At 39.6% G+C, this 56,850-nt stretch carries 60 protein-coding genes, 2 pseudogenes and 1 riboswitch (1 of these 63 only partly in view); of the genes and pseudogenes, 44 read left to right on the forward strand and 18 right to left on the reverse strand.

All coding sequences use genetic code 11. The annotated features are described in order from the left end of the window. Window positions 1–375: 375 nt before the first annotated feature. Window positions 376–1,128, reverse strand: a complete 753-nt coding sequence (locus HMPREF2805_RS01560) for a DeoR/GlpR family DNA-binding transcription regulator (protein WP_075231106.1) — start codon at window positions 1,126–1,128, stop codon at window positions 376–378. A 151-nt stretch (window positions 1,129–1,279) separates the two neighbouring features. Here HMPREF2805_RS01560 and HMPREF2805_RS01565 point away from each other — a divergent pair, with 151 nt between their 5' ends. From HMPREF2805_RS01565 to HMPREF2805_RS01640, 16 genes and pseudogenes are all read left to right on the forward strand, one after another. Next, complete coding sequence (locus HMPREF2805_RS01565) at window positions 1,280–2,008, forward strand: class II aldolase/adducin family protein (RefSeq protein WP_075231107.1); 729 nt, start codon at window positions 1,280–1,282, stop codon at window positions 2,006–2,008. A gap of 12 nt (window positions 2,009–2,020) precedes the next feature. Then, on the forward strand, window positions 2,021–3,787 hold the full coding sequence (locus tag HMPREF2805_RS01570; RefSeq protein WP_075231108.1) for an L-fucose isomerase: 1,767 nt from the start codon (window positions 2,021–2,023) through the stop codon (window positions 3,785–3,787). Between the two features lie 70 nt (window positions 3,788–3,857). Next, on the forward strand, window positions 3,858–4,154 hold the full coding sequence (locus HMPREF2805_RS01575; protein ID WP_075231109.1) for a PTS sugar transporter subunit IIB: 297 nt from the start codon (window positions 3,858–3,860) through the stop codon (window positions 4,152–4,154). A gap of 40 nt (window positions 4,155–4,194) precedes the next feature. Further along, window positions 4,195–4,527, forward strand: coding sequence for a PTS sugar transporter subunit IIA (locus HMPREF2805_RS01580; RefSeq protein ID WP_261676162.1), 333 nt, complete (start codon window positions 4,195–4,197; stop codon window positions 4,525–4,527). Then, on the forward strand, window positions 4,524–6,020 hold the full coding sequence (locus HMPREF2805_RS01585) for a sugar ABC transporter ATP-binding protein (RefSeq protein ID WP_075231111.1): 1,497 nt from the start codon (window positions 4,524–4,526) through the stop codon (window positions 6,018–6,020). The genes HMPREF2805_RS01580 and HMPREF2805_RS01585 overlap by 4 nt, the downstream gene beginning before the upstream one ends. Before the next feature lie 48 nt (window positions 6,021–6,068). Then, window positions 6,069–7,028, forward strand: a complete 960-nt coding sequence (locus HMPREF2805_RS01590; protein WP_261676154.1) for an ABC transporter permease — start codon at window positions 6,069–6,071, stop codon at window positions 7,026–7,028. A 99-nt stretch (window positions 7,029–7,127) separates the two neighbouring features. Continuing rightward, window positions 7,128–8,213, forward strand: coding sequence for an ABC transporter substrate-binding protein (locus HMPREF2805_RS01595; RefSeq protein ID WP_075231113.1), 1,086 nt, complete (start codon window positions 7,128–7,130; stop codon window positions 8,211–8,213). A 33-nt stretch (window positions 8,214–8,246) separates the two neighbouring features. Then, entirely contained in the window at window positions 8,247–9,731 is a 1,485-nt protein-coding gene (locus HMPREF2805_RS01600; protein ID WP_075231114.1) for a rhamnulokinase, read from the forward strand. Beyond that, window positions 9,732–10,154: an RbsD/FucU family protein gene (locus HMPREF2805_RS01605; RefSeq protein ID WP_075231115.1), complete on the forward strand. Its 423-nt coding sequence runs from the start codon at window positions 9,732–9,734 to the stop codon at window positions 10,152–10,154. Between the two features lie 142 nt (window positions 10,155–10,296). Next, the gene (locus tag HMPREF2805_RS01610; RefSeq protein WP_049503855.1) at window positions 10,297–11,448 is read left to right on the forward strand and encodes an iron-containing alcohol dehydrogenase; all 1,152 of its coding nucleotides are present in this window, start codon (window positions 10,297–10,299) and stop codon (window positions 11,446–11,448) included. A gap of 185 nt (window positions 11,449–11,633) precedes the next feature. Next, window positions 11,634–12,058, forward strand: a pseudogene (locus tag HMPREF2805_RS01615) (glycosyl transferase); the annotation flags it as partial. A gap of 147 nt (window positions 12,059–12,205) precedes the next feature. Next, window positions 12,206–13,738, forward strand: coding sequence for a cardiolipin synthase (gene cls, locus HMPREF2805_RS01620; RefSeq protein ID WP_075231117.1), 1,533 nt, complete (start codon window positions 12,206–12,208; stop codon window positions 13,736–13,738). 107 nt (window positions 13,739–13,845) lie between these two features. Continuing rightward, window positions 13,846–13,948: riboswitch (TPP riboswitch) on the forward strand. A gap of 76 nt (window positions 13,949–14,024) precedes the next feature. Next, window positions 14,025–14,315 (forward strand): thiamine-binding protein, encoded by a 291-nt coding sequence (locus HMPREF2805_RS01625; protein WP_075231118.1) that lies wholly within the window; start codon window positions 14,025–14,027, stop codon window positions 14,313–14,315. Beyond that, window positions 14,278–15,036 carry an ABC transporter permease gene (locus tag HMPREF2805_RS01630; RefSeq protein WP_075231119.1) on the forward strand — a complete coding sequence of 253 codons (759 nt, stop codon included), beginning with the start codon at window positions 14,278–14,280 and terminating at the stop codon, window positions 15,034–15,036. The genes HMPREF2805_RS01625 and HMPREF2805_RS01630 overlap by 38 nt, the downstream gene beginning before the upstream one ends. A 37-nt stretch (window positions 15,037–15,073) precedes the next feature. Continuing rightward, entirely contained in the window at window positions 15,074–16,081 is a 1,008-nt protein-coding gene (locus HMPREF2805_RS01635; RefSeq protein WP_075231120.1) for an ABC transporter substrate-binding protein, read from the forward strand. Then, window positions 16,081–16,809 carry an ABC transporter ATP-binding protein gene (locus HMPREF2805_RS01640; RefSeq protein ID WP_075231121.1) on the forward strand — a complete coding sequence of 243 codons (729 nt, stop codon included), beginning with the start codon at window positions 16,081–16,083 and terminating at the stop codon, window positions 16,807–16,809. Before HMPREF2805_RS01635 ends, HMPREF2805_RS01640 begins: the two co-directional genes overlap by 1 nt. A 156-nt stretch (window positions 16,810–16,965) precedes the next feature. Here the strand turns inward: HMPREF2805_RS01640 and HMPREF2805_RS01645 are convergent, their stop codons facing one another. The 4 genes from HMPREF2805_RS01645 to HMPREF2805_RS01660 form a co-directional block, all read right to left on the reverse strand. Next, window positions 16,966–18,132 carry a tyrosine-type recombinase/integrase gene (locus HMPREF2805_RS01645; protein WP_075231122.1) on the reverse strand — a complete coding sequence of 389 codons (1,167 nt, stop codon included), beginning with the start codon at window positions 18,130–18,132 and terminating at the stop codon, window positions 16,966–16,968. 190 nt (window positions 18,133–18,322) lie between these two features. Further along, on the reverse strand, window positions 18,323–19,297 hold the full coding sequence (locus HMPREF2805_RS01650; protein WP_075231123.1) for an Abi family protein: 975 nt from the start codon (window positions 19,295–19,297) through the stop codon (window positions 18,323–18,325). Window positions 19,298–19,657: 360 nt separating this feature from the next. Beyond that, window positions 19,658–19,927: a DUF4177 domain-containing protein gene (locus tag HMPREF2805_RS01655; RefSeq protein WP_075231124.1), complete on the reverse strand. Its 270-nt coding sequence runs from the start codon at window positions 19,925–19,927 to the stop codon at window positions 19,658–19,660. 27 nt (window positions 19,928–19,954) lie between these two features. After that, window positions 19,955–20,410, reverse strand: a complete 456-nt coding sequence (locus HMPREF2805_RS01660; RefSeq protein WP_075231125.1) for a helix-turn-helix domain-containing protein — start codon at window positions 20,408–20,410, stop codon at window positions 19,955–19,957. Window positions 20,411–20,564: 154 nt separating this feature from the next. On the opposite strand from HMPREF2805_RS01660, the gene HMPREF2805_RS01665 reads away from it, so the two are divergent. The 20 genes from HMPREF2805_RS01665 (at window position 20,565) to HMPREF2805_RS01755 (ending at window position 35,258) form a co-directional block, all read left to right on the forward strand. Next, window positions 20,565–20,750 carry a hypothetical protein gene (locus HMPREF2805_RS01665; protein WP_004245570.1) on the forward strand — a complete coding sequence of 62 codons (186 nt, stop codon included), beginning with the start codon at window positions 20,565–20,567 and terminating at the stop codon, window positions 20,748–20,750. Window positions 20,751–20,914: 164 nt separating this feature from the next. Then, a complete protein-coding gene (locus HMPREF2805_RS01670; protein ID WP_075231168.1) occupies window positions 20,915–21,517 on the forward strand; it encodes a Rha family transcriptional regulator in 603 nt (200 codons plus the stop codon). Between the two features lie 11 nt (window positions 21,518–21,528). Further along, on the forward strand, window positions 21,529–21,780 hold the full coding sequence (locus HMPREF2805_RS01675; protein ID WP_075231126.1) for a hypothetical protein: 252 nt from the start codon (window positions 21,529–21,531) through the stop codon (window positions 21,778–21,780). 341 nt (window positions 21,781–22,121) lie between these two features. Then, window positions 22,122–22,322: a hypothetical protein gene (locus HMPREF2805_RS01680; protein WP_075231169.1), complete on the forward strand. Its 201-nt coding sequence runs from the start codon at window positions 22,122–22,124 to the stop codon at window positions 22,320–22,322. A 1-nt stretch (window position 22,323) separates the two neighbouring features. Then, window positions 22,324–22,533 carry a hypothetical protein gene (locus tag HMPREF2805_RS01685; RefSeq protein WP_075231127.1) on the forward strand — a complete coding sequence of 70 codons (210 nt, stop codon included), beginning with the start codon at window positions 22,324–22,326 and terminating at the stop codon, window positions 22,531–22,533. Window position 22,534: 1 nt separating this feature from the next. Then, entirely contained in the window at window positions 22,535–22,807 is a 273-nt protein-coding gene (locus HMPREF2805_RS01690) for a hypothetical protein (RefSeq protein ID WP_075231128.1), read from the forward strand. After that, window positions 22,794–23,654, forward strand: coding sequence for a conserved phage C-terminal domain-containing protein (locus tag HMPREF2805_RS01695; RefSeq protein WP_075231129.1), 861 nt, complete (start codon window positions 22,794–22,796; stop codon window positions 23,652–23,654). Before HMPREF2805_RS01690 ends, HMPREF2805_RS01695 begins: the two co-directional genes overlap by 14 nt. A gap of 11 nt (window positions 23,655–23,665) precedes the next feature. Then, window positions 23,666–24,511, forward strand: coding sequence for an ATP-binding protein (locus tag HMPREF2805_RS01700; protein WP_075231130.1), 846 nt, complete (start codon window positions 23,666–23,668; stop codon window positions 24,509–24,511). Further along, window positions 24,508–24,669: a hypothetical protein gene (locus HMPREF2805_RS11220; protein WP_173278057.1), complete on the forward strand. Its 162-nt coding sequence runs from the start codon at window positions 24,508–24,510 to the stop codon at window positions 24,667–24,669. Before HMPREF2805_RS01700 ends, HMPREF2805_RS11220 begins: the two co-directional genes overlap by 4 nt. 89 nt (window positions 24,670–24,758) lie before the next feature. Further along, window positions 24,759–24,989: a hypothetical protein gene (locus HMPREF2805_RS01705; protein ID WP_075231131.1), complete on the forward strand. Its 231-nt coding sequence runs from the start codon at window positions 24,759–24,761 to the stop codon at window positions 24,987–24,989. A 48-nt stretch (window positions 24,990–25,037) separates the two neighbouring features. Beyond that, window positions 25,038–25,898 (forward strand): phage major capsid protein, encoded by an 861-nt coding sequence (locus tag HMPREF2805_RS01710; RefSeq protein WP_075231132.1) that lies wholly within the window; start codon window positions 25,038–25,040, stop codon window positions 25,896–25,898. A 9-nt stretch (window positions 25,899–25,907) separates the two neighbouring features. Then, the gene (locus tag HMPREF2805_RS01715; protein WP_075231133.1) at window positions 25,908–26,456 is read left to right on the forward strand and encodes a hypothetical protein; all 549 of its coding nucleotides are present in this window, start codon (window positions 25,908–25,910) and stop codon (window positions 26,454–26,456) included. Window positions 26,457–26,833: 377 nt separating this feature from the next. Beyond that, on the forward strand, window positions 26,834–27,244 hold the full coding sequence (locus tag HMPREF2805_RS01720) for a DUF722 domain-containing protein (RefSeq protein ID WP_075231134.1): 411 nt from the start codon (window positions 26,834–26,836) through the stop codon (window positions 27,242–27,244). A 382-nt stretch (window positions 27,245–27,626) separates the two neighbouring features. Then, entirely contained in the window at window positions 27,627–28,100 is a 474-nt protein-coding gene (locus HMPREF2805_RS01725; protein ID WP_083301260.1) for a DUF6932 family protein, read from the forward strand. Continuing rightward, window positions 28,097–28,975, forward strand: coding sequence for a hypothetical protein (locus HMPREF2805_RS01730; protein WP_075231136.1), 879 nt, complete (start codon window positions 28,097–28,099; stop codon window positions 28,973–28,975). The genes HMPREF2805_RS01725 and HMPREF2805_RS01730 overlap by 4 nt, the downstream gene beginning before the upstream one ends. A 517-nt stretch (window positions 28,976–29,492) precedes the next feature. After that, entirely contained in the window at window positions 29,493–29,951 is a 459-nt protein-coding gene (locus HMPREF2805_RS01735; protein ID WP_075231137.1) for a CtsR family transcriptional regulator, read from the forward strand. Between the two features lie 6 nt (window positions 29,952–29,957). Then, window positions 29,958–32,390: an ATP-dependent Clp protease ATP-binding subunit gene (locus HMPREF2805_RS01740; RefSeq protein WP_075231138.1), complete on the forward strand. Its 2,433-nt coding sequence runs from the start codon at window positions 29,958–29,960 to the stop codon at window positions 32,388–32,390. Window positions 32,391–32,638: 248 nt separating this feature from the next. Next, window positions 32,639–33,697: an AAA family ATPase gene (locus HMPREF2805_RS01745; RefSeq protein WP_075231139.1), complete on the forward strand. Its 1,059-nt coding sequence runs from the start codon at window positions 32,639–32,641 to the stop codon at window positions 33,695–33,697. A gap of 9 nt (window positions 33,698–33,706) precedes the next feature. After that, the gene (pnuC, locus tag HMPREF2805_RS01750; protein WP_075231140.1) at window positions 33,707–34,483 is read left to right on the forward strand and encodes a nicotinamide riboside transporter PnuC; all 777 of its coding nucleotides are present in this window, start codon (window positions 33,707–33,709) and stop codon (window positions 34,481–34,483) included. Window position 34,484: 1 nt separating this feature from the next. Beyond that, window positions 34,485–35,258, forward strand: coding sequence for an NUDIX domain-containing protein (locus HMPREF2805_RS01755; RefSeq protein WP_075231141.1), 774 nt, complete (start codon window positions 34,485–34,487; stop codon window positions 35,256–35,258). Window positions 35,259–35,470: 212 nt separating this feature from the next. Here the strand turns inward: HMPREF2805_RS01755 and HMPREF2805_RS01760 are convergent, their stop codons facing one another. Next, a complete protein-coding gene (locus HMPREF2805_RS01760; protein ID WP_075231142.1) occupies window positions 35,471–35,701 on the reverse strand; it encodes a hypothetical protein in 231 nt (76 codons plus the stop codon). A gap of 280 nt (window positions 35,702–35,981) precedes the next feature. Here HMPREF2805_RS01760 and HMPREF2805_RS01765 point away from each other — a divergent pair, with 280 nt between their 5' ends. The 3 genes and pseudogenes from HMPREF2805_RS01765 to HMPREF2805_RS10480 all read left to right on the forward strand — a co-directional run. Further along, window positions 35,982–36,674 (forward strand): hypothetical protein, encoded by a 693-nt coding sequence (locus tag HMPREF2805_RS01765; RefSeq protein ID WP_075231143.1) that lies wholly within the window; start codon window positions 35,982–35,984, stop codon window positions 36,672–36,674. Window positions 36,675–36,886: 212 nt separating this feature from the next. After that, on the forward strand, window positions 36,887–37,573 hold the full coding sequence (locus HMPREF2805_RS01770; RefSeq protein WP_075231144.1) for a YoaK family protein: 687 nt from the start codon (window positions 36,887–36,889) through the stop codon (window positions 37,571–37,573). A 101-nt stretch (window positions 37,574–37,674) separates the two neighbouring features. Then, a pseudogene (locus HMPREF2805_RS10480) lies at window positions 37,675–38,015 on the forward strand (group II intron maturase-specific domain-containing protein); the annotation flags it as partial. Window positions 38,016–38,034: 19 nt separating this feature from the next. Here HMPREF2805_RS10480 and HMPREF2805_RS01775 read toward each other — a convergent pair. The 5 genes from HMPREF2805_RS01775 to HMPREF2805_RS01795 form a co-directional block, all read right to left on the reverse strand. Continuing rightward, entirely contained in the window at window positions 38,035–40,686 is a 2,652-nt protein-coding gene (locus HMPREF2805_RS01775) for a valine--tRNA ligase (protein ID WP_075231145.1), read from the reverse strand. Beyond that, window positions 40,679–41,257: an AAA family ATPase gene (locus HMPREF2805_RS01780; protein ID WP_075231146.1), complete on the reverse strand. Its 579-nt coding sequence runs from the start codon at window positions 41,255–41,257 to the stop codon at window positions 40,679–40,681. The genes HMPREF2805_RS01775 and HMPREF2805_RS01780 overlap by 8 nt, the downstream gene beginning before the upstream one ends. Beyond that, entirely contained in the window at window positions 41,257–41,817 is a 561-nt protein-coding gene (locus HMPREF2805_RS01785; protein WP_075231147.1) for a GNAT family N-acetyltransferase, read from the reverse strand. Before HMPREF2805_RS01785 ends, HMPREF2805_RS01780 begins: the two co-directional genes overlap by 1 nt. Beyond that, on the reverse strand, window positions 41,804–42,382 hold the full coding sequence (locus tag HMPREF2805_RS01790; protein WP_075231148.1) for a flavin reductase family protein: 579 nt from the start codon (window positions 42,380–42,382) through the stop codon (window positions 41,804–41,806). The genes HMPREF2805_RS01785 and HMPREF2805_RS01790 overlap by 14 nt, the downstream gene beginning before the upstream one ends. A 286-nt stretch (window positions 42,383–42,668) precedes the next feature. Next, entirely contained in the window at window positions 42,669–43,064 is a 396-nt protein-coding gene (locus tag HMPREF2805_RS01795) for a helix-hairpin-helix domain-containing protein (RefSeq protein WP_075231149.1), read from the reverse strand. A gap of 214 nt (window positions 43,065–43,278) precedes the next feature. Between HMPREF2805_RS01795 and HMPREF2805_RS01800 the strand changes: the two genes are divergently transcribed. From HMPREF2805_RS01800 to HMPREF2805_RS01820, 5 genes are all read left to right on the forward strand, one after another. Next, window positions 43,279–44,031, forward strand: coding sequence for an isoprenyl transferase (locus HMPREF2805_RS01800; protein ID WP_075231150.1), 753 nt, complete (start codon window positions 43,279–43,281; stop codon window positions 44,029–44,031). Between the two features lie 8 nt (window positions 44,032–44,039). After that, window positions 44,040–44,843: a phosphatidate cytidylyltransferase gene (locus tag HMPREF2805_RS01805; RefSeq protein ID WP_075231151.1), complete on the forward strand. Its 804-nt coding sequence runs from the start codon at window positions 44,040–44,042 to the stop codon at window positions 44,841–44,843. A 21-nt stretch (window positions 44,844–44,864) separates the two neighbouring features. Beyond that, on the forward strand, window positions 44,865–46,121 hold the full coding sequence (rseP, locus tag HMPREF2805_RS01810; RefSeq protein WP_075231152.1) for an RIP metalloprotease RseP: 1,257 nt from the start codon (window positions 44,865–44,867) through the stop codon (window positions 46,119–46,121). A 17-nt stretch (window positions 46,122–46,138) separates the two neighbouring features. After that, window positions 46,139–47,992, forward strand: a complete 1,854-nt coding sequence (locus HMPREF2805_RS01815; protein ID WP_075231153.1) for a proline--tRNA ligase — start codon at window positions 46,139–46,141, stop codon at window positions 47,990–47,992. Window positions 47,993–48,102: 110 nt separating this feature from the next. Next, the gene (locus tag HMPREF2805_RS01820) at window positions 48,103–49,482 is read left to right on the forward strand and encodes a glycoside hydrolase family 1 protein (RefSeq protein WP_075231154.1); all 1,380 of its coding nucleotides are present in this window, start codon (window positions 48,103–48,105) and stop codon (window positions 49,480–49,482) included. Between the two features lie 76 nt (window positions 49,483–49,558). Here the strand turns inward: HMPREF2805_RS01820 and HMPREF2805_RS01825 are convergent, their stop codons facing one another. The 7 genes from HMPREF2805_RS01825 to galU all read right to left on the reverse strand — a co-directional run. Next, complete coding sequence (locus HMPREF2805_RS01825) at window positions 49,559–50,233, reverse strand: rhomboid family intramembrane serine protease (RefSeq protein WP_075231155.1); 675 nt, start codon at window positions 50,231–50,233, stop codon at window positions 49,559–49,561. After that, window positions 50,217–50,756: a 5-formyltetrahydrofolate cyclo-ligase gene (locus tag HMPREF2805_RS01830; RefSeq protein ID WP_075231156.1), complete on the reverse strand. Its 540-nt coding sequence runs from the start codon at window positions 50,754–50,756 to the stop codon at window positions 50,217–50,219. The genes HMPREF2805_RS01825 and HMPREF2805_RS01830 overlap by 17 nt, the downstream gene beginning before the upstream one ends. Before the next feature lie 3 nt (window positions 50,757–50,759). Further along, the gene (locus HMPREF2805_RS01835; protein WP_075231157.1) at window positions 50,760–51,890 is read right to left on the reverse strand and encodes an N-acetyldiaminopimelate deacetylase; all 1,131 of its coding nucleotides are present in this window, start codon (window positions 51,888–51,890) and stop codon (window positions 50,760–50,762) included. Between the two features lie 61 nt (window positions 51,891–51,951). Beyond that, on the reverse strand, window positions 51,952–52,650 hold the full coding sequence (gene dapD / locus HMPREF2805_RS01840; RefSeq protein ID WP_000127452.1) for a 2,3,4,5-tetrahydropyridine-2,6-dicarboxylate N-acetyltransferase: 699 nt from the start codon (window positions 52,648–52,650) through the stop codon (window positions 51,952–51,954). A gap of 84 nt (window positions 52,651–52,734) precedes the next feature. Then, on the reverse strand, window positions 52,735–53,646 hold the full coding sequence (locus HMPREF2805_RS01845; RefSeq protein WP_075231170.1) for a DMT family transporter: 912 nt from the start codon (window positions 53,644–53,646) through the stop codon (window positions 52,735–52,737). A 97-nt stretch (window positions 53,647–53,743) separates the two neighbouring features. After that, window positions 53,744–56,239, reverse strand: coding sequence for a penicillin-binding protein PBP1B (pbp1b, locus tag HMPREF2805_RS01850; RefSeq protein ID WP_075231158.1), 2,496 nt, complete (start codon window positions 56,237–56,239; stop codon window positions 53,744–53,746). A gap of 148 nt (window positions 56,240–56,387) precedes the next feature. Then, window positions 56,388–56,850: the 3' portion of a UTP--glucose-1-phosphate uridylyltransferase GalU gene (gene galU / locus HMPREF2805_RS01855; RefSeq protein ID WP_075231159.1), read on the reverse strand. 437 nt of this gene lie beyond the right edge of the window; only the last 463 of its 900 coding nucleotides appear in the window; its start codon lies off the right edge, out of view — the gene reads right to left on this strand; its stop codon occupies window positions 56,388–56,390.

A 56,850-nucleotide genomic window follows, 5' to 3' on the forward strand; every position in this document is an offset into this window, starting at 1 on the left:
AGGGGATTTACCCACTACAAATATTATAGAGCTTTTTTTGTCATGGATGTTTTTCTCAGTGTCAACTGCAGTAGAATGATTAAAAAGTTTGAATTTGGAGAGGACTAAATCGGTTTCTCTCCTTTTTGATATTTTGGTAGTGGATAAAACAACTTTTTGAATTAAGGACTCTATTTTTGCCGTATTATTATTAACTCTGGAATAGTCCTTAACTGTATTAGGAACACAAAATTTTAGTAAGAAATAAAATATATCACCTATTCAACTTTAATGGATTGAATCGGTGGTTTCTCTATACGAAAATATAAAAATGTGTCTTACTAAATACTCATTCTTAGACGAGAAGAATTATATACTTTAGTTTAAATTATAATCTTACCAGAGAATCTCGCATATTTGTTCTACTTCCATTTGAAAGGTTTTAATTGGTGGTGTATCTGTGATAATACAGTCTATGTCGTTGTAATGTGCTAGTTTGAAGTAGTGACTAGTATTAAATTTTGAATGGTCTGCGAGTAAGAGGCTCTTCTCTGAGTTTTTGATCATTTGCTGTTTTATGCGTGCTTGTTTGTGGTTTGCTTCGTAAGCACCATACTTGTCTAGGCCTCTACAACTGATGAGGGCCAAATCGGCATGAAAATTATTGATAAATTCACTTGCAAAATCGCCTAAGGATGAATTTGTTCCATAATTTATATGTCCTCCAGATAGGAAGAGAGTTATATTATCAAATTCATTTAGTTTTCTTGCAGTTTCGATTCCGTTTGTAATAATACAGAGATTTTTAAGTTTTTCAAGATAAGGAACGATCATAGCTGCTGTTGATGAGCTATCAATAAATATAGATTGGTTGTTAGTGAGAAAAGTGGAAGCAATTTCGGCAATGTGTTGCTTGCCCTTTTCTTCTTCTCGGACTCGAGCAGAGTATATATATTCCATGTTATTAGCAGTCAGCAACCGTACTTCCCCATGACCTCTAAGTATTTTCCCCTCTTTTTCTAATTCTATAAGATCCCTTCTCAGAGTTGAAGTTGAGCAATACATGAGTGCTTCTAATTCTATTGTTGAAATTATCTTTCTTCGTTTTAGAATTTCTAAAATTCGTTCCATACGTTCTAAGGAAACCATACTATTTCTCCTTTATGATAATATTTTGAACATTATTGAACATTTTTGAATATATTATACCATTTACATTTACAAATATCCAATAGTATATTCATCTATTGTATGCGGTTGCTCAAAGTGTTATGATACAGATAAAGAAAGGAGTGAGTTTATGACTCAAGATGAAAAAATTATTCGTGAACAGATTTGTGACGTTTGTCATAAAATGTGGCAACTTGGTTGGGTAGCTGCTAATGATGGAAATGTATCTGTTCGTTTAGATGCTGATACTATTATAGCAACGCCTACTGGTATCAGTAAAAGTTTTATTACACCAGAAAAATTGGTGAAATTGAACCTCAAGGGTGAGATTTTAGAAGCTGAGGGAGACTATCGTCCTTCAAGTGAAATTAAAATGCATATCCGCTGTTATGAGGAACGTGAAGATGTGAGAGCTGTTGTTCATGCTCATCCACCTATTGCAACTGGTTTTGCTTTAGCGCATATCCCTCTTGATACGTATTCTCTGATTGAGAGTGCAATTGTTGTAGGAGCTATCCCGATTACACCTTTTGGGGTTCCATCTACTATGGAAGTTCCTGATGCAATTACTCCTTATCTTCCTGACCATGATGTAATGTTGCTTGAGAACCATGGTGCTTTAACTGTTGGAAGTGATGTTATTACAGCCTATTATCGTATGGAGACTTTGGAGTTAGTAGCTAAAACAACTTTCCATGGACGTATGCTTTTGTCAACTAAAGGTGTGGAGGAACAAGAAATTCCACGTCCTACTTTGAAACGTCTATTCTCTATGAGAGAAAACTATAAGGTAACTGGTCGTCATCCCGGCTATCGTAAATATAATGGAGATGGCAGTGTTAAAGAAATAGAAGAATAAGAGGGAAATATCATGATTCAACATCCACGTATCGGAATTCGTCCAACTATTGATGGTCGTCGTCAAGGGGTTCGCGAATCGCTTGAAGTCCAAACAATGAATATGGCAAAAAGTGTTGCGGACTTACTTTCTAGTACATTGAAATATCCTGATGGACAACCTGTTGAATGTGTGATTTCACCTTCAACGATTGGTCGTGTACCAGAAGCGGCGGCATCTCACGAACTTTTCAAAAAATCAAACGTATGTGCAACGATCACAGTAACACCTTGCTGGTGCTACGGTAGTGAAACAATGGATATGTCTCCTGATATTCCACATGCTATTTGGGGATTCAACGGAACTGAAAGACCAGGGGCTGTATATTTAGCAGCAGTTCTTGCTTCTCATGCACAAAAAGGAATTCCTGCATTCGGAATTTACGGTAAAGACGTTAAAGAAGCATCTGATACAGAAATTCCTGAAGACGTTAAAGAAAAAATCTTACGTTATGCAAGAGCAGCTCTTGCTACAGGATTAATGAGAGATACAGCTTACTTATCAATGGGTAGTGTATCAATGGGTATCGGTGGTTCAATCGTAGATCCTGACTTCTTCCAAGAATACTTAGGAATGCGTAACGAATCAGTAGATATGACTGAATTCACTCGCCGTATCGACCGTGGTATTTACGATCACGAAGAATTCGACCGTGCGCTTAAATGGGTGAAAGAAAACGTTAAAGAAGGATTCGATCACAACCGTGAAGACCTAGTTTTAAGCCGTGAAGAAAAAGACAAACAATGGGAATTCGTTATTAAGATGTTCTTAATTGGACGTGACTTAATGATTGGTAACCCAAGACTTGCTGAACTAGGTTTTGAAGAAGAAGCAGTTGGTCACTACGCTCTTGTTGGTGGATTCCAAGGTCAACGTCAATGGACAGACCACTTCCCTAACGGAGACTTCATGGAAACATTCCTAAACACTCAATTTGACTGGAACGGAATTCGCAGACCATACATCTTCGCAACTGAAAATGATGCGTTAAACGGTGTATCAATGCTATTCAACTACTTATTAACAAACACTCCACAAATCTTTGCGGATGTTCGTACTTACTGGAGTCCAGAAGCTGTTGAACGTGTAACAGGACATAAACTTGAAGGCCATGCTGAAAATGGATTCTTACACTTAATCAACTCTGGTTCTTGTACATTAGACGGTACTGGTCAAGCTACAAGAAGCGGTGAACCAGTGATGAAACCATTCTGGGAATTAGATCAATCAGAAGTAGATGCAATGCTTGCAAATACAGACTTCCCAGCAGCAAACCGCGAATACTTCCGTGGTGGCGGTTACTCAACTCGCTTCTTATCTAAAGGAAATATGCCTGTAACAATGGTTCGCTTGAACTTGTTGAAAGGCGTAGGTCCTGTACTTCAAATTGCTGAAGGATACACTCTTGAATTACCTGAAGATGTACATCATACATTGGATAACCGTACAGATCCAGGTTGGCCAACAACTTGGTTTGCTCCTCGCTTAACAGGTAAAGGCGCATTCAAGTCAGTCTACGATGTAATGAATAACTGGGGTGCAAACCACGGTGCAATCACTTATGGACATATCGGAGCTGACCTTATCACTCTTGCTTCAATGTTACGTATTCCAGTGAATATGCATAACGTTGCAGAAGAAGATATCTTCAAACCTAAAAACTGGTCACTATTCGGAACAGAAGATTTAGAATCAGCTGACTACCGTGCGTGCCAATTATTAGGACCTGTGCATAAATAATGAAAATTCTGGAGATAGAAATCTAATAGTTGGATTTCTATCTCCAAGAATTTAAAAGGAGTAGAAAATTATGACAAAAACAATTATTCTAGCCTGTGTAGGTGGTTTGACAACTAGTATGTTAGTTGAACGTATTAATGAAGTTATTCATCGAGATCAATTAAATTATTCGTTTTACTCTGTTGGTATTGCAGGAATTAATAATTTAAAAAATATTGATGTTTTGCTTTTGAGTCCTCAGTTGGCATATCTAGAAGAAAAGGCGAAAGCATCTCTTAGTGTTCCGGTTGCTGTCATTAGCGATGAAAATTTTGAGTTAATGAAAGGTGAAGCTGTTTTGCAGCAAGCAGAAGACTTAATGGGTTGAGTTGATGGGAACACTAACAAGACAGTCGACACAAGAGTTGATGCAGCTAATCTTGAAAAGTAGTAAAAGCACTCAAAAGGTTATGGAAGGTCTTCAAATGGCTCAAGGAGGAAATCTCCTAGGTGCTAAGGAGACACTAGAATTAGCGGCTCAGATAAATATAGAAGCACATAATTTACAAACCTCTCTTATCCAAGCTGAGATGAGGGGTGAGAGTGGAGAAGTTAGTCTATTAGCTATTCATGCCCAAGATCATTTTATGAACAGTCATTTATTGCTTGAGTTAGCGGATGTTTTCTTACATCAGATAGAAGAAATTGAAAAATTAAAAAAGAAAATAGAAAAACTGGAACAGGTAGGTGAAAAAACATGAGTCATCCAGTTATACTTGAAATGAAAGGTATCGTAAAGAGCTTCGGACCTGTAAAAGCCTTAAAAGGAGTAGATTTTGATCTACGTGCTGGTGAAGTTCATGCTCTGATGGGGGAAAATGGTGCTGGTAAATCCACGCTAATGAAAGTCCTCACAGGAATTCATGATGCTAATGAAGGAACTATTCACTACAATGGGAAGCAGGTTGCCTATAGCAAGCCTAAGGAAGCGATGGAAGATGGGATTGTTATCGTTCACCAAGAATTGAATATGATGAATCATTTAACTGTGGCTCAGAATATTTTCATTGGGAGAGAAGAATTCCGTCATAATTTGTTGATAGACGATGGTGCTAGCATCAAAAAAGCTAAGAAACTATTTGAACTGTTAAAGTTGGATATTAATCCGACTGAAAAAGTTGGTAATTTAACGGTTGGGAAACAACAAATGGTTGAAATTGCCAAAGTCTTATCCATGGATGCTAAGGTCATTGTTTTCGATGAACCAACAGCAGCCCTAACGGAATCTGAAATTAACGAACTTTTTGTGATTATTGATGACTTACGTGCTAAAGGTGTTGGTATCATTTACATCTCTCACCGCATGGACGAAATTGCTCGTATTACAGACCGTGTAACGGTAATGCGTGATGGTGAGTATGTAGGGACTGTAAATACCAAAGAAACAACAAAAGACGAAATCATTGCAATGATGGTTGGTCGAACTATTTACGAGGATCCTAAAGCGGCTTCAGCTGTAGCAGATGATGCTCCAGTTGTACTGGAGGTGAAGAATTTAAATGCAGGCTCATCTGTAAAAGATGTTAGCTTCCAGCTTCGAAAGGGTGAAATTTTAGGTTTTTCTGGATTGATGGGAGCTGGCCGTACAGAAGTGGCACGGTTACTGTTTGGTGCAGACAAAAAAGAAAGCGGTATCATTTTTGTAAATGGTAAAGAAGTGACTATTAATTCGCCACAAGACGCAATTAGAGAAGGAATTGGTTATCTTTCGGAAGACCGTAAACGTTTTGGTTGTATTGTAGATATGACAATCGCTGATAATACAGTAATGACAAACTTAGATAAGTATATTAAAGGTGGACTTATTAATGACGGTGAAATTGTAAAAGTCAGTGATGAATTCGTTAAACAATTAAGAACGAAGACACCATCGTCAAAACAATTAGTTCGTAACTTATCAGGTGGTAACCAACAAAAAGTCGTCATTGCAAAATGGCTCGAACAAAATAGTGATATTTTAATTTTTGATGAACCAACAAGAGGAATTGACGTTGGTGCCAAAAGTGAAATTTACACTTTGATGAATGCCTTGGTTGCTCAAGGGAAATCTATTATCATGATTTCATCTGAATTGACCGAAATTTTGCGGATGAGTGATCGAATTGTCGTTATGTGTGAAGGTAGAAAAACGGGTGAGCTGGATATTAGCCAAGCTACTCAAGAACGGATTCTAGCTTTAGCTACAGACCGTTAGAAGTGAAAACAGAGGTGTTTACTTATGGAAGAGAAACAATCTTTATGGATGAAATTAGAAAAAACAGTTGGTTTGCAAAAACTGATTGCCTTGATTGCGCTTATTGTAATTTTCGCATTCTTCGCTATTTCTAGTGAGTCTTTCCGTTCGTTTGATACGGCGGTTAGTATCTTGGATGCTTCGTATTATATTGGTTTCTTAGCAATTGGGGTTACATTTGTTATTATTACAGGTGGGATCGACCTTTCAATCGGGACAGTTATGATGTGTTCAGCCATTATTGGAGGTGTTCTCCATACAAAAATGGGCTGGCCTCTATGGCTCTCTTTATTGGCCATTTTAGTGGTAGGTGTACTTTTTGGACTATTAAATGGAATCATGGTTGCCAAATTTGGCTTACCTCCATTTATCGCAACTTTGGGTACGATGATGATTTCTCGTGGTCTTAGTTCTATCGTTTCTAATGTTCAGAGTGTGACTTTCCCACTTCGTGGAACAGGCGAAGGTTGGTATAAGGATTTATTCCGTACCCAAGATAATTTCCCTACAGGACTAATTGTATTGATTGTCCTTGCTGTCCTTGCAGCTTTAGTTTTGAATAAGACAAAGGTGGGACGTTATATCTTTGCGATTGGTTCCAATAAAGAGGCGACTCGTTTATCAGGAGTTAACGTTGTTAAGTGGGAAGGGATGGCCTATGTTATAGGTGGTTTGTTTGCAGGACTTGCTGCGGTTGCCTATGCTGCTACTTACTCTACTATTTTACCTGGTACAGGTAATGGGATGGAATTAGATGCAATTGCAGGTGTTGTAGTTGGGGGAACTTCTCTTGCTGGAGGAGTTGGCTCAGTCGTAGGTACTATCATTGGGGTATTCATCATGTCTGTATTGAAAATCGGACTCCCTTATATCGACCTCCAGCCTCACTATCAACTCTTCATTACAGGTTTCGTTGTAATTGTCGCAGTTTATTCCGATATTTTGATTCGTAGGAATAAAAAGAAATAGTCAATGCTAGAGGAATACAAAAATGGCATTCCTCTCTTTATCGGGTGAATAATCACTCTTCAAATCTTAGATAAAAATAATAAAAAAGGAGCAACTATCATGAGAAAATCATTTAAGTTTGCTATTATTGCGGCAGCAGCAGCGTCTGCATTGGCTTTGACAGCTTGTTCATCTTCTAAGAGCGCAGATGGAGATAAGGGTGGATCAGCTAGTGGTGATTTCAAGGTTGAAGTAATTGCTAAAGGCTTCCAACACGATTTTTGGAAGGCTGTTAATAAAGGGGCTGAAAAAGCAGCAGATGAATTTGGTGCTAAGATCACTTTTGTAGGGCCACAAAATGAAACTGCCATTGCAGAACAGCTTGAACAACTTAACAATGCTATCAATAAAAATCCAAAAGCGATTGCTCTAGCAGCCTTGGATACAGAAGCAGAACTAGATGCTATTAAACAAGCACAATCTAAAAATATTCCAATCATTGGTTTTGACTCAGGGGTTCCAGGAGCACCAGAAGGAGCAATTAAAGCGACTGCTTCTACAGATAACCATGCCGCTGGAGGAAATGCAGCAGAACATATGTTCCCTCTAATCGAAAAGAAAATTGGTGATACTCCTGTACGTATCGGTGTAGTTTCTCAAGAAGCTAACTCTCTTTCAATCACTCAACGTACATCAGGATTTATCGATAAGATGGTTGAGTTGCTTGAGAAGAAAGGTGTCAAAGTAGCTGTTGTTGGACATGATAAATTTAAAAACAACGTAGCTGAATCAGATGCTAAAGTTATCATTGAAGTTCGTGTTCCTGCTCAAGTAGATGACGCTGCTGGTAAAACAGAAGCTTCTACAGTACTTGAAAAGGCAGATACTATCGCTATCTATGGTTCAAATGAATTTGCTGCTAAAGCAATCATCAACGCAAATGGTAGCTTTAAAGAATCAAAACTTGGTGCAGACAAGATTATTGCAGTTGGATTTGACTCAGGTGCTCTTCAACAAGATGCAATTCGTAATGGTGTATTTGCGGGTTCTGTAACTCAAGATCCAATTCAAATCGGTTACCAAGCTGTAAAACTTGCGGTTGAATCAGCTCAAGGTAAAGAAGTAAAAGACGTTGATACAGGATCTAAATGGTATGATGCATCAAATATTGATTCTGATGAAATCAAAGCATTGTTGTATCAATAAATCGATTATATTCGAATAGAGAAGGAGCTTTAAATGACATTGATAAAAATACTAGCTGTTGATTTAGGTGCAAGTTCTGGTCGTGTCATGCAAGCGATTTATGATGGAGAACGTCTCCAATTGTCAGAAGTTCATCGTTTTAAAAATGAAGCAGTGACTGTCAACGATGGATTGTATTGGAATATTCTTCACTTATTCAATGAAATCAAGACAGGGATAAAAAAGGCTTCTCGTGATCAAATCCCTATCCAATCTATTTCTGTCGATACATGGGGAGTAGATTACGCTTATCTTGATAAAAATGGTGATCTGCTTTATCAGCCACATTGTTATCGTGACAACAGGATGGGACGCTATGAGGATGAATTCTACAAGCTAGTAGACAAGCAGACTTTGTTTGCTGAAACGGGAGTTCAACCAGCGGCTTATAATACAATTTTACAATTGTACGCTGATATCAAAGAAAAACCGGAACTCATAGAGGTAGCTGATCATGTTCTGTTTATGCCTGACTTAATTAACTATCTCTTATCAGGTGTACTGGTAAACGAATATACCATTGCCAGTACGAGTGGTTTGTTAAATAGTCAGACCCAAACTTGGTCTAGCAGTTTGTTTGCACGCTTGGGACTTCCTGAAAAATGGTTTTCTAAGGTTAGCAAAGGAGGGACAGTATTAAGAAGTCTTTCTCCAAGAATTGTTCAAAACTTGAAAATCGAACCTTTCGATGTCATAGCTGGAGCTGGGCATGACACAGCAGCAGCGGTATTAGCAGTGCCTTATGTTGATGAACAACCAACAGTATTTATCTCTTGTGGGACTTGGTCTCTTGTGGGGATGGAGAGCCAAACAGTTTTGACTAGTTTGGAAGCTTTAAATGCAGGCTTGACAAACGAAGGTTGTTTTGATGGTGGAATTCGTCTCTTAAAAAATACAACAGGTTTGTGGATTATCCAAGAGTTACAGAGAGATTGGCAGCTTCAAGGGGAGGAAATAGGCTTTGCAGAAATGGTTGTATTAGCGCGTGAGGTTAAGGACAATCGAAGCTTTATTAATCCAAATGCAGCAATCTTTGCTTCTCCTGGGGACATGGAAGAAAAAGTAAAAGACTACTGTAGAATGAGTGGTCAAATTGTTCCAGAGACTAAGGGAGAAGTTGTTAGGACAGTTCTTGAAAGTCTGGCCTTGGCTTATCATCAAACAGTTGAGCAACTAGAAGAGTTAACAGGTAAAGAGATTGCCCGTATTCAGATGGTGGGCGGTGGTATTCAAAATGAGCTTTTATGCCAGTTGACTGCCAATTTTGCTCGTAAGCCAGTCATTACAGGACCGATTGAAGCTAGTGCTCTGGGGAATGTTTTGTCTCAATTGTTAACTTTGGGAATTGTTCAGTCAAGAGAGGAAGCACAAAATCTCATTCGACAATCAGAATTACTGAAAAGTTATTCAGTAGAAGATTTGGATAATGTCGAAACTAGTCAACAGTTTTTCAAGTCATTAGTAGAGAAGGGGGAGTAAATGTTAAAGAATATTCCTAAAATTATTAGCCCAGAGCTAGTTAAGTATCTAATGGAGATGGGACATGGAGATGAGCTGGTCATAGCTGATGCTAATTTCCCAGCTCACAGGATCGGACAACGCGTTGTTCGTTGTGATGGTCATGGAGTTCCTGTAATCTTGGATGCTATTTTGCAACTACTACCTCTCGATACATACAGTGACTATCAAGCAGGCCTTATGCAGGTTGTACCAGGAGATCCAACGATTCCAGTTATTTGGGACGAATATAAAACCTTACTAGGCAAGTATCATATAGGTGCATCTATCAAAGAGTTTGAACGTTTTGAATTTTACGATCAGGCAGAGAAAGCTTATTTAGTGATTCAAACTGGAGAAAGTGCTCTTTATGGAAATATTATCCTGAAAAAAGGCGTTTTGTAAAAAAATAAGGGGGATGTGGGGCTTCCCACTCCCTTCCTTTGCGATTTATTTGTTAAAAAAATCACAAATATTTGAAAATATAGGAAATATATTATATAATTAACCTAAATATAAAGCGTGAAAAACGCAAGGAGGAAAAAATATGGCAACATTTTACGTTCCAGCAGTCAACCTTATTGGTAAAGGTGTGGTAAATGAAGTTGGTCCTTATGTTAAGGAGTTGGGTTATACTAAGGCTCTTTTGGTGACAGATAAGTATATCGAATCAAGTGATATCTTGCCAAAAATTTTAAAACCTTTAGATGATGAAGGGATTGCTTACGTTATCTTTAGTGATGTTGAACCTAACCCTACTTGTAAAAATGTCATGGATGGGGTCGCTGCTTTGAAAGAGCATAACTGTGACTTTATCATCTCTGTCGGTGGTGGCTCTCCACAGGATGCAGCTAGCTGTATTTCTGTAATCGCTACTAATGGTGGTAAGCCACAGGATTATGAAGGTTTGCATAAGTCTGCTCAAAAAGGCCTTCCTGTTGTAGCGATCAATACTACTGCAGGTACATCAGCAGAAATTACTATTAACTACGTTATCACTGATGAAGAACGTAAGGTTAAAATGGTAATGGTTGATAAGAACAGTCTTGCTCTTATCTCTGTTAATGACCCTGAATTGATGGTTTCAAAACCTCAGGCTTTGACTGCTGCTACTGGTATGGATGCTCTTACTCACGCTGTTGAAGCTTTGGTAACACCAGGTGCTTATGATGTGACTAAGAAACTCTCTATCGGAGCTATCGAGCTAATCAAAGAATATCTTCCACGTGCAGTAGAAAATGGTCACGATATTGAAGCTCGTGAAGGTATGGTTAATGCTATCTTCCTTGGAGGAATGAGTTTTAACAATGCTGGGCTCGGCTATGTTCACTCAATGGCTCACCAATTAGGTGCAGTCTATAACTTGCCTCATGGCGTTTGCTGTGCCATGCTTTTGCCAGTCGTTGAGCGTGAAAATGCCAAACGTGTACCTGTAGCCTTCCGTAATGTTGCTAAGGCCTTGGGTATGCAAATCGAAGGAAAATCAGATGAAGAATGTGCGGCTTATGCTATTTCTGAAATTGAAAAACTTTCTGAAACTGTCGGTATTCCTAAGAAATTGACAGAACTTGGTATCGAAGAAAAAGACTTTGACTTTGAATACCTTTCTAAGAATGCCTTGATTGATGCTTGTGCACCAGGTAATCCATTCATGCCAACTTTGGAAGAAACTATTGCTTTCTATAAGGAATTGTTCTAAGCAAAGCTCCTTTGGAAAGTTTTCAGGGATAGTAAATTTAAGATTCTTATATTATGAATTCCTCCCGAATATTCAAATAATGTATTAGGAAATCAAATACTATTCCTATGATTTAAAACCAATAATATTTAAGAAGAACTATCCTTGTGATAGTTCTTTTTGGGAAAATTTGATATGCTAGGATTATGAAGAAAATCAAAATCGATGTAGTGGTTCTTCCCTTAAGTGGGCATCTCTATCCTACTTTGAATTTACTTGCACCACTATTACAAAATCCTCAGTATGAGATTCATTTATTTACAGGTCCTCAGAAAAAGGCTGTTGCAGAGGCGGTTGGTTTTCAGGTTCTTCCCATTTTAGAAGGACACGTAAAGGAATTTGAAAAAGCTGCCAACAATAAGGAGCAGTTAGGAATTATTTCAGCCTATCGGCAGTTGTCTGCTAGTCTTGATTTGATAAACCTAGTTTCGGACCAATTAATCCAAGAATGGACAAATCATCGTCCGGATATTGTCATAGTGGACTTGTAGCTGAGCAGATGGGGATTCCCCAGAATAGCTGGCAGGCATCGATCCAATTTAGTGGTAGAAAAGGAAGTCGATTAGTTAAGTGCCTGCTTTTTAAATGATTTTATAGGTAGAACTATCGGCCTAAACAGAAAAGACTTGATAACTTTTACGAAACTAAGTATACTAGAGGGTAATAAGCGTTTTCAGATAGTATATGAAGGAGTATACTTAGAAGTGGAGAGGGAGATATGGGGACTAGAAAATTTCGACTATTGATGTCCAAGTATGGTTTTAGCATTGCGATTATCCTGATAGAATTATTTGTAGTTTTTGGTGTTATTCTTTACATGAGCCAGATTGCTCCACTTGTTTGGGTTGCTCTTGTATTTCTGGTCAGCGTAGCAACTGTTTTAGCCATTGTTAATCGTTCTATGTCGCCTGAAAGCAAGGTGACGTGGTTGATTGTCACTTTTGTCCCTGTTTTTGGTCCCTTGCTTTATATCATGTTTGGTGAGCGTCGGTTATCAAAAAAGGAATTTAAACAATTACAGGAACTTCGTGCTATTACATCTCATGAAAAGCGCGAACATAGTCTTCATCAAGATATACAGGAAACTGATAAATCTGCCTACGGGATTGTCAATGCCTTATTGCATATGGATAGCAATGCAGAGGTGTACGAGCAGACAGATTCTCAATTTTTCTCTACTGGAGAGGCTATGTGGAGACAAATCTTAGAGGATTTGAAAAAGGCTGAGAAATTTATCTTCCTGGAATACTACATTGTCGAAGAAGGCTTGATGTGGGACAGCATGCTTGAGATTCTCGAAGAAAAAGTTGCTCAGGGTGTTGAAGTTAAGATGCTCTACGACGATATCGGATGTATGGTGACATTGCCAGGTGATTATACTGTGCATCTCCGAGCTCGGGGAATTGAGGCTCATAAGTTTAATAAGGTAATTCCTCGTATGACAGTGGCCTATAATAACCGAGATCACCGCAAAATTTTGGTCATTGATGGGCAGATTGCCTATACTGGTGGCGTCAATCTTGCGGATGAGTATATCAACCAGATTGAACGTTTTGGCTATTGGAAAGATAGTGGCCTTCGTATAGACGGTCCAGCTGTTCAGGCTTTTACAAGACTATTTCTCATGAACTGGTACATCAACCGTGGTGAAATCAGTGACTTTGATCAGTATCACTTGGAAAATCAAACGCGGTCTGGAGCAGGTTTGTGCATTCCTTATGGAAGTGGTCCCAAGCCTATCTACCAGATGAAGGTAGGGAAAGTAGTTTATCAAAATCTCATCAATCAAGCGACAGACTTTGTCTATATTACCACGCCTTACTTGATTATTGATTATGATTTGACGGAAGATATTAAAAATGCGGCCATGCGAGGGGTGGATGTGCGAATTGTCACTCCCTTTGTACCCGACAAGGAGCTTATTCAACTGATAACACGAGGAGCTTATCCGGATCTTTTGTCTGCTGGTGTCCGTATTTATGAGTATACTCCTGGTTTTATCCATAGTAAGCAGATGATTGTTGATGATCGATACGCAGTTGTTGGAACCATAAATCTAGATTATCGTAGCTTGGTTCATCACTATGAAAATGCGGTTTTGTTGTACGAAACACCATCGATTGCAGATATTCGTAAGGACTTTGAAGAGATTTTTGAAGTATCGCAGGAAGTATTTCCAGGGACGATCAATCCTACCTGGTATCAAACATTAATCAAGGAAGTGACCCAGTTATTTGCGCCTATGCTTTAATTGAAAGAGCTAGTTCATCTGTATAATTAGAGAAAGAGAAGGTTTGCCGCCTCTTTTTCTGTAAGCAGTTTCCTTGACATCTTGTTTGTTTTGCGTTATCATATGTCCATATAATATATGGGAGTCTGTGTACAGTCTGAGAGGAAGTGTTAAACTTCGACCGCACCTGATCTGGGTAATGCCAGCGTAGGGAACGAATACTTGGCCTAATTTTGCACCTTTTTCATATATGAAAGAGGTTTTTCTTTTTTTACAAAGAAAAACTGTAACTTAGAAGGAGGATTTAATGAAAGCAAGCATTGCTTTACAAGTCTTACCCCTGTCACAAGGGATTGACCGCATAGCCCTTATTGATCAAGTTATTGCTTATCTGCAGGCTCAAGGAGTGTCCATGGTGGTGACACCTTTTGAAACAGTCCTAGAAGGAAACTTTGAGGAACTGATGTGTATTCTCAAAGAAGCTTTAGAAGTGGCAGGTCAAGGGGCAGATAATGTTTTTGCCAATGTGAAAATAAATGTAGGAGAGATTTTAAGTATTGATGAGAAACTTGAAAAGTATCATGAGACGGCATATTAGTCTGCTAGGATTTTTGGGTGTCTTATCTCTTTGGCAGTTAGCGGGTTTGTTAAAACTCCTACCAAAGTTTATCTTGCCGACACCACTTGAAATCCTTCAGTCTTTTGTTCGTGACAGAGAATTTCTTTGGTACCATAGTTGGGCAACCTTGAGAGTAGCTTTACTCGGTTTGGTGTTAGGTGTCTTGATAGCCTGTATCATGGCCGTCCTTATGGATAGTTTGGGTTGGCTCAATGACTTGATTTACCCAATGATGGTGGTTGTCCAGACCATACCGACCATTGCCATAGCGCCTATTCTGGTTTTATGGCTCGGTTATGGAATCTTGCCCAAGATTGTCTTGATTATCTTGACGACAACCTTCCCGATCATTGTCAGTATATTGGACGGTTTTAGGCATTGTGACAAGGATATGCTGACCTTGTTTAGTCTGATGCGAGCCAATCCCTGGCAAATTCTGTGGCATTTTAAAATCCCTGTCAGTCTGCCCTACTTTTATGCAGGACTAAGGGTTAGCGTCTCCTACGCCTTTATCACAACAGTGGTATCTGAGTGGTTGGGAGGCTTTGAAGGACTAGGTGTTTACATGATTCAGTCCAAGAAACTGTTTCAGTATGATACTATGTTCGCTATTATCATTCTGGTATCGCTGATCAGCCTTCTTGGTATGAAGTTAGTCGATATTAGTGAAAAATATGTGATTAAATGGAAACGTACTTAAAATAGAGCGTTTTGGAAAAAGAAAAGAGGAAATAAAAATGAAGAAAACATGGAAAGTGTTTTTAACGCTTGTAACGGCTCTTGTAGTTGTTGTGCTTGTGGCTTGTGGCCAAGGAACTGCTTCTAAGGATAACAAAGAAGCAGAACTCAAAAAAATTGATTTTATCCTGGATTGGACACCAAATACCAACCATACAGGCCTTTATGTAGCCAAAGAAAAAGGTTATTTCAAGGAAGCTGGAGTGGACGTGGACTTGAAATTGCCACCAGAAGAAAGCTCATCAGATTTAGTTATCAATGGTAAGGCGCCATTTGCAGTGTACTTCCAAGACTATATGGCTAAGAAATTGGAAAAAGGAGCAGGTATTACTGCAGTTGCAGCTATCGTTGAGCACAATACATCAGGGATTATCTCTCGTAAATCCGATAATGTAACTAGTCCAAAAGACTTGGTTGGGAAGAAATACGGAACATGGAATGACCCAACTGAGCTTGCGATGTTGAAAACCTTGGTAGAATCTCAAGGTGGAGACTTTGACAAGGTTGAAAAAGTTCCAAATAACGACTCAAACTCAATCACACCAATTGCCAATGGCGTTTTTGACTCTGCTTGGATTTATTATGGTTGGGATGGAATTCTAGCCAAATCTCAAGGTGTGGATGCAAACTTTATGTATTTGAAAGACTATGTAAAAGAGTTTGACTACTACTCACCAGTTATCATTGCAAACAACGATTATCTGAAAGACAATAAAGAAGAAGCTCGTAAAGTTATCCAAGCCATCAAAAAAGGCTACCAATACGCTATGGAGCACCCAGAAGAAGCTGCAGATATCCTCATCAAAAATGCACCTGAACTCAAAGATAAACGTGACTTTGTCATCGAATCTCAGAAATACTTGTCAAAAGAATACGCAAGCGACAAGGACAAATGGGGACAATTTGATGCTGACCGCTGGAATGCCTTCTACAAATGGGATAAAGAAAATGGCATCCTTAAAGAAGACTTGACTGATAAAGGATTTACCAACGAATTTGTAAAATAATGACAGAAATTAGACTAGAACACGTAAGCTATGCCTACGATGATGAAAAGATCTTAGAGGATATTAACCTACAGGTGACTTCAGGTGAAGTGGTCTCTATCCTAGGCCCCAGTGGTGTAGGGAAGACCACTCTCTTTAACCTGATTGCAGGGATTTTAGAAGTCCAGTCTGGCCGAATCATTCTTGACGGTGAGGAAAATCCCAAGGGGCGCGTGAGCTATATGCTACAAAAGGATCTGCTTTTGGAACACAAGACTGTCCTTGGCAATATCATTTTGCCCCTCTTGATCCAAAAGGTGGATAAGGCAGAAGCTATTGCCAAAGCGGATGAAATCCTTGCTACCTTTCAGTTGATGGCCGTACGGGATAAGTATCCTCACGAGCTTAGTGGTGGGATGCGCCAGCGTGTGGCCTTACTCCGCACTTACCTTTTTGGGCACAAGCTCTTTCTTTTAGATGAGGCCTTTAGTGCCTTGGATGAGATGACCAAAATGGAACTTCATGCCTGGTATCTTGATATTCATAAACAGCTAGGCCTGACGACACTCATCATTACGCATAGTATCGAGGAGGCCCTTAACCTTAGCGACCGTATCTATATCTTGAAAAATCGCCCTGGGCAGATTGTTGCTGAAATTAAACTAGATTGGTCTGAAGACGAGGACAAGGAAGTCCAAAAGATTGCCTACAAACGTCAAATCTTGGCAGAATTAGGCTTAGATAAGTAGAAAGATAGGGAGTTGGTGAGGATTATTCATTACCAGCCCCTTTTTCTTTTAAAAATGAAAAAATTTCGGTATAATAGTCAAATTATACCGAAATCATTCTATAATCGTTGATACATAAGGGTTTTATGTATCGCTTTTTTTATTTTGTGGACTTTTTTAAGAACTTTTTATTTTTTCGAGAGCAGTTTCAAAGAATGAGACTGCTCTTTTTTGGTTCTCTTTTGACAAATGGCTGTAAGTGTCCATAGTTACAGATATTTTTGCATGGCCAAGCCGTGTCTGTATTTCCTTGTATGGCAGACCAGCATTAAGCAAGATACTAGCGTGAGTGTGTCGGAAAGCATGAAATCCTAAATCAGTACAGTTAGCGTTTTTTAAGTGCTTATGTAGGCGGTAATCAACCTTTCGAGTATTGACATAGTTGTCAAAGCTATCAGAGAATACTTTCTCATAGGTTAAGCCAATGTTTCTACCATTTTCTGCTTGTCTTGCTCGGTAGAGACGAAGCATGAGCACTGTTTTATGATCGATATCTAAAACTCTATAGCTTGATTTTGTCTTAGGACTGTTTACCTGGTTTAAAATGTTGAGTGTTTTGTTAATATCAATCGTTCCGTTCTGCAGATCAATATCAGACCATTCCAGGGCCAGACATTCACGGATGCGCAGTCCAGTAGCTAGGAGCGTTTTATAAAGCACAGTATCATAAAAATTGATAAAGGTATTTTCTAGGTTATCGAGATAGAAGAGAAAGCTTTTAAGTTCCTGATCTTGAAAGTATTTAATTTTTTGCTTATCTCTTGTTATCTTTCTAGGAATGACAACATCACGAGCAGGGTTATTGTCTAATGCCTGGATAGAAACCCCATACTGTAGTATACGTTTATTTAAGGAATGAAGGTGATTGTATTCTTTATACCCCGTTCCGTCCTGATTGTACTCATCCGCCCACTTATTTACCTGAGTTTGGATAATAACAGGAGTAAGTTTATCTAGTTTGTAAGTACCAAATGAGGGTAAGAGGTAATTATTTAAGCAACCTTTTATCTTTATCTGAGTATTAGTCTTTATGGTATGCTGGTAGGTTTGCCAGAATAAGTCCACAAGTTCTCTATAGGTTGTTATATGTGAGCGTTGTTTCCGTGTAGAGCCGTTTTTCTCAAATTCTACCTTAGCCTGGGTGACCTTGTTTTTGAGTTCTTTCTTTGTTCGTGCTGATATGGTAGTCTTGACCTTTTTACCAGTTACAGAATCAATGCCAAGATAGATACTGGATCGGTAGACTGCTGATCCGTCTTTTTTCGTGTGTTGTGTAATTTTCATGGTTTTAACTCCTTTTCCATCAGCAGGCAAGCAATTAGAAAAGGTTTTGAGTTGATACCATGTGAGGGGCTACGAGAATGCCCCTATTTTCGATTTTAAGCAGTTAGATGGTAAATTGTACCAGAATAGAAAACAAGGCGGATATGGGGCATATATGGGGTTTGAAAAGGCCCATATATTGCAAGTAGTTCTATCTTAATGTGTCGGTGATATTATACCAATTATTCGGAAATCCAAGTGTATCCAATACAATGCCGGCTTCAATGGAGTGCGCTTTTTTATTTAGAGCTTTGGTTCTTTTTATAATAGTGTTATGTAATTGAGCGTATTGTGTGGACGCAAGTAGGCATTGCAAGGCAAGAAAAACATAATATACAGATTGTCTTGACGTATTAGCATTGTTATTGTAATAGTGGAAATAAGCTAGTTGTGGAAGATTCTCACGACATTTATAATTGAAAAGTTTATTATTATGAGCAGTGATATTTCTAATTTCTAGTATATTTTTAATAATACTTTCTAAAGCCTTTCCGCTTAAAAGGTCTTTACTAGGTCTATTTTGGATGTATTCAATATTTTCTTGTAAGAATGGTGATAAATCTCTAGCTATTTGATTTTTTATGTCAGTGTTTAGATTTCTATAAAAGTTAAATGCTTGCCCTAATGTGAGTTCATTGATGATAACCCAGAAAGGAACAACGCCATGTTGTTTATAGTGGTGTTTTATAGAATTGTTTTGCCTATCCCTATTATAATCATTGAGTATTCTAGCTAATATACTGATTAAATTTGTAATTTGTGCGAGCCTTTTTGCATCTTTTTGTGTTTCAAAGTTATTAATATCTAGATAAGAGTATGGCTTTGGATATGATTCTGAAAAACGATATGCCAGTACGGATTTAAAGTGTTTTTCTGCATCTATAATTGCTTTTAAAAAAGCTGATTTAATTTCTTTATCGTAAAAGTGTGTTGCAGCTATTTCTCTAAAGTCTGCACCGGTTATAAATTTATCTTTTGATGTTTGAAAAAATTTACTATATCCGTTGACGACGTTGTAATAGTTGTTAGTTAGAAGGTATCTTTTACATTCTACTATGTTATCTATTTCTAAACCTCTAGACTGGAGAAGTTTTATTTGTTCATCTAATGTTTGAAATGGTTTCATATATGTTCCTTGTATACAAAAACACCACCTAGTGGAACTAGGCAGTGTTTCGCGTACTCTGTTCCCTTGGGAGCAGAAACTCTTCTCATTGCCTAATAATACTGTAATTTTTAGTTTTTGTCAATATTTTTAGTTTGTTTTTTAAAAATTTTTGAGTATCGAAAAAACTCAACGCTGGGAACGTTGCTTTTATTGCCTTGTCAGACAAGTTAGCGGTAGCAGGCTTGTCTTTTTCTATTTGTCACTTTTGCCGTTTTTTGCGCTTTAGTCTGTAAAATTGGCTTTCTATTTTTCACTTTCCCTTGTTTTTGCACAATAGACCTTAGAAATAGGGGCACTATTGGCGAATATGGGGAATTTTTATAGAATCTTCTCAAATACCATTGTGGCTTGGATACGGTCGCCACCGCCTAGTCCTTTGCTTCCACCATTGGCGGTTGTGATGGTATGTAGGCGATAACCTTTTGAAGCTTGTTTATTGATAACATCTTCTAATTCTGTAAGGTTTCCTGATCCAGTGCCGAAAAACTTTTCTTTCAAAGTTACCTGAAGGACAACGTAGTGTAGTTCATTTACTCCAGATGCAGTAGAAAAACTACCTTCTTGTTTTACAGTGTCAAAAAATCCCATGCGAGCTACTCCTTTGTTTTAAATATTTTATTTTTTATTATCAAGTTTTAAAAAAGAAACAGCATCGTTTTTTGCAAATTTTTTTGCAATCTCTCTTAACAACTCTCTCTCTTCTTCTTCAGAAAAAGAATAATTAAGAATTAATTCTAGCAAAAGGGGATCTACTTCTTTTCTTAATGTTTGATATACATCAAAATCTAAGTCAGTTTTAGAAAGTTGCATATAATCGAACTCTCTCCAAGAAGCAAATTCACGAGGAGTAGGACTATATTCTTTAAATGGAGTTTCCGGGTCATCACTATATCCGAGTAGATAGGCAACACTTACATTAAAGTAATCGGCTATTAATTGAGCTTTTTCTGGTTTGATTTGGCTTTTCCCGTTTTCCCAACGTTGTATGGTTCTATATGGTATTTTGATTTCTTTAGAAAATTCTACCTGAGTTAGTTTTTTGTCTTTTCTTAATTCCTTTAGTCTATTCATTTTATTATTACCTCGTAGCAATTATAACATTATGCGCCACAATTTGGCAATTTTTTTAAAAAAATAATAAAAACACTTGACAAAGTATCATTAAGTGGTGTATCATTGATACGAAAACGCCACAATGTGGCGAAAAAAGAAAGGAGAAACTTCATTGCTTATTACCTCAACACAAGCAAAAGCGATTCGCCGAAAGCAAGCAGACAAGAAACTGACTGCTAAGCAAGCAGGCGAAGAAATCGGAGTTACACAAGTTACCTATCGAAAAATTCGAGACGGTGGCGAAGTCAAGCCGAGCATTTACCAAAAAGCCATGGAATGGCTTGCTGAAGATTACTAGAAAGGAGGCATAAGACAGAGTCTAGAAATATTTTGCTTGCTACCTATGGCAGTATCAAGGGTTTGTAGGGGTTTATTCTCTCCTAAATTTTCCCTACCTCAATGATTTACTTTGGTACTGTTTTAGGTGGCAAGCACGATCTACAAGAAGAAAGGAGCGAACCAATGGAACTGGTTTACATGGACGGTAGAAAAGAGCCGTATACACTGAGCAGTATCGTAGCAGAATGTACTGGATTGCAACATCACACAATAACCAAGACAATCCGCAAACATCAAGCAAGGTTTGAACGGTTCGGGAAGGTTGGATTTAAAATCCAAGCTATGGAAAGTGGCCAGAATACTAAGGATTATATTTTGAATGAGCAACAAGCGACCTTGTTAGTTACATTCTTAAAAAATACTGAGCAAGTGGCCAACTTCAAAACCAACCTAGTCAAAGCATTCTTTGAAATGCGTGACGAACTTTCCAAGCGACAATTACAGAGAGAACTGGAAAAGCCAAAGCGTAAAAGCTTAACTGAAGCTATTCAAACATGGGAGAAAGCACCTAAGCATGCCTATAGTACCCTTACAAACTTACTACTAAAGGGAGTGACAGGGAAGAATAAAGCGCAACTCATGAAGGAACGAGAAAGTAGGAACGGTATTGATGGCTTGACAAGTTTAGAGCTGACAAACTACCAACGTTTGGAAGATATGGCAATAGCTATGATTAACTTGAATAGAGGGTATTCAGAAATTAAAGAACTAATTTTTAAAGTATAGGAGTATAGAAAATGGAAAATGATTTTAAGACAGTTACAAATGCCAAAGGGTTAGAAATTCCCAAGGATTTTAAAAAGCTAGTTGAGAAAGACAGACAACTAGCCGAATATCTTTGTATGAACTACGAGAACTTGGACAGTGAAGACCTGGGCGCATTTCTTGAAACGGTTGAGCAGGGATTCAGTTGGATTCTAGATCTTATCGAAAGTAAAGACTTGCTTTATAAACCAAAGTCAGGTAGTAATCATGCAAAAAGAAAATAAAAAAAATCACTTGCTCAAATTTTAGACGAGGCGAGCAAGCGACAAGATTAAGGATATAGAAATTTTTTCTATGCTTTGATTATAGCAAAAAATATCTATTCTATCAAATACCTAAAGAAAAACCGAAGAGCAGGCAAGCAATTAGAAAAGGTTTTGAAAATCAAGTGCTGACAGGGTGATTCTAAGACCTTGTTTAGCTGATGAAAGATGGGTAATTACTCACGAAACACCGCTACAAGCGTTCGCCAACTTGGGGCAATCGCCCAGCGTTTGGAGTGGTGAAGCATACCATATAGAAAACAGGCAAGAAAAAGGACAAGGAAAGGCTAATGGAGAAAAATATGACTCTAGATCTAGATAACATGACACAATCAGAATTTGACAACCGAATTACTGAAATCAAGGATAGAAATCCGAACCTCTTTCAGTTCATCATTGACTTTTTAGATGATAAAGTAACTCCAGAAGAGGTGTACGACTTTCTGAAGATGGAGCGAGGCTATCAAGTAAATTATATCAAGAATTACAAAGCGAGGGCATAGCATGAATGAACTAGATTTAAGCAATACACAGGCGCTTATTTTTACCGTGATATTGGTTGGCTTTCTCATGTATCTAAACCACCTAGACCGCAAAAAAAGCGCTCAAATCGAGCGAGAAAGTACACAGACGATTGAAACAACTAGCGAGGATTTAAGCCCTGATTATGGGCGATATATTCAGCTTGCAGGGGTTAAGCCATGGGGGTACTAAGATGTTTGAAAAAATGATTGAAGATTTAAAGTCTAAGATTTTGGAAGCAGTGGAACGGTATTTAAAAAGCCATGAGAAAGCACCTCAAAAAAGATTGGATTTAATCAGCAAGGTGGAACTAAAGGAAGAACTGGGCATAGGAGATAAAACCTTGACAAAATGGGAAGGTGCAGGACTACCGCAGTATATACCTCCTATTGAAGATACTAGAAAAGCGTATTATAAAATCTTAGACGTTTTAAAGTTTTTGGGGGTAGATGATGGCAAAGACTAAAATATATTTTTGGTTAAAAGTTGATAAGAAGTTTTTTGATAATCTTTTTATTAAGCGACTTAAAAATATGCCTGGTGGCTACACTATGACAGTGATTTATATCCGTCTTATGTTGGAAAGTTTAGAAGATGATTGTATTTTGTACTATGAGGGGTATTTTGATAATTTGGTACAGGAATTAGCTTTAAAACTGGATGTTTCTGAGGATGATATCAATATGACGGTTGCATATTTTACAAAATGCGGACTAATTCAGATTGATGATGATGGCCATGCTACATTATCCCAAGCAAAAGCCATGGTTGAGAGTGAAACAAACTGGGCAAAATACAAGCGAGACCAAAGAAAAAATAGTCAAGATTTACCAAAATTGGAGAATGTCCAAAATAAAAAGACTATTTCCAACTCATGTCCAACAGAGATAGAGAAAGAGAATAGAGTTAATAGTAAGAGTAATAATTTATATTTAGATAATATATTGTCGGGAAATCCCGACTACAATTTTCCTACTTGGCTTGAAGAAACAGCTATAAAAGATTTAGAGAAAACAAAACATAAAGAACTTTGGATTCCTATTGCTTATCTGAATCAAGTAGCTAATAAGCGGTATAAGTTTGTTGATAAGACAAAAAGGCTCTTACTAGCACGATTCAAAGAAGGCTATACACTGGAAGATTTTAAACAGGTGATAGATATTAAAACGGCAGAATGGAAGGATAATCCTGAATTTTCTAAATATCTGAGACCTGAAACACTTTTCGGATCTAAGTTTGACGGTTATTTGAATCAAAAGCCTAAAACAATAAGAGGGAAGTATGAAGATAACTTCCCAGATCTACCATTTTAGGAGTTGCGAAGATGAAGGAACAATTTAAAGAGTTCAATAACAAAAAAATATCAGATAAAGTTTGTGATATTCATCAGGTAAATTACTGGGAGATTTCTATACCTGTAGTAGGGAGTTCAGAAAGGAAAATACAACCATTTTGCCCGGAGTGTGTGAAGGGGGAGATTAAACAAAAAGAGGAAGACCTATTACAGAGGTTTGATGATAGACAAACGTATTTTAAAACTTATGATGTATTAATGCGTGATAGTACAATTCCTAAAGAGTTAAAGGGAGCGACATTTGATAATTTCTTTGTTAAGACGGCAGAGGAGCGACAGATGTTGGAGTTTGTAAAAGGTCAAGCCCAGAAGTATCTTGCAGGTATGACAGGAAATACCTTAATCAGCGGTAGCACAGGAATAGGGAAAAGTCATTTATCTCTTGCCCTGGCCAAAGAAATCAATGAGAGCTTCAGAGAGAAGAACGAGCCTAAGAGTGTCTTGTTTGTCAGCTTAACCGAGATTATCAAGCAGATAAAAGAAGGCTGGACTTATGGAAGAAATGCAAACTTAACAGAGTATGAGGCGGTTAAAAAGTTAGTTGATGTAGATTTTCTAATCATCGATGACCTGGGGGCAAAAAATGGGACGGTAACACCTAAGAGTGACTGGGAACAGGATTTCTTGTTTGATATTATCAACAATCGAGAAACTACGATTTTCAACACGAACCTAGATAGTAGTGAACTGCGGACTGTTTACAATGCTAGAAATTCAAGTAGAATTTTGAAAGGTTTAGAAGGGAACACTTTCAAGGCTTTTACGATCAAAGATAAAAGATACACTATAAACACAGTGAGGGGAGAATATCAATGAATGATGATAAAATGCGATTTGCAACAGAAAAAGGCTTTGTTGTATACGAAAAACGTGGTATAATAGAGATAGAAAAAGTTCCAAGTTTTGGAGAAATTACTTTATTCTATTCAGATGGGAAATTTACTCATCTAGTCAAAAAAGAAACTAAAAAATAAGTCTATTGAGAACAACTCAGGGACATACCGTAAGCATATAATGCTAGTGGTATGTCCCTTTTTGTTTGCATAGAAAGGGGGTGAGGGAGATGTCAGGAGATACTTCTTTAGGGTATGTAGTAGCCAATAAGTTTTCTATGGATCCAGATAAAAGACAGAAAATCTTTTCTCAATGTAAAAAAGAAGATAATAGCTTAGAACAACGGAAACAAGAAATACTAGAAAAATATGCTAACAAACAAGACAAATCAAAATCTAGAAAAAATGATTCTAAAGGCTCGGAGAGTTATAAAAGAAAAACTAAGAGCAAAGAATTTTAGAAAAAATTATAAACAAAAATCAGATATTAAAAGATGAAGGAGCAAAAAATGACAACTAACTTAGCTAAACAAAAAGAAAATTTAGAAGCTTATATCCGAAGTACAGGTTATAACACTAGAGGGATGAACGTAGAAAATAATCATGTACTCATTGAAAAACCAATCCTTGATAGTTATGGAGATGAACATCAACGTAAAGAGCTGGTTGATCTAGTAAATGTTATTGAGACTCGTACCCGTGGTGGGAAGTATGAAGTAACTGACTTTGAATCTGATTCATTACAAGAAGTTAGCGAAAATTCGGTTGAGAGAACAGAAGCAGATAAAAAGAAAACTATCAGCGTTGATTACTTAGTTAAATTATTCAGTGGAAAACTTGATTTTTCACAGGAACAATTAGATGATGGCCAATATAATTTAACGGATTTTCTTGGTAAGAAGATTATTAAATTAAAACGTAGAACACGAAATAGAGAGATTGGGAAAATTCTCCAAACTGCGAAAGTACAGACCGCTACAAGTCTGGACGACTTGAAATCTATTGTTTCTTTAATCAATCCAGAGCGCAATGTATCTATTGTTATTAGTCAATCACTATTTAGTGTCTTAGAAAAAATGAAAGACACTTCAGGAAATTATCTTCTTAAAGTTGATAAAGAGACAGGGACAAGTGAAACATTCTTTGTAGATAACTTTTTAATTGTAGATGATACGACATTAGGGAACAAAGGCGACAAAAAAGGCTTTATCGGAGATCTAGAAAACTTTGTTACTCTGTTTGATCGCAAGAAAGATACACTTAGTTGGGTGAATGCGAATGACTATTTTGGGAAACGGTTGATTTTACATACCCGATTTGATGTAAAAAAAGTTGAAGAAGATTGTGGTTACTTTATTCAATGGAACTAGGAGAAAGAAATGGATATTAATCAAGTATTTGAAACACTGGATGATATAGATAATAAAAAAAGTAAGATTAATTCAGCACGAGAACAGTTAAGCGAAAAAAGGAAAAGCCTGTTAGGCAATCAAGCAGTTTCATTTGAGAACATAGATTCTTTTTTGTCAAATAACTTAGAATCTTTAGAGCAGCTGGAAAAGATGGAAAAAGCTATTGATGGCCTTCAGGAAAAATTTGATAGTGATTTTTCAGAAGCTAATGCAGTCATCTTTGAATACATTTTTAAAGAGACTAAGCAACGGATGGAAACTAAGAAGATCTATAAACAATACCGAAACAAACTTAGACGAATTCTGGACGCATATGATGAAATTCAAGAACTGAAGAAGGATGTAGAAGAAATCCATACAGGTGTAGTCAGAGAAATAAGTCAGAGACATTCTCTATCGCCGTATCGAACAGAAGTAAGTCCGCTTACTGTTCTACCATTCTTAACCCCTGATTCTAGCGGATGGATGAATTTTTCTAAGGAATATCGGGACATCAAAGTGTATCTAGAAAAATAGGGAACAAATTAAGTAAGGCTAGTGATATATGGCTCAAACAAAAGAAATATCGCTAGTCCTACTTTTATGCTTTACTAAGTTTCACATAACAAAGTAAGCATAAACTGAAAAGAAGTAATAGCTTGAAAGCAAGGTATATCAGAGGTTTACAGAATGGAGTGAGTTTCACAGAATGTAAGATATGAGAAACTGAGGGGATAAATTAAAGAAATTTCCCTTGAACTTGTCATATTGAAGAGTTGTCAAACTTAAAACAATGATACCTGGTAAGTGGAGTGTTGGAAGGCTTTTAGCGCTTTTTGTCAGTTTGACAGAATTTACAATTTGACAAATTGAAAGATAAAAAATTTTTTAAATTTAAGTGGAGGTACTTGCCTATGTACGAGTTGAGTAACAGAGACCTGGACGGGATAGATATTGAGTTAGGACGATATAGAACGCTTGCTAATAAAATTTATTTGAGAAGACAGGAACTAATACATAATAAGAAACATAGCGCTGAAGATTGTACTGGTGGGAAAAGCAAGACAGTATATAGTCCTACTGAAGCAACCATCATTAGAATTGAAGAAGACCAAACGCTAAGATATTTAGAAGGCTTTAAACTAGTTGTAGATACCTTGATGGAAAACTTAATTGAAAGTGATCTAGTCATTTTTAAAATGAGATATTTAGAAGCTGGTGCGACTTGGGAAGACGTGGCAGAGAAACTAAATAAAACTACTCGTTATATAAATAGCCGTAGAAAGGTAATCGCTAAAAGATTTGTTGAGTTGAAAGGATATTGACTCCCCCCACCTTTTAAAAAATCTTTCTGGCCAGTAGGGTACCGGTGAAGGGAACTTTTTCCAAGTCGGAGACCTCCAGACAAAAAGGGGGTAAAAACTAGCCAATTTTGAGTAAAATGCAAGATTTACATTGAGTTTTAAAATTCAAGTTAAACTTCAGTCTGTCCTTGCTTTGTTGTATACGGACTAATTGAGTCTTAATTAAAAATAAATCCACAACGACTGATTTTTTTGGTAATACTTAATCAACAACATTGAATAATAAGTAAAAAAGGGATATAATTAGTTCAAAGTATTAATTTATCTCTTGAAAAACTACATTATACAATTAGGAATTGCAGATATGATTAAATCATTGTTTGATTAAAGTATGGAGGGGAATATGCAATTTAACGTACATGGGAATCTAGAGGGTGGCGTAATTGATGTACGAGAAAAATCAGAAATTGAAGATTTTTTAGTGAATGGCTTTCGAACTTCAACTACACGTCATAGAAATTTTGAATCATTTTGTAGTTTTTGGAGTGAATTAGATAAAAATAAAGTAACTAGAGTCTGGATTGATGGCAGTTTTTGTTCCAACAAGGTGGATCCAAACGATATTGATTGTGTTGTATTTATTGAGCCAGATCCCAATAATTGCGAATACTTTCAATTATTAAGGAATAAACATGAAGAGTTATTAGATAAATATTTAGATGTTTATGTTTGTTGGGATAAAAATTTCTTTGTTCAGTTTTCTAAAGAATGGTATGAAATAGATTACCAGGAAACCTATTGGTTAGGGAAATTTGGTTTTGACAGAAATCATAACCCTAAAGGAATTATCGAGTTAGATAAGGAGGTGGTTTTATGAGTACAGAATTAAAAATACTTGAAGATAGAGCGAATAAAGTTTCTAATGATGAATTAAGAGTTATGTTGCATATGGGACTTGAATCAATGAGAGAATTTGAAGAAGCGATAAATTCAAGCAATGTTAAGAGTATGCTTTCTATCAGATTGCTTTCAGAAAATCTTCCTTCTGGACAAATTGGGTTAAGACAACTGTCAGAAACTCTCAAATCAGTCGAGAGTATTCAAGAAAATGGGATAGCATCGTGTATTGGATTTGAAGGAAAGCGAGGACAGATTCCAAAAGATATTCTAAATCGGAATGAACTTATAATTACTTCTACCAGAGCAGGTTCATTTATAATTGATTTGGGATTAAAAACTAATCAACTTTCAATCTTCGATCGTGAAAATAATATAGCAATAAATGTAATGAATGATGTATCTGATTTGCTTGAAGGAACAATTGATATTCCAGAATTTGTTGAGACATATAGTTCAAGAACTTTTAATTCTGTGAAACAATTAGTATCTAGATTGAATAAAGAAAAACTTGGGATAGAGATTCAAGATAAGCTAAATAATTCTAATAAGCTATTTGCTAAAGAGCAGATAGTAGAGATTAACAAAAAATTTAAGGATACTCATATAGAAAAACAAGAAAATATCATAGTTCAGGGGAAATTAATCAAGGTTGACTTATCTACTCAGAAAATAACTTTGGATACTCAAGAAGGGATTGTGAATGTAAAGGTCAACGATCCAGAAATAAAATCACTTCATTTAACTACAAATGAAGAATATCAAATTAAGACAAGTGTAAAAGTAGTTATTAGACGTACACAACATACTTTCACTTATGTAACTTCATCAGTTAGAAATATAGTAGAAATATAATCCTAATTATCTAATAAAAATAATTAGAGTAAAAAAGGGTAACTGTCAAAGATAGTTACTCCTTTATTTTTTGCGAATAGTAGAGGAAGAAACGAAAGTTCTAAATATTAAATTTGCAAGTATTAAGAAAACTAGACTAGGCTTTGAACACCACGTAGAAGTGACTTTTAGTACATCAATACAAAAAAATTACACCTCAACAGTGCGTCAGTCGGCACAAATGTGCGAAATGGAAATGCTGAGGAAGATATGCTATAATATTACTAGGTATTAAAAAAGCACGTTTGACCGTGCTAGTTTCTTGCCTGCTGAACTCGTCAATATTACGCCCATTTTAGGGCTCTTTTTTGTGGACTTTTTTAGGAACTATCAAGAAAAACTAAGGCGATTTAATGCCTAAATGTTTTTAAAGAAAGTCAGTATTTTCAAGGGCTGAGCTCTAAAAATTTGACTTATAGAGTGTTAAATGATAGTATAGTCAAAGATGGTCAAGGTTCAAAGAAAGAGGTGGCGTTCTATGAGATTTAAAAATACATCAGACCATATAGAGGCCTATATCAAGGCGATTTTGGAGCAGTCGGGTATGGTTGAATTGCAGCGAAGCCAATTAGCGGATACCTTTCAAGTCGTGCCTAGCCAGATCAACTATGTGATTAAGACTCGATTTACTGAAAGCAGAGGCTATTTAGTTGAAAGTAAGCGGGGAGGTGGCGGTTATATTCGCATTGGTCGGATTGAATTCTCAAACCACCATGAAATGCTCCGCGATTTACTGTATTCGGTGGGCGAAGAAGTCAGCCTAGTTATCTTTGAAGATGTTTTAAGACTCTTGTTTGAACAGGATTTAGTGACTCGTCAGGAGATGAATCTATTACTAGCGATGGCGACAGACCGAGTTCTAGGTGAGGATGCCAATCTTATCCGTGCCAATATGCTCCGTCAGTTATTACAAGAGGTAGATAGAAAAGGAAAATAGAACTAAATGAAATATTCAAAAGCATTGAGAGAATGTATAGACAGTGCCTTTCTGGTCGCAAGTCATTTTGGGGCAGAATACCTAGAGTCATGGCACCTATTGATTGCTATGGCCAATCATGGTTACAGTGTAGCTGGGGCGACTTTAAACGAATTTCCATATGAGATTGATCGCCTGGAGGAAGTTGCTGTAGAGCTGACTGAAACAAAGTATAGCGATAAGGAAAATTATCAGGAGTTACCTTTTTCACACCGTTTGAAGGTATTGTTGTTGGAAGCAGAGCACGTTGCTTCTGTCGTTCATGCCAAGGTATTGGGAACAGAGCATGTGCTTTATGCTATCTTACATGATGGCAATGCCTTAGCTACTCGCATTCTAGAAAAAGCGGGATTTTCTTACGAAGATCAGAAGGATCAGGTCAAGATTGCTGGACTTCGTCGTAGTCTTGAAGCGCGTGCGGGTTGGACTAGAGATGATTTGAAGGCCCTTCGCCAGCGTCATCGTACGGTAGCGGACAAGCAAAATTCTATGGCTAATATGATGGGCATGCCTCAGACTCCAAGTGGAGGTTTGGAAGATTACACTCATGACCTTACGGAGCAAGCTCGCTCAGGTAAATTGGAACCAGTCATCGGGCGTGACCAAGAAATCTCTCGTATGATTCAAATCTTGAGTCGTAAGACCAAAAATAATCCAGTCCTAGTTGGAGATGCGGGTGTGGGTAAAACAGCTTTGGCACTTGGTCTTGCCCAACGTATTGCCAACGGAGATGTGCCAGATGAAATGGCTAAAATGCGTGTCCTAGAACTTGACTTGATGAATGTGGTTGCAGGAACTCGTTTCCGTGGGGATTTTGAAGAACGTATGAACAATATCATCAAAGATATTGAGGAAGATGGCAAGGTCATCCTCTTTATCGATGAGCTTCATACCATTATGGGATCAGGGAGCGGGATTGACTCGACCTTAGATGCAGCAAATATCCTGAAACCTGCCTTGGCACGTGGAACTCTGAGAACCGTTGGAGCAACCACTCAGGAAGAATACCAAAAACATATCGAAAAAGACGCAGCCCTTTCTCGTCGCTTTGCTAAAGTGATGATTGAGGAGCCGAGCGTGGCTGATAGTATGGCTATCTTACAAGGATTAAAAGCAACTTATGAGAAGCACCACCATGTCCAAATTACAGACGATGCTGTCGAAACAGCTGTTAAAATGGCACATCGCTATTTGACAAGTCGTCACTTGCCCGACTCAGCCATTGATCTTTTGGATGAAGCCGCAGCAACTGTCCAAAATAAATCGAAACACGCTAAACAAGATGAGTCAGGTTTAACACCTGCAGATAAGGCCTTGATGGATGGTAAATGGAAGCAAGCTGCTCAACTCATTGCAAAAGAACAGGAAGTACCTGTTTATAAAGACTTGGTGACAGAATCAGACATTTTGACCACCTTGAGTCGCTTGTCAGGTATTCCAGTTCAAAAATTGACCCAAACAGATGCCAAGAAGTATCTCAATCTTGAGGCTGAACTGCATAAACGTGTTATCGGACAGGAACAAGCTGTATCTAGTATCAGTCGTGCCATTCGCCGAAATCAATCGGGTATTCGCAATAACAAACGTCCAATTGGCTCCTTTATGTTTCTAGGACCAACAGGTGTTGGTAAGACCGAGTTGGCCAAGGCCTTGGCGGAAGTTCTCTTTGATGATGAGTCTGCTCTTATCCGCTTTGACATGAGTGAATACATGGAGAAATTTGCAGCCAGTCGTCTCAATGGAGCTCCTCCAGGTTATGTAGGCTACGAAGAAGGCGGAGAGTTGACCGAGAAGGTTCGTAACAAACCGTACTCAGTCTTGCTCTTTGACGAGGTAGAGAAGGCTCACCCAGACATCTTTAATGTGCTCTTGCAAGTCTTGGATGATGGTGTCTTGACAGACAGTAAGGGTCGCAAGGTTGACTTCTCCAATACCATTATCATCATGACGTCAAACCTTGGTGCGACAGCCATTCGGGATGATAAGACCGTCGGTTTTGGAGCTAAGGATATCCGTTTTGACCAGGAAAATATGGAAAAACGCATGTTTGAAGAACTGAAAAAAGCTTATAGACCTGAGTTTATCAACCGTATTGATGAAAAGGTGGTCTTCCATAGCTTGTCAAGTCAAGATATGCAAGAAGTAGTTAAGATTATGGTCAAACCATTGATTGCAAGCCTAGCAGAAAAAGGAATTGACTTGAAACTCCAAGCATCAGCCCTTAAACTCCTAGCTCAGCAAGGCTATGATCCAGAGATGGGAGCTCGTCCACTTCGTAGAACCCTACAAACGGAAGTGGAAGACAAACTTGCAGAACTTCTCCTTAAAGGTGAATTGGAAACTGGTAAGACTCTGAAGATTGGTGTCAAAGCTGGTCAGTTAAAATTTGAGATTGTTTAAAATTGTGAGGTTGGAACAGATTGTTTCAGCCTCTTTTTTGAAAAGTTATTGCCCAAATAGCTACTTGAATTGTGCATTTAGTTTAAGGAGTTCAAAAACGAATTTCTACTGATCAAGTTTTGTATATCAAGAAAAAAATCCAATCATGTAGAAAATATTTTTATAAAAATTAATAAAAAAGCGTTGACAAATACAGAAAGGTAAAGTATGATATAAAATATAAAAAGTTATAAAAAGGTTGAAAAGACATGAAAAAAAAGATAGCGGTGGTTTTTGGAACCTTTGCTCCCTTGCATCAGGGGCATATTGATTTAATCCAAAGAGCAAAACGACAATGCGATGCTGTATGGGTGGTAGTTTCAGGTTATGAGGGAGATCGTGGTGAAGAGGTTGGACTTACACTACAAAAGAGGTTTCGCTATATTCGTGAAGCATTTCGAGATGATGAGTTGACCTCTGTTTGTAAACTTGACGAAACCAATATTCCACGCTATCCAATGGGCTGGCAGGAGTGGTTGGATCAGATGTTGCAGGCCATTTCCTATGACCATACTAGTGAGGAGCTTATCTTTTTTGTAGGAGAGTCCGAATACCAACAAGAATTGTCAAAACGTGGTTTTGAGACTGTTCTACAGGAAAGAAAATTTGGAATTTCGGCTACCATGATTCGAGAAAATCCAAGTAAATATTGGAAATATATCGCTCAACCATTCCGCCGTCAGTTTACGAAAAAAGTGTTGATTATGGGAAGTGCTAGTAATGGGAAAACAACTCTAGCAAAGGATTTAGCTCGCTTCTATGATGCGCCAGTCAGTCTGGAATATGCTCGTGAGTATCAGATAAAAAATAATGTCCGAGATGATGAGCTTACCCCAAAAGATTATTATTACCTTCTTTTGGGCCAATATGACCAAACTTCCAAGTTAATCGATAGCAATGCCAATCGAGGCTTGGTCATTGCAGACACCAACTCATTGGTAACCAAGGGTTACTACGATTACTACATGGAAACTGAAGAGCAGGGGGACTTGTCCGTAGAAACCTTTGATAATCTCTTCGTTTCCATCTTAGCCAAGGAAAAGTGGGATTTAATCCTCTTTGTGCAACCTGTTGGCTCTTATGTCAATGATGGTTTTCGAGACATGACCATGGCAGAAGACCATATCCGTCATAGTTTTTCTCAGCATTTGGATATGATGAGGGAGCAATATCTGCCTACTATCCCTCATGTTTATCTAGCTGATGACTATCTAGGAAATTATGAAGCAGCAAAAGTAGCTATCGATGCTATTTACCAAGCAGATTAGGAGAAGAAAATGAAAAAAATAACTGAAAAAATTACTCGATTTATCGCAAACTTTAAAAATGTTCACGCAGAAGCTCGTAAAATTGGTTTTGCAGGAGTTATGCGTTTGCTTTGGAAAGACCTCTTTGTGGGACGCAGTCTTTTCCAGTGGCTCTATTTGATTGTTTTATCAAGTGTCCCTCTTATTCTGGAGTTTACACAAAACACGGAAAGTCATGATTGGGTTGGTCTTTTGGCCTCTTGGACAGGGATTGTCTGCGTTATCTTGGTAGCTGAAGGTCGGGCAAGCAACTACCTTTTTGGAGCTATTAACTCTGCTATCTACTTGGTATTGGCCATGGATGCCACTTTCTATGGTGAAGTATTGACCACAGTTTATTTCTTTGTGATGCAGCCCATTGGTCTTTATACTTGGTTGTCTAATCGGATCAATGAGCAAGGAAAACCAGAAGAATCCCACTTTGAAGCTAAGAAACTTGGTTTGATTGATTGGCTCAAATATTTGGCTTTGACTGCTATCATCTGGATTGGCATGGGCTTTGCCTACCAAAGTATCCATAGCGCTCGTCCTTTCCGTGACAGTGTTACCGATGCGACCAATGGTGTTGGTCAGCTCTTGATGACACGTCTTTACCGGGAGCAATGGATTTTCTGGATTGCAACCAATCTCTTTAGTATTTACCTCTGGTGGGGTGAAAATATCCATATCCAAGGTATGTACTGGGTTTACACCATCAATAGTTTAGTTGGTTGGTACCAATGGACAAAAGCTGTCAAGGAGGGATAAGATGACTGAAAGGATAATCCCGGCTGGAATGACAGAAAGAGAATATTTTGAGATTCATGCGACGGAGAAGGAATTTTTAGACTGGTACTGCAAACAGGATCTTCCTCAGTATGAAAAACCGAGCGTGACGGTGGATATGGTAGCTTATTGCTTTGTGGAAGGGAAAATCAAACTCTTGCTGATCCGTCGCAAGGCCCATCCTTTTCAAAACTGTTTGGCTTTGGTCGGTGGTTTTATGGATAAGAGTGAAGATGCAAGGCATGCTTGCCAGCGTGAGGTGCGAGAAGAGGTTAACCTCGACCTTCCTTTGGAAAAAATCGAGCAGTTGATGACAGTGTCTACACCAGGCCGTGATCCGCGGGGCTGGACGGTTACTATCGCCCACTTGGTGTATCTACCTAGCCGCGCACTTGATCTCGTTCAAGCTGGAGATGATGCCAAGGATGTGGTTTTTGTCGATGTTGATTTTCAGACGGGCAAGTGCTTCCTAGAGGGACTAGAGTTGGAGGAGCACGCCTTCGCCTTTGACCATTATGCCATTATCCAAGAGTCTATTAAACGAATCCAAGGGCGTCTTGACTGGAATCCGACCTTCCTCTATCTGCTAGAGGAGGAGTTCACTGTCTATGAAGGGACCGAATTGGTCAATCTCATCAACCCAGGACGACCAATCGTCAGCAATAACTTTCTCGTAAAATACGGGGAGTATGTGGAAGAAGTTGGGCTCAAACGAGTGCCTAAAAAGAAACCAAGAAAAACCTATCGATTGAAATAAAAAGCTTTGGGATAGAAATCGATAGACCAAGTCTCGATTTCCTAGTCTCAGTCCTGAGAAGTTTCAACAAATCCGATGGCTGGTTCAAGTTTGAGAATAGAGAAAATAAAGTTTGTGTCAAAATTCAATTCAACTATCGTGTCAAAGGTTTATTATTCATAAAAAATCGAGGTCGGGATTCTTCCCGGCCTCTTTTTGTTGTTATTTTTTGTTTAAGGATGTTTATCTTTTTTAGGATTACTCATAAAACGAATGAATAAATCTTTGTATTTATATTTTAAATAATGTTCATGTAAGTACAGTAGAGCTACATAGACAATCATGAAAATAGTGGTTAAGTAGAACAAATCAAATGTGGTCTGGGCGTAGCGACTTGCAGACTGATAAGAGCAGAAAGCATCTAAAATCAACCAAGGAAGATACTTGTAATATTTGCTTAACATAAGCCTACACCTCCAATATCCTATTTCAATTTTATTATAGTCTTTCAAGAAAAAAATGCAAGCGATTACACTTTGAAATATAGCACTTTGTCAGGAAGAACTTTTGTGTTTTTTTAAATTCTTTACGAATAAAAGATATAGGAGGAGTAAGAAAATAAATGTACTAAAAAATAATTCTAAAAAATTTTAGATAAATAGTTGACAGATTTTAAAACAAACATTACAATAATGTTACAAAAACATTTCTTAACATTTCAAAAATGTTACAAAGGAGCAAAAAATGAAAAATAAAACTTCTATCAAATTAATGGCCGCAACTGTACTCGCTTCAACATTACTATTGGGGGCTTGTGGTAATAAGAAAGAAAATACCACAAGTGATAGTTCTAGCAAGACAACACAAGCATCTTCTAGTTCTAAGGCAAGTTCTTCAAGTAAAGAGAACAAGACTCAGAAGTCCTCAAGTTCAGCTTCATCAGAAAAAGCTAAATCATCATCTTCCGATCAGTCAACGACTACTGCTAATCAATCGCAAGCAACACCAGCACCAGAAACAAGACAGAGTCAAGAAGCTTCTAACCAACAGGCATCTTCGCAAACTCCCTCAAATCAACAAGGTTCTCAAGCACAGACTAGCCAGTCGACTTATGACCCAACTACTGACCGCAAACTTCAAGATAAGCAAGCAGAACACAACAAACGTTACAAGGGTGTTCTAACCATGGTTGATGGAGATTTCTCTGCCGCAGCTGGCAACTGGAAGGGGGCTAATGGCGAGACTATCACTGTCTCATCAGGTGGTCAATTTACAGTAGAATCTGCTGATGGTAAGAAAGAAAACTACTCTATCCAAGGCTATGCCTATACTCTTGATGATGGTAAATATAATGCCAAAATTGGTGGTGGAAAAGTCATTCAAATTATAACAGGCGCAGATGGCACTGTTTCAAGTGTTACTTTGATTAAGCCATAGACTCCAGTACTGACATAATTTGTTTAAAAATAGTTTAGTTGATGAGTGCCTACAGCATTTGAAGTTGATAAGACGTCATAAATGAACTCCAGAGATGAGACTAACTTGGGAGTATATCTAATCATATCTACCTGAACTAACCGTTTTTCACTTAGTTTCTTTCAGAGAAAGTGGTATAATGAAAAAATCAAAGGGAAACGAGTGATGAATCAATGCCAGATAAATTAATTTTACCTCAAAACACACGACTCATGGGAGTGTTCCTTGGCTTTATCGGTGGTTCTTTGGATGTATTCTGTCATATCCAGTACCATAGTTTGGTGGCAACGCAGACAGGGAACATTCTCCTACTGATATCAGATTGGCACGATTCACATGTCATCAATACTATGTTGAGATTCTGCTCGATTATATTCTTTTCCCTAGGCTTTCTTTTTGCCTTACACATGAAAGAATATCGCAAAACAGCCTACTGGCGGGTTAAGATGCTACTTCCCTTATTTATCGGGACCCTTGTTCTTCCCTTCTTTTCCCGCTTTCCTCTATTAGAAGTTCCTTTTATTGCTTTTGGAACTGGAATGATGATGCTAACATTTACGGGCAGTTTGATTGAAGATCATCCCTATGTCATTTTTATGACCTCTGGGAATTACCGAAAAATGTTGACTGCTTTGTATCGTATCGTTAGAGGAGAAGGAGATATTCAAGAATATCGCCGTCAAGCCTTGAACTATGGCATTGTAGTAGGCAGTTTCGTAGTGGGAGCCATTAGCTTGGCTGTATCTATGCATTTTCTCCATGAATGGTCTATCTGGATTGTCAGCTTCAATTTGTTTTTGATTATGGCATACTATATTGCTAGAGTGAAGCAGCTCGATTTGCAAGATGAAAATATATAAAAATTGGCAAATCTCAATTTGAGATTTGCCAATTTTGGTACGATGGACATGTCGTACATCTGAGGTGGAGTCCTCCGTGGGCTTCCCACTACCGGTGGACTCTTGAACAACTGAGTTTGTCCATTCGGGGATGGATAACTATTTCTCACTGGGGAATATGAAGCACATAGTCATCATCATAGATGAGCGCTCGCGTACTCGTCTACGAGTGATTATATGGAAGCAATGGAAGAAGAAATCTAAACGACTGTCGGGCCTACTTAAGTTAGGAATTCCTAAAAGGATAGCAGATAAGGATCTGGCTGGGGTGAACACTATCAATTAGGGCTCAGAGGTCGGTACTTAAACGTGATATATCAAAACCAGTCCTCGAAAACGTGGACTGGTTTCTTACTTGGTTTACTACCTTGAACGGCATGTACCATGGTGTGAGTGGGGTTAGTCTTAGCCGCTACTCGATTTTATTCCACCAATTTCTTCATCTCATCAATACGTACGACGGTCGCATCGTATTTAGCTTGGTAGTCGGCTTGTTTGTCGCGTTCTTTTTGGACGACTTCTGGTTTGGCATTGGCTACGAAGCGTTCGTTAGAGAGCTTCTTACCGACCATATCCAGTTCTTTTTGCCATTTAGCCAGTTCCTTGTCGAGACGAGCCAGTTCTTCTTCGACATTGAGGAGGTCAGCGAGAGGCAAGTAGATTTCTGCTCCTGTGATGACGCTTGACATAGCGAGTTCAGGTGCGGGGATGTTTGATGCGATTTCCAAGTGTTCTGGATTTGTGAAGCGTTTGATGTAGTTGACATTGCTGTTAAAGAAGGCTTCCAAGTCGCTATCGCTGGTCTTAACAAGGATGGTGATTGGCTTGCTTGGAGCTACGTTTACTTCCGCACGCGCATTCCGAACAGCACGGATCAAGTCTTTGAGGCTTTCTACACCAGTGTGGGCAGCAAGGTCTTCAAAGGCTGGGTTAACCGTTGGGTATTCTGCTGTAACGATAGAGCCTTCTGAGATTTGTCCAAAGATTTCCTCTGTCACGAATGGCATGATTGGGTGAAGGAGACGAAGGATTTTGTCCAAAGTGTAAAGGAGAACAGAACGTGTGATGATTTTCTCTTCTTCGTTATCGCTATAAAGGACTTCCTTGGTCAACTCAACATACCAGTCCGCAAACTCGTCCCAGATGAAGTTGTAGAGGATGTGTCCAGCCACACCAAACTCAAACTTGTCAAAGTTTTCAGTAACTTTTCCAATCGTTTCATTGAGGTTATGGAGAATCCAGCGGTCAGTGACATTTCCAACTTCCTTGTTAACAACTTTTTCTACATTGGCAGTTGCTTGCTCAAGGGTCAATCCTTCATTGTTCATGAGGATGTAGCGAGAGATGTTCCAGATCTTGTTGATGAAGTTCCATGAAGCATCCATTTTCTCATAAGAGAAGCGCACGTCTTGACCTGGTGCAGAACCGTTTGAAAGGAACCAACGAAGGGCATCGGCACCGTATTTCTCAATAACATCCATAGGGTCAATCCCGTTACCGAGAGATTTCGACATCTTGCGTCCTTGCTCGTCACGAATGAGACCATGGATAAGAACGTTTTGGAATGGCTGACGGCCAGTGAATTCCAAGGATTGGAAGATCATACGAGACACCCAGAAGAAGATGATGTCGTAACCTGTAACCAAGGTTGAAGTTGGGAAGTAACGTTTGAAGTCTTCTGAGTCGACATCCGGCCAGCCCATGGTTGAGAATGGCCAAAGGGCAGAACTGAACCAAGTGTCTAAGACGTCTTCGTCCTGAGTCCATCCGTCACCTTCTGGTGCTTCTTCACCGACGTACATTTCACCCTCGGCATTGTACCAAGCAGGGATTTGGTGCCCCCACCAGAGCTGACGAGAGATTACCCAGTCGTGGACATTTTCCATCCATTGGAGGAAGGTATCGTTGAAACGAGGTGGGTAAAATTCTACCTTGTCATCTGTGTCTTGGTTGGCAATGGCATTCTTAGCTAATTGGTCCATCTTGACGAACCATTGCGTAGACAAGCGTGGCTCAACCACAACACCTGTACGCTCTGAGTGACCAACACTGTGGACACGTTTTTCGATTTTAACGAGGGCACCGATTTCTTCCAACTTAGCAACGACTGCCTTACGAGCTTCAAAACGGTCCATGCCTGCAAATTCAAAAGCCAAGTCATTCATAGTTCCGTCATCGTTCATAACATTGACTTGTGGCAAGTTGTGGCGTTGACCAACCAAGAAGTCGTTTGGATCGTGGGCAGGTGTGATTTTCACAACACCTGTACCAAACTCAGGATCTGCGTGCTCATCACCAACGATTGGGATGAGTTTATTAGCGATTGGAAGAATGACATTTTTACCAATCAAGTCTTTGTAGCGTGGGTCTTCTGGATTGACCGCAACGGCTACGTCCCCAAACATGGTCTCAGGACGAGTAGTCGCCACTTCAAGAGCGCGTGAACCATCTTCCAGCATGTAGTTCATGTGGTAGAAGGCACCTTCGACGTCCTTATGGATCACCTCGATATCAGAAAGGGCTGTACGAGCTGCTGGGTCCCAGTTGATGATAAACTCACCACGGTAGATCCAGCCTTTCTTGTAAAGGTCCACAAAGACCTTACGAACGGCTTTTGATAAACCTTCGTCAAGAGTGAAACGTTCGCGAGAGTAGTCTACAGAGAGACCCATCTTGCCCCATTGTTCCTTGATAGTAGTTGCATATTCGTCTTTCCATTCCCAGACTTTCTCGAGGAATTTTTCACGACCGAGGTCATAACGACTAATGCCCTCGCCACGCAAGCGCTCCTCAACCTTAGCCTGAGTCGCAATCCCCGCGTGGTCCATACCAGGAAGCCAAAGGGTGTCAAAACCTTGCATGCGTTTTTGACGGATGATGATATCTTGCAAAGTCGTATCCCAAGCGTGACCAAGGTGGAGTTTCCCAGTTACGTTTGGTGGTGGAATAACGATAGAATAAGGCTTAGCCTTTTTATCGCCTGAAGGCTTGAAAACATCTTCGTCAAGCCATTTTTGGTAACGACCAGCCTCAACCTCGGCTGGATTGTATTTAGGTGAAAGTTCTTTAGACATGTGTTTGTCCTTTCTCTATTGTTTTCATTTTTTCTTGAATCTGCTTTGCACCTTCTTCTGCGGACAGATTCGTATTATCAATTTTAAGGTAGTGGTGAAGAGCACTCGGTTGCTTTTGAGAATTAAGTTGATTCGTTTTATCAGTCTCTAAAATCTCTCTTTCAGATACCTCAAAATACCGTTTCAAGGGTTTATACTTCAACCGATTCTCCGTCCGATTTCGACGTAAGCGCTCTTCAAGGCTTGTTTCCAATTCAACAAAAAGAATCTCTTGATGATACTCATTTAACAAATCTTGAATGTCCTTCAAATACATCAGATGGTATTGATTTGAAAAATCAGTTACACCTGTTAAAATCACCGACCGATGATGCCTGGCACTTGTTCCAAGAAAAGAAAAGTTAACGCTACGAACAAATTCCCACATTTCTTCCGTAAAGTCCTGATAGATTTCGAGTGCGAAATCAATTGGTTGATGGTTGAAAAAGAGAGTCGCACCGGTGAGTTTTGAAAGTTCCTGACCAATGGTCATTTTCCCTGAGGCTGGAGCTCCAATGATGAAAACATGCATCAATCCACCTCCCACTCACTCTTCAGCAAGCCATATCTCAAATCATCGCAGCGGTTTCCTTGAGCATCTTTTCTGTCTCTTATGCAAGCTTCGAGGGTAAATCCAAGTTTTTCTGCGACTCGTTGACTTCGGACATTATAGCCAAAACAAGTCAGCTCAATCTTGTGTAGGTTCAATTCTTTAAAAGATAAATCAATCAAGGCACGCGCCGCTTCAGGCACATAACCGCGCCCCCAATAGTCTGGGTGCAAGATATAGCCAATCTCCAGTACATCGTCTTCGTAACGACGGGGGAAATCGACAGAACCAATGATTGTATCGGTTCCTTTAACGATAATTCCGTAGCCTGCTGGGAGATTTTCTTTTTCGTTGCGCTCGAGAAGGATATGTTCTAGGTAATAAATCTCATCTTCCAAGCTCTTGACGGGTGGGAAGCCTGCTGGGTAAGAAACCTCTGGACGACTAGCATAGTCAAAGATATCCTCAGCATCCGCCACGGTGCGGACTCGTAAGACCAGTCGCTCCGTTTCGATTTTTTCTGGCAGTTCAGCTCTTGTCATTCTTCTTCCTCGCTTTCTTAATGAAGCTTCCCATGGGATCGACTCGGTCATCCAGATAACGGTAAACGCGTTGATGACCGTCCCCCATAAAGTAAGTTGGGGCAAAGCGGTCATTTTTAAAATGCCCTTTATCGTCCAAGAGCTCTGGATCAGCCAGTCGTTCGAGAATCTTGGCAAAGATATGACAAATTCCATCTTCCTCGATAATTCGATCTACCTGACAGTCCAATACGACTGGACATGCCTCTAAAATCGGGGCCTGAGTCCGTACAGAAATTTCGTAGTCTAGTCCCAGGTGTTTTAACTTTTCTCGATGGCTGATAAAACCAGCCTGCTCCATTTCGAGCATGAGATTTTCATCAGGGATGTTTACGGTAAACTGTTGATAATGCTTAATCTGGTCAGCCGCATTTTCCTCAGCGCCAACACCGATGACCAGCCAATCTCCCAGGCTATAAGAGGAACTGCAGGTCGTGATATTGTGCCCAAAGTTTTTGTCCTGATATCCCAAGATGAAGATAGGAAAACCATAGTAGAGCTTGCTGGTGTTAAAAGATTGTTTCATGACAACCTCCTTTGGCTAGGGGTCTAAAATAAAAATCGCCCCTGCCATCAATCTGACAGGGACGAATGTGTTAATCCGCGGTACCACCCAATTTCGGGCAAATGCCCGCAACTTACGCCTTTAAAACAAAAAGACAATATTATTTCATTTTCATCCATTAGCAACCAGTTTTGACACATTTGTGGACTTCTCAGCACCGCCACTTTCTGTAAAATGTGGGACTCAAAACACCTCTAATGGCTTTATTTTAACAAGTTTTTGACGGAAAAGCAAGGAACAAGAAAGATTACTTGAACTTGATGCCGTTTTCTTTTAATTTCTTGATAGTAGCTGGACCGATTCCTTTCAAGGCAAGGAGTTCTTTTTCCGTCCAGTTTTTAAAGTCAGCAGCAGACTTGATCCCTTCATCGTAGAAAGTTTTAGCACGGTCAACTGAAAGTCCCCCTAGGTTAGCTGCGAAATCTTCTACAGAAGTAGCAACTTTTTGAGCTTGCTCTTTGGTTGCTTCTACAGTTTTTTCAACATTTTTAGAGACAGCTTTACCTGCATCGCTTGCTGCTTTTTCAGCATGTTTTACAACTTTTTTTGTTTCTTCGACAACCTTGTTTACAGTGCTTGAAAATGCACCTGAGCGACGTAGGCTGTTTCTCAATTGTTTTTTACGTTGGAGTGTCTTTGACATGATAAAATCCTTTCAATAAAAAATCCCTGTGGCTGAACAAGGATTGAATCTCTATGGTTTTATTGTATCAACTTTCTTTAGGAATTGCAAGGCTTGGTATACTGAAAATATAGGAAATATATGGGAAATTTCACCGTAGAATGATAGACGATAATAGAAGAAAAATGAAAAATATGGTATAATGAAACGATAGATTTTGAATAGGAATACAATCATGTTTGGATTTTTAAAAAAAGATAAAGCAACAGAAGCCCCCACAATGGTGCCCGACCACATCGGTGTTATTATGGATGGGAATGGCCGTTGGGCTAAAAAACGGATGCAGCCACGTGTCTTTGGGCATAAGGCTGGGATGGATGCATTGAGAAAGGTAGCGATTGCTGCTAGTGATATGGGTGTCAAAGCCTTGACGGTCTATGCCTTCTCAACTGAAAATTGGACACGTCCAGACCAGGAAGTCAAGTTTATCATGAACTTACCTGTTGAATTTTATGATAAGTTTGTTCCCGAATTGCATCAGAAGAACATGAAGATTCAAATGATTGGGGAGACTGATCGTTTGCCGAAGCAGACTTTTGATGCTCTTAAAAAGGCAGAAGAGCTGACTAAGTTAAATACAGGATTGATTCTCAATTTTGCCCTTAATTATGGTGGACGAGCTGAAATTACACAAGCGGTCAAGTTGATTGCACAGGATGTTTTAGATGCTAAGATCAATCCTGGTGATATCACAGAGGAATTGATTGGGGAATACCTCTTTACGGGACATTTGCCAAAAGTCTTGCGTGATCCTGACTTGATTATTCGGACCAGCGGTGAACTTCGTTTGAGTAATTTCTTGCCTTGGCAGGCTGCTTATAGCGAGCTCTATTTCACGGATGTCTTGTGGCCTGACTTTGATGAGGAAGCCTTGAAAGATGCTATCATCGAGTACAATCGTCGCAACCGTCGTTTTGGAGGAGTTTAGGAGATATTATGATACAGGATTTACAAAAGAGAACCCTTTTTGCTATCTTGGCCTTGGCTATCTTTATCCCAATCTTGGCGATTGGTGGCTTATGGCTCCAGATTGCCATGGGGGTTGTGGCTATGTTGGGAGTACATGAGTTACTGCGCATGAAGGGTTTAAATACCATGACGCCTGAAGGTCTCTTGACTTTACTAGCGACTTTTGCTCTGACCGTACCTTTGGAAAACTACTGGAAGTTTTTACCTGTAGATGGGAATGTTGTAGCTTATAGTGTCGTGATACTGATTTTACTAGGGGCAACAGTCTTCAGCAAGAACTATACTATTGAGGATGCTGTTTTTCCGATTGCCATGAGTTTTTATGTTGGCTTTGGCTTTAATGCTTTGGTCGATGCTCGTATCGCAGGTTTGGATAAGGCGCTTTTGGGGCTTTGTATGGTCTGGGCAACCGATAGTGGCGCCTATCTAGTAGGGATGAAGTTTGGTAAGAGAAAGCTAGCTCCGAGAGTTTCCCCTAACAAGACTATAGAGGGTGCTATGGGGGGTATCTTGGCTGCTATGCTAGTGACTTTGATTTTTATGCTAGTTGATAGTACTGTTGCTTTACCTTATGGGATTTACAAAATGATGGTCTTTGCTATTTTCTTTAGTATAGCTGGTCAGTTGGGAGATTTAATTGAAAGTGCTATGAAACGTCACTTTGGCGTCAAAGACTCAGGCAAGTTTATCCCAGGTCATGGTGGGGTATTGGATCGTTTTGATTGCATGCTGGCTGTCTTCCCTATTATGCACCTCTTTGGCTTATTTTAAGGAAAGGTAAATAGAAATTAAATGATAGGATTACTAACATTTATCCTGGTCTTTGGGATTATCGTAGTGGTTCACGAATTCGGACATTTTTACTTTGCTAAGAAATCTGGGATTTTAGTTCGTGAATTTGCTATCGGTATGGGCCCCAAAATCTTTGCCCACATAGGAAAAGATGGAACTGCTTATACCATTCGTCTCCTGCCACTTGGTGGTTACGTTCGGATGGCAGGTTGGGGTGAAGATACGACAGAAATTAAGACTGGAACTCCTGCAAGCCTAACATTGGCAGCGGATGGTAAGGTCAAACGCATCAATCTCTCTGGTAAAAAGGTTGACCAGACAGCTCTGCCTATGCAGGTTACTCAGTTTGATTTTGAGGATAAACTCTTTATTAGAGGCTTGGTCTTAGAAGAGGAAAAGACTTTCTCAGTAGACCATGATGCGACTATCGTGGAAGCTGATGGAACGGAAGTTCGTATCGCTCCCTTAGACGTCCAATATCAGAATGCGACTGTCTGGGGTAAAATGATCACCAACTTTGCTGGTCCTATGAATAACTTTATCCTAGGAGTTATCGTCTTCTGGATTTTGATTTTCATGCAAGGTGGCGTTCGTGATACGCAAACGAACAATTTCAGCATTATTCCAGATAGCGCTTTGGCTAAGGTTGGAGTTGAAAATACGGCCCAAATCACTAAGGTCGGCAGTCACGAGATTTCAAACTGGGCAGATTTAATTCAGGCTGTTGATGCAGAAACCAAGGATAAAACAGCGCCTGTTTTGGATGTGACTATTGCTGAGAGTGGAACTGAAAAACAAGTGAGTGTGGCACCTGAAGAAAGTCAAGGTCGTTATATCCTGGGTGTTCAGCCAAGACTCAAATCAGATATCTGGTCCATGTTTATGGGTGGATTTACAAGTGCGGCTGACTCAGCCTTGCGTATTCTCAATGCTTTGAAAAGCTTGATCTTCCAACCAGATTTGAATAAGCTAGGCGGTCCTGTTGCTATCTTTAAGGCAAGTAGTGATGCTGCTAAAAATGGTCTTGAGAATGTCTTGTTCTTCTTGGCTATGATTTCCATCAATATCGGGATTTTTAACTTGATTCCAATCCCTGCGCTAGATGGTGGAAAAATCGTGCTCAATATCCTAGAAGCGATCCGTCGCAAACCACTAAAACAAGAAATTGAAACCTATGTCACTCTGGTTGGAGTTGTCATTATGGTCGTATTGATGCTCGCTGTAACATGGAACGACATCATGCGAACCTTCTTTTAAGAATTAGAGGAGTAATTATGAAACAAAGTAAAATGCTTATCCCAACGCTTCGCGAAATGCCAAGCGATGCTCAAGTTATCAGCCACGCCCTTATGTTGCGTGCTGGTTATGTTCGTCAAGTATCTGCAGGTGTCTATTCCTACCTGCCACTTGCTAACCGTGTTATCGAAAAAGCCAAGAACATCATGCGTCAAGAGTTTGAGAAGATGGGTGCCGTTGAGATGTTGACTCCAGCCCTTCTAAGCGCTGACCTTTGGCGTGAATCTGGCCGTTATGAAACCTACGGGGAAGACTTATATAAATTGAAAAACCGTGAGAAGTCAGACTTTATCTTGGGTCCAACTCACGAAGAAACCTTCACAGCTATTGTCCGTGATTCTGTTAAGTCTTACAAGCAATTACCACTGAACTTGTACCAAATCCAGCCTAAGTACCGTGATGAAAAACGTCCACGTAATGGACTTCTTCGTACCCGTGAGTTCATCATGAAAGATGGTTATAGCTTCCACGCTAACTACGATAGTTTGGATGTAACTTATGATGAGTACAAGGCAGCTTACGAGCGTATCTTCACTCGTAGTGGCTTGGACTTTAAAGCCATCATCGGAGACGGTGGAGCTATGGGTGGTAAGGATAGCCAAGAGTTTATGGCCATCACACCTGCTCGTACAGACCTTGATCGTTGGGTGGTGTTAGACAAGTCTGTCGCATCATTTGACGAGATTCCTGCAGAAGTGCAAGAAGAAATCAAGGCAGAATTGCTCAAATGGATGGTTTCTGGTGAAGATACTATTGCCTACTCAAGCGAGTCAAGCTATGCAGCCAACTTGGAAATGGCAACCAACGAGTACAAACCAAGCAACCGTGTTGTGACTGAAGAAGAAGTGGCACGTGTGGAAACACCAGGTGTCAAATCAATTGATGAAGTAGCAGCCTTCTTGAATATCTCTGAAGAGCAAACAATCAAGACCTTGGTTTATATCGCAGACCAAGAGCCAGTTGTAGCTCTATTGGTTGGCAACGACCAACTTAATGAAGTCAAATTGAAAAACTACCTTGGAGCAGATTTCTTGGAGCCAGCAACTGAGGCAGGAGTGAAAGAATTGTTGGGAGCGGACTTTGGTTCACTTGGCCCAGTCAATCTTCCAGAACATGTCAAGATTATCGCAGACCGCAAGGTGCAAGATAGTCGCAATGCTGTTGCTGGTGCCAACCAAGATGGTTACCACTTGACTGGTGTCAACCCAGGTCGTGATTTCACTGCTGAGTATGTGGATATCCGTGAAGTTCGTGAAGGTGAAATTTCACCAGACGGACAAGGTGTTCTCAATTTTGCGCGTGGTATTGAAATTGGTCACATTTTCAAACTCGGTACTCGTTACTCAGCAAGCATGGGTGCAGATGTCTTGGATGAAAATGGTCGTGCTGTGCCAATCATCATGGGCTGCTACGGTATCGGTGTGAGCCGTCTCCTTTCAGCAGTCATGGAGCAACACGCTCGCCTCTTTGTCAACAAAACTCCAAAAGGCGAATATCGTTACGCTTGGGGAATCAACTTCCCTAAAGAATTGGCGCCATTTGATGTGCATTTGGTTCCAGTTAACGTCAAGGATGAAGCAAGTCTTACATTGACAAATCGTATCGAAGAAGCTTTGGTAAATAAAGGCTACGAAGTCTTGACGGATGACCGTAACGAACGTGTCGGTGTTAAATTCAGCGATAGCGACTTGATTGGTCTTCCAATCCGTATCACTGTTGGTAAAAAAGCAGCGGATGGAATCGTAGAAGTGAAGATTAAGGCGACAGGAGATACAATCGAAGTTCACGCAGATAGCTTGCTTGAAACCCTTGAAATCCTAACAAATAAATAAAATCTATAATCAGAAGAAAAACAAGACAAAAATGTAACTAGTTTTTGCCTTGTTTTTTCTTTATAATGAGATAAAATAAACATAAAAAGAGTAAATAAAGAGGTAGTACTATGCTAAAATTTCCAAAGAATTTTGTCTGGGGTTCCTCAACTTCTGGGCCGCAGACAGAAGGACGAGTGCCTGGTGATGGCAAGGGAGATAATCTCTGGGATTATTGGTTTCAAGTAGAGCCAAATCGTTACTATAATAGTATTGGACCAGACAAAACGTCGACCTTCTATGAAAACTGGGAAAAGGATATCGAACTCTTGTTAGAAACTGGCCACACAGCCTTTCGAACTTCTATCCAGTGGTCTCGTATTTTCCCACAGGGCCGTGGAGAAGTCAACCCTCAAGGGGTGGCTTTCTACCGTCAGGTATTTGAAGCCATCAAGGCCAAGGGTATTCGCCTCTTAGTCAATCTTTATCACTTTGACCTGCCTTTTGCCCTTCAAGAAGATGGGGATGGTTGGGAAAATAAGGCAACCATCAAGGCTTATGAAGACTATGCTCGTTTCTGTTTTGAAACTTATGGAGACTTGGTGGACCAGTGGATTACCTTCAATGAACCTATCGTTCCTGTGGAGTTCGGCTATTTCTATGATGCCCATTATCCTCATAAAGTAGATGCCAAAGCAGCAGTAAAGGTTGCCTATCATACCCAGTTAGCCAGCACTCTTGCGGTGAAGGCTTGTCACGAAATGTTGCTGGGTTCTAAGATTGGGATTGTCCTCAACTTGACACCAGCCTATCCACGTAGTCAGCATCCTGCGGATGTCAAAGCTGCACGCATTGCTGATCTGTTCCAAGCTCAATCTTTCCTAGATCCATCTGTCTTGGGAACTTATCCAGAAGAATTGGTGGAAATTTTAGCTGAGCATAATTTGCTACCAGATTCTACAGCTGAGGAGTTGGAACTTATTCGTGAGCACACAGTAGATTTCCTTGGAGTCAACTACTACCAGCCTTTGCGTGTCATGGCGCCACGTTTTGCTAAGCATCCTGATAGCCCGCTCTTGCCAGAACATTTTTATGAACCTTATGTCATGCCAGGTCGTAAGATCAATCCGCACCGCGGTTGGGAAATCTACGAGCAAGGAATTTATCATATCGCTCAAAACATCAAGGAAAACTATGATAATATCGAGTGGATGTTGACGGAGAATGGGATGGGCGTTGAAGGTGAAGATAAATTCCGCGAAAATGGAATGATTCAGGATGATTATCGTATTGACTTTGTCAAAGGTCACCTTCGTGAACTTCATCGTGCCATTGAAGATGGTGCCAACTGTAAAGGCTACTTGATCTGGACCTTTATCGATTGCTGGTCATGGCTCAATAGCTATAAAAACCGTTATGGTTTGGTCGAGCTTGATCTTGAAACGCAAGAACGCCGTCTGAAAAAATCAGGCCACTGGTTCAAAGAACTCAGCGAAAATAATGGGTTTTAAACTACTTTTCAAATAGATTCAAAAAAACCATTGGACCTCAATTCTTTTCGAGTTTTTCCAATGGTTTTTCTTGTTCTTATAATAGTCCGATAAAAAGTAGTAAAGCTGATAAAGCAATAAAGGATAGGGTTGCTAGACAACGTTGGCCTGAGCTGTAAATCTTTCGTTCTCCTCGAACTGGGAAGACGATAGCTAGTAATGCACCGCCGACAGCTCCCCCGACATGTCCAGTAAGGCTGATACCAGGCATTAAAATACTTCCTACTAGGTTGATGACCAAGAGGGAGAGGTAGGATTGACCAAGCTGTTGAAGATAGGAGTTGCGTGAGGCATAACGAAGAACGACAATAGAAGCGAACATACCGTAGAGGGCAGTTGAAGCACCTGCAGTAATGGTATTGGGACTAAAAACTAGGACAAAGAGATTTCCCATCATACCTGATAGAAGGTAGATAAAGAAAAACTGTTTGGAGCCAAAGATTTGCTCCATCTGACGTCCCAAAAAGTAGAGGGATAGCATATTGACTAAAAAGTGCTCCAAGCCAATATGGACAAAGGTTGCCGAGAATAAGCGCCAGATTTGTTCAGGCATAGCCTTGATAGCAGGGGGATACACAGCTCCGAATTTATACAAGGTGGCTGCGCTGGTATAGTTGAAACCACTGGTTAGAAACATGAGTACAAAAACCAGGCTTGTCACGAGTAGAAAGAAGCTCGTGACAGGATAACGACGATCAAAAATCTCTTTCATAGATAAGTACCTCCTCAACAGGAATATCATGTGAATCAGGCTGGAAGTCCTGAATCTGACAAGGATAAAGTGTACTGATGGTGTGACCTGGGAAATGCTCTAAGTAGCGATCATAATAACCACCACCGTAGCCAATCCGATAAGCAGAAGGATTGAAAGCCAAACCAGGAACATGAATCAGGTCAATCTGAGAGGGTTCAAGGATTGTGAACTCTCCTTGAGGTTCAAGAAGACCAAAAGAATTTCTTTTGAGTTTCTCTGGTTCATAGATCACAAAGTCCATTTTCCCTTGTGGATAAGTTTTGGGAATGAGGATGGTTTTCCCATCTTTTTGAGCTTGTTCAATGAGTCTAGCTGTCTGAAATTCATGAGGAAAAGACAGGTAAGTGGCGATGGTTTTTGCTTCCTTGTAGAAGGGATGTAGAAGTAGTTGCTCAGTCAACCAAGCGTCCATGACTTCCTTTTCTTCGGATGATAGAAATTTGAGTTCTTGCAAGACCTGCTTGCGTAGGGCTTTTTTCATTGTTTACTCCGCAGCTTTCTTGGCTAAAAAGCTTGATACAGCCTCGACTCCAATTGCCAGAGCTTCTTCCTTAGGACTCATCTGTGGATGGTGAAGAGCATAGGGACTATCAATTCCAAGCCAGAACATGACACCAGGAACCTTGGAGAGAAGATAACCAAAGTCCTCCCCTGTCATAGCAGGCTCGATATCGATTAGTTCAATGCCCTCTTTTTCATCAAAGAAGGTCATCAATTCCTGGGCTAATTCAGGGTTGTTTTCGACTGGCAAATAACCTCCCTGCTTGAGTTCAACTTCCACTTCCATATCAAAAGCAGCTGCAACACCTTCAGCGATGACTTTGACACGTTTTTGCACCAAGAGGCTCATGTTGTGTGTAAGAGCTCGGATAGTTCCATGCAAGAAGGCTGTATCAGCAATGACATTGTTGGTTGTCCCAGCTTGAAAAACACCGAAAGTGACGACAGCTCCCTCGATAGGATCAACATTACGGCTGACAACCGATTGAACTTGAGTGACAAAATAGCTAGCTGCAACCAGAGCGTCGTTTGCTTGATGTGGAAAGGCGGCGTGACCACCTTTACCCTTGAAGCGAATCTTGACTTCGCAAGTTCCTGCAAAGAGTGTATGAGTATTGGTCGCAATCTGTCCAACTTTTAGGTCTGGACGAACATGAAGCCCATAGAATTGGTCAGGCAACCAGTCGCCAAAGGCCCCATCTTCATACATGAGCATGCCACCTGCTTCATTTTCCTCGGCAGGCTGGAAGAGAAAGAGGAGATTGTTTTTAGGTTGGTTTTCTAGAGCACGTTCGAGACTTCCTAGGGCAATGGTCATGTGAAAATCATGTCCACAAGCATGCATACGGTCTGGGTGTTGAGAGGCAAAAGGAAGACCTGTTTGTTCAACGATTGGGAGTCCATCAATATCTGTCCGCCAACCAATGGTACCTTCTGGCTGACTTCCCTGCAAGTAAACTAAAATACCCGTTCGCCAAGTACGAATCTGAACAAAATCCTTACCAGCTGTTAATTTCTCAATAACATTGAGTAAATAAGCATGAGTCTTGAATTCTTCTAAACCAATCTCAGGAATTTGGTGAAGATCGCGTCGAGTTTGAATCAAATCTAACATAGTTAATTTCCTTCTATTGATACGAGAAAGAGGCTGGAAAAGTTTCCGCCTCTGTTACTAATTACAAGGTGCGAAGCGCATCTTCTAGCGCTGTTTTTTGTTGGGTTTGGCTATCGATTTCCTTGATAACACGAGCTGGGACACCAGCTACCACAACATTTTCTGGAACATCTTGAGTGACGATTGCTCCTGCTGCAACAACAGAACCGCTACCGATTTGAACACCTTCGATAACCACAGCGTTAGCACCGATGAGAACATTGTCACCGACACGAACAGGCTCAGCACTAGCTGGCTCGATAACGCCTGCAAGAACAGCACCTGCGCCAACGTGGCTATTTTTACCGACAATAGCGCGTCCGCCCAGAATAGCTCCCATATCAATCATAGTGCCAGCACCGATTTCAGCACCGATATTGATAACAGCACCCATCATGATAACAGCATTGTCACCAATCTCAACTTGGTCACGGATGATAGCGCCTGGCTCGATACGAGCATTGATATCACGTTTATCAAGGAGAGGTACAGCCGAGTTGCGAGCGTCTTGTTCAACAACATAGTCCTTGTTTTCTGTTAGTCCATCAAGAAGTGGAGCGATATCTTTCCAGTCTCCAAAGAGAACATTCCCAAGCTTGATAACAGAAGCAGGGATAGCTCCGGCAAGTTGTCCCTCAAAGGTCACTTTTACACTTGTCTTTTTCTCAGCATTTGCGATAAATTGGATAATTTCTTGAGCATTCATTTTTGTAGCAGTCATAGGTGTCTCCTCACTCTTTGTAATGCTTACTATTCTACCAAAAAAGGCTTTAATTTTGAAGCCTTAAGTGTTAAAAGAAGGTGTTTAATTCTTGGATTTAGATTCTTCAATGGACAAGAAAACCATAGGAACGATAATCAAAATCATGGCTAGTACCAAGAAACCATCCAGAATCATGCCAAGGAAAAGGACACTGAGGATAGCAGAGGATAGAGGTTCGCTTGCGCTAACGACCGACACCACCAATGGGGAAACGAGAGAGACGGCCTTCATCGATAGGAAAAAGGCAAAGGCAGTTCCCAAAAAGGCAATAGTCAAACAAATACAGATACTGATGGTATCAACCTGGAAGCTAATCTTATAAACGGGGTAGAGAAAATTACTAAAAAGTCCAGCGATAATCATTCCCCAGCCAACAGTTGGCACAAAACCGTATTTTTTAGCGAAACGTTGGGGTAAGATGACATTGAACATGACGCCTAGGGCACTGAGAAGTCCAGTCAGTAAAGCAAGAGGAGTGATGGATAGCTTAGACAAATCGCCTTTGGTAGCCATCAAAAAGACCCCAAGCATAGCAGTCAGAACATAGAAGATCGCTTTTTTAGAAGCTTTTTTCTTGTAGATAATGCGGTTGTAGATAAGAATGAAGACAGGACTGATAAATTGGAGGATGGTTGCAGTTGTAGCGTTGGAATACTCGACACAGAGATAGAAGAAAAACTGAACAGAAAAAATCCCTAAGATGGCATAGGCCAGAAAAGGCAGGTAATTGTTTCGATTTTTCCAGATCTCGAAGAGTTGGGACTGGAGTTTAAGACTAGATAAGACGATTACGAAACCACCTGCGACGAGTAGACGCATAGAAGTAATCCACCCTGAAGATACTTGATAATGTGAAAAAAAGTACTCTCCTAAGATTCCACAGATCCCCCAGATCAAGCCAGATAGGAGAGAATAAATGGTTCCCTTAAAAATATTCTTTTGATATTTATTCATGTTGCTATTGTACCATGAAATGAAAAAAGAAAAAAGAGAGTGGAGAAAAATCATTTCTTTCAGAAATTTTCTTTCCCACTCTCAATGATTGTGCTAGTTAGCGCTGTTGATTGCTGCTTCTATTATTGGAACTAGAGCCACTATTACTGTTCACGTTACTATTAGAAGTATTACTACGATTATTATTGTTACTACTATTGTTATTGTTTGATGAGGAAGAAGATGCTTTAGGCAGACTTCCTAAAATGGTGTTCCAAGCATTTTGGTAGTCTGCATCGCTTCCACCAATAGCGAATTTATAAGTGGTAGTCGGAGCACCATTTTGGTTAGCCCAGTAACTTGTTACCATTTCACCAGTCACATTAATCTCTTTACCATTGATAGTAACCTTACCTGGTTTTTGACCAGTTGATTTGAGGACTTGTGATGAAGTGACACTTGAATCGAGTTTGAAACGTTCTGAACCCCAAGAAGAAGGGGCTGCTTGTTGAATGGCATTTACCAGATGAGCCATATATTTTGCATTACGGTAGTGTCCTGCACCTTTACCAAGTGGTCGGTTATCATCATGACCAAGCCAACCACCAAGGGTTAATCTTGGTGTTGAAAGCATGAGCCACATATCGCCATCTTCATTGGTCGTACCAGTTTTACCAATCCAGTCAGCACCCGCTAAACTTGGGTTGATAGTGGCAAGATCGCTCTGGAAGCTTGAAGTCACTTGGGAAGAAATAACATCTCTTAGTAAGCTCTGCATAATGGTTGCAGTTGCTTTAGAGTAGACTTGTACAGGTTCGTCTTTGTGCTCATAGATAACCTCGCCGCTGGTCTTCTCGATTTTTGAAATCATGTATTTCTTATGGTAAACACCATTGTTAGCCAAGGTTTGGTAGCCGTTTGTATGCTGGGCAACAGTGACATCGATTCCTCCCCCCATAGGAAGACTTTCAATGCCATATTCTGGAATCTCGTAGCCCATTTTTTCCATGTAGGAACGGACATCAACTCCTTTTTGAAGAAGTAACTGATAGGTCCAGTAGGCTGGGATATTCCAAGAGTAATTCAGAGCTTCTTTCAGACTCATCATGGCAGTACCAGAACTATTGACATACATGATCGGATTTCCGTTAGAGAAGTTAGTTGGGTAGTTAGATAAGATGCTTGCACTTCCCATCAAACCTTGGTCAATCGCAATACTGTAGGCTAGGATTGGTTTAGTAGTTGAAGCAGGAGACCTTTTAGTGTTAAAGGCGTGGTTGTTTTGATTACTTTGGTAATCACGACCACCGACAAATCCTAAAATGGCGCCTGTTTGGTTATCCATCAAGACATTTCCGACTTCTGGTTGACCAGTATCATCATCGACAAGGTAGCCATAGTTTGCAACTGCACCTTGCATGGCTGTATGGATAGCTTTATCAATTGTAGTTGTGATACGGTAACCACCATTTTGAATCTCTTTTTCAGCCAATTCATGATAAGATTTTTGGATAGATTCGTTCTTTAGTTCTGGTGCAGAAACGTTATCTTTTTTGACCAGATAATCGTACATGAGGTTCGTCGCCTCATCAAGCGCAGTGAAGTAGAGGAAACCTTTAGCAGTTACGTTGACATTTTCTGCTGGCAAGAAGTCTTTCTTAATATCGTACGCTTTATAGGTTTCGTAATCTTCTTGGCTAAGGACTCCAGTTCTGTACATATTGTAAAGAACATCTTTTGAGCGCTTGATTCCAAGTTCAATATCTTCTTCGCTCTTCATCTCACCAGTAGACTCATAAGGTGAGTAGGAAATAGGGCTTTGTGGTAAACCTGCTAGGAAAGCTGCTTGAGGAATGGTTAGTTTACTAGCATCCACTCCGAAAATCCCAGTTGCAGCCTGCTGAGCACCTGCGATATTTTGCCCCTTGTTATTGCGACCAAAAGGTGCAACATTTAGATAGGTAGTCAGGATTTCATCCTTATTCATAGCACGTTCTAGGGCTAGAGCATCTACGATTTCACTAGCTTTACGAGCAAGCGTAGGAGTATCACCAACTACTTGTTGTTTGATGAGCTGTTGTGTTAGGGTAGAACCACCACTCGAAGAACCAAGGCTGATAAAGTTTCCTAGACTGGCACGAATGACAGCTTTAGGAACGACACCATTGTGCTCTGCAAAGTGTTCGTCCTCGGTTGCAACGATAGCTTGCTTGAGATTCTCTGAGATGGCATCGGATGCGACAGATGTTCGCAAAAGATCGCTCTCGATAGCCCCAATCATAGAACCATCTGCATAGCGAATCTCAGAAATAGATGAAATATTGTTGACCTGTTTAACCAAATCCTCCGTTTGAGGGACACTAACTTGATCAAAGAGAGAAACAGCATACCCCAAAACAACCCCAGTCCCGAGGAGACCGCCAATAAAAGCTAGGATGAAAAGTGTGTTAAAAGTTGCTTTTATTCCAAGTAAAATCTTGGCCCCAATAGTCCAAATGGTTAGTTTTGTTTTGACTTTCTTATTTTTATCTGGATTTTTTTTGGAAATTGTTAATTTTAGAGACCCAAGTAAGGCCAGTCCTTTTTGTTTGATTCTTGTTACATGTTTGTTCATAGAATTCCTCACTCTTTATTATTATACCATAAAAGCATCTCTTGCAAGAAATTAGGCTTAAAACAGGGCTTTGGATAGGGATTGGAGTTCGAAATTTAGACATCAAAAAAGCCAGATTTAAGTTAAATCTGACTGTTTGGTAAATTGTTTATTTGTCTCCTGAAAGTTCTTTTCCAAGATTAATCAAGTAGTCCTTCAAGTGGTCTTTGACTTGTGGGTGTTTAAGAGCGTATTCGATGGAAGTCTTCATGAATCCAAACTTGTCTCCAACATCGTAACGAGAACCTTTAAACTCACGAGCAAATACTCGTTGGGTTTTGTTGAGAGTATCGATAGCATCTGTTAGCTGGATTTCATTTCCTGCTCCTGGTGTTTGATTTTCAAGAATACCGAAAATCTCAGGTGTGAGGAGGTAACGACCGATGATGGCTAGATCACTTGGTGCGTCTTCAGGTGCTGGTTTTTCAACGAAGGTTTCAACACTGTAAAGACCGTCATTTCCTTCACCCTGAGGAGCGATGACACCGTATGAAGAAACGTCTTCATGTGGGACAGGCATAACAGCGATAGTAGAAGCATGAGTCTTCTCATAATCATTCATGAGCTGCTTG

The sequence above is a fragment of the Streptococcus sp. HMSC034E03 genome (genome assembly GCF_001811505.1).
In the GTDB taxonomy this organism is placed as follows: Bacteria; Bacillota; Bacilli; order Lactobacillales; family Streptococcaceae; genus Streptococcus.

Coding starts and splice junctions, on each gene's coding strand:
- HMPREF2805_RS01560 (WP_075231106.1), bottom strand. CDS start 1,128: ATGGTTTCCTTAGAACGTATGGAACGAATTTTAGAAATTCTAAAACGA.
- HMPREF2805_RS01565 (WP_075231107.1), top strand. CDS start 1,280: ATGACTCAAGATGAAAAAATTATTCGTGAACAGATTTGTGACGTTTGT.
- HMPREF2805_RS01570 (WP_075231108.1), top strand. CDS start 2,021: ATGATTCAACATCCACGTATCGGAATTCGTCCAACTATTGATGGTCGT.
- HMPREF2805_RS01575 (WP_075231109.1), top strand. CDS start 3,858: ATGACAAAAACAATTATTCTAGCCTGTGTAGGTGGTTTGACAACTAGT.
- HMPREF2805_RS01580 (WP_261676162.1), top strand. CDS start 4,195: ATGCAGCTAATCTTGAAAAGTAGTAAAAGCACTCAAAAGGTTATGGAA.
- HMPREF2805_RS01585 (WP_075231111.1), top strand. CDS start 4,524: ATGAGTCATCCAGTTATACTTGAAATGAAAGGTATCGTAAAGAGCTTC.
- HMPREF2805_RS01590 (WP_261676154.1), top strand. CDS start 6,069: ATGAAATTAGAAAAAACAGTTGGTTTGCAAAAACTGATTGCCTTGATT.
- HMPREF2805_RS01595 (WP_075231113.1), top strand. CDS start 7,128: ATGAGAAAATCATTTAAGTTTGCTATTATTGCGGCAGCAGCAGCGTCT.
- HMPREF2805_RS01600 (WP_075231114.1), top strand. CDS start 8,247: ATGACATTGATAAAAATACTAGCTGTTGATTTAGGTGCAAGTTCTGGT.
- HMPREF2805_RS01605 (WP_075231115.1), top strand. CDS start 9,732: ATGTTAAAGAATATTCCTAAAATTATTAGCCCAGAGCTAGTTAAGTAT.
- HMPREF2805_RS01610 (WP_049503855.1), top strand. CDS start 10,297: ATGGCAACATTTTACGTTCCAGCAGTCAACCTTATTGGTAAAGGTGTG.
- cls (WP_075231117.1), top strand. CDS start 12,206: ATGGGGACTAGAAAATTTCGACTATTGATGTCCAAGTATGGTTTTAGC.
- HMPREF2805_RS01625 (WP_075231118.1), top strand. CDS start 14,025: ATGAAAGCAAGCATTGCTTTACAAGTCTTACCCCTGTCACAAGGGATT.
- HMPREF2805_RS01630 (WP_075231119.1), top strand. CDS start 14,278: ATGAGAAACTTGAAAAGTATCATGAGACGGCATATTAGTCTGCTAGGA.
- HMPREF2805_RS01635 (WP_075231120.1), top strand. CDS start 15,074: ATGAAGAAAACATGGAAAGTGTTTTTAACGCTTGTAACGGCTCTTGTA.
- HMPREF2805_RS01640 (WP_075231121.1), top strand. CDS start 16,081: ATGACAGAAATTAGACTAGAACACGTAAGCTATGCCTACGATGATGAA.
- HMPREF2805_RS01645 (WP_075231122.1), bottom strand. CDS start 18,132: ATGAAAATTACACAACACACGAAAAAAGACGGATCAGCAGTCTACCGA.
- HMPREF2805_RS01650 (WP_075231123.1), bottom strand. CDS start 19,297: ATGAAACCATTTCAAACATTAGATGAACAAATAAAACTTCTCCAGTCT.
- HMPREF2805_RS01655 (WP_075231124.1), bottom strand. CDS start 19,927: ATGGGATTTTTTGACACTGTAAAACAAGAAGGTAGTTTTTCTACTGCA.
- HMPREF2805_RS01660 (WP_075231125.1), bottom strand. CDS start 20,410: ATGAATAGACTAAAGGAATTAAGAAAAGACAAAAAACTAACTCAGGTA.
- HMPREF2805_RS01670 (WP_075231168.1), top strand. CDS start 20,915: ATGGAACTGGTTTACATGGACGGTAGAAAAGAGCCGTATACACTGAGC.
- HMPREF2805_RS01675 (WP_075231126.1), top strand. CDS start 21,529: ATGGAAAATGATTTTAAGACAGTTACAAATGCCAAAGGGTTAGAAATT.
- HMPREF2805_RS01680 (WP_075231169.1), top strand. CDS start 22,122: ATGACTCTAGATCTAGATAACATGACACAATCAGAATTTGACAACCGA.
- HMPREF2805_RS01685 (WP_075231127.1), top strand. CDS start 22,324: ATGAATGAACTAGATTTAAGCAATACACAGGCGCTTATTTTTACCGTG.
- HMPREF2805_RS01690 (WP_075231128.1), top strand. CDS start 22,535: ATGTTTGAAAAAATGATTGAAGATTTAAAGTCTAAGATTTTGGAAGCA.
- HMPREF2805_RS01695 (WP_075231129.1), top strand. CDS start 22,794: ATGGCAAAGACTAAAATATATTTTTGGTTAAAAGTTGATAAGAAGTTT.
- HMPREF2805_RS01700 (WP_075231130.1), top strand. CDS start 23,666: ATGAAGGAACAATTTAAAGAGTTCAATAACAAAAAAATATCAGATAAA.
- HMPREF2805_RS11220 (WP_173278057.1), top strand. CDS start 24,508: ATGAATGATGATAAAATGCGATTTGCAACAGAAAAAGGCTTTGTTGTA.
- HMPREF2805_RS01705 (WP_075231131.1), top strand. CDS start 24,759: ATGTCAGGAGATACTTCTTTAGGGTATGTAGTAGCCAATAAGTTTTCT.
- HMPREF2805_RS01710 (WP_075231132.1), top strand. CDS start 25,038: ATGACAACTAACTTAGCTAAACAAAAAGAAAATTTAGAAGCTTATATC.
- HMPREF2805_RS01715 (WP_075231133.1), top strand. CDS start 25,908: ATGGATATTAATCAAGTATTTGAAACACTGGATGATATAGATAATAAA.
- HMPREF2805_RS01720 (WP_075231134.1), top strand. CDS start 26,834: ATGTACGAGTTGAGTAACAGAGACCTGGACGGGATAGATATTGAGTTA.
- HMPREF2805_RS01725 (WP_083301260.1), top strand. CDS start 27,627: ATGCAATTTAACGTACATGGGAATCTAGAGGGTGGCGTAATTGATGTA.
- HMPREF2805_RS01730 (WP_075231136.1), top strand. CDS start 28,097: ATGAGTACAGAATTAAAAATACTTGAAGATAGAGCGAATAAAGTTTCT.
- HMPREF2805_RS01735 (WP_075231137.1), top strand. CDS start 29,493: ATGAGATTTAAAAATACATCAGACCATATAGAGGCCTATATCAAGGCG.
- HMPREF2805_RS01740 (WP_075231138.1), top strand. CDS start 29,958: ATGAAATATTCAAAAGCATTGAGAGAATGTATAGACAGTGCCTTTCTG.
- HMPREF2805_RS01745 (WP_075231139.1), top strand. CDS start 32,639: ATGAAAAAAAAGATAGCGGTGGTTTTTGGAACCTTTGCTCCCTTGCAT.
- pnuC (WP_075231140.1), top strand. CDS start 33,707: ATGAAAAAAATAACTGAAAAAATTACTCGATTTATCGCAAACTTTAAA.
- HMPREF2805_RS01755 (WP_075231141.1), top strand. CDS start 34,485: ATGACTGAAAGGATAATCCCGGCTGGAATGACAGAAAGAGAATATTTT.
- HMPREF2805_RS01760 (WP_075231142.1), bottom strand. CDS start 35,701: ATGTTAAGCAAATATTACAAGTATCTTCCTTGGTTGATTTTAGATGCT.
- HMPREF2805_RS01765 (WP_075231143.1), top strand. CDS start 35,982: ATGAAAAATAAAACTTCTATCAAATTAATGGCCGCAACTGTACTCGCT.
- HMPREF2805_RS01770 (WP_075231144.1), top strand. CDS start 36,887: ATGCCAGATAAATTAATTTTACCTCAAAACACACGACTCATGGGAGTG.
- HMPREF2805_RS01775 (WP_075231145.1), bottom strand. CDS start 40,686: ATGTCTAAAGAACTTTCACCTAAATACAATCCAGCCGAGGTTGAGGCT.
- HMPREF2805_RS01780 (WP_075231146.1), bottom strand. CDS start 41,257: ATGCATGTTTTCATCATTGGAGCTCCAGCCTCAGGGAAAATGACCATT.
- HMPREF2805_RS01785 (WP_075231147.1), bottom strand. CDS start 41,817: ATGACAAGAGCTGAACTGCCAGAAAAAATCGAAACGGAGCGACTGGTC.
- HMPREF2805_RS01790 (WP_075231148.1), bottom strand. CDS start 42,382: ATGAAACAATCTTTTAACACCAGCAAGCTCTACTATGGTTTTCCTATC.
- HMPREF2805_RS01795 (WP_075231149.1), bottom strand. CDS start 43,064: ATGTCAAAGACACTCCAACGTAAAAAACAATTGAGAAACAGCCTACGT.
- HMPREF2805_RS01800 (WP_075231150.1), top strand. CDS start 43,279: ATGTTTGGATTTTTAAAAAAAGATAAAGCAACAGAAGCCCCCACAATG.
- HMPREF2805_RS01805 (WP_075231151.1), top strand. CDS start 44,040: ATGATACAGGATTTACAAAAGAGAACCCTTTTTGCTATCTTGGCCTTG.
- rseP (WP_075231152.1), top strand. CDS start 44,865: ATGATAGGATTACTAACATTTATCCTGGTCTTTGGGATTATCGTAGTG.
- HMPREF2805_RS01815 (WP_075231153.1), top strand. CDS start 46,139: ATGAAACAAAGTAAAATGCTTATCCCAACGCTTCGCGAAATGCCAAGC.
- HMPREF2805_RS01820 (WP_075231154.1), top strand. CDS start 48,103: ATGCTAAAATTTCCAAAGAATTTTGTCTGGGGTTCCTCAACTTCTGGG.
- HMPREF2805_RS01825 (WP_075231155.1), bottom strand. CDS start 50,233: ATGAAAGAGATTTTTGATCGTCGTTATCCTGTCACGAGCTTCTTTCTA.
- HMPREF2805_RS01830 (WP_075231156.1), bottom strand. CDS start 50,756: ATGAAAAAAGCCCTACGCAAGCAGGTCTTGCAAGAACTCAAATTTCTA.
- HMPREF2805_RS01835 (WP_075231157.1), bottom strand. CDS start 51,890: ATGTTAGATTTGATTCAAACTCGACGCGATCTTCACCAAATTCCTGAG.
- dapD (WP_000127452.1), bottom strand. CDS start 52,650: ATGACTGCTACAAAAATGAATGCTCAAGAAATTATCCAATTTATCGCA.
- HMPREF2805_RS01845 (WP_075231170.1), bottom strand. CDS start 53,646: ATGAATAAATATCAAAAGAATATTTTTAAGGGAACCATTTATTCTCTC.
- pbp1b (WP_075231158.1), bottom strand. CDS start 56,239: ATGAACAAACATGTAACAAGAATCAAACAAAAAGGACTGGCCTTACTT.